This window comes from Arthrobacter sp. 210 2, assembly GCF_059093025.1.
On sequence record NZ_JBNHIE010000011.1, the window covers coordinates 1 to 56,774 of the forward strand.

Genomic DNA, 56,774 nt, shown 5'->3' on the forward strand with positions numbered 1-56,774 from the left:
CACAGGGGCGGCAGGCCCGGCAAATTCAACCAATCCATAAAAACAAATCGGTATCAACAAACTTGGCACACTATTGAGTTCTCAAACAACAGACACACCCGGCACCACCACAACCACTTTCAAGGCAGCGGCTCGCTCCGGAGCAACTTTCCAAACTTACCCGATCTTCCACCCCGACGCAAATCCATGTTCCAGGATCCACGCCGGCAGGAAAACCATCCCCACCCAAAACCGGCACGCTCAAAAGCGAACCATTTTCAGGCCGTTCATCAAGGGGGGTTGGCCGCTATCTTTCCGCATCAGCGGCGGCGACTCAGAAAACAATACACGCCCCACAACCCCACCGCAAATCGCCGCCCAGGGAGCTCAAATCCCGCGGAATGACGGGGCTGGACGGCCCGCAGGCCCACCCTGGCAGCCACCCGCCGTCGTAATTAACCTTTGTGTGCTGCAGCACAGCATGCGGTCCTGCTGCGCCTACTCCCCCAGCCCGGGATGCACAGGTACGAAATCAATCCTGTTGCCCGAGGCTTTCCGGGCAGCCGGCGTCCGGTCATAGCCCTTTGCGTCGTGGTTGTTCCCCGCACGGAATTCCGCGAGCGCGGCGTCGTAGGCCTCGTTGAGGGTGCGGCCGGAGAACTCACCTGTGCTGCCATCGGTGAACTCGATCCTGATGCGGACGCTGGCGGGATAGTGCCGGCTCATGCGGATGAAGCCGTCCGCGTCCTGCTTGAGAGTGATCAAAGGGTCCTGCTTTCGTTCGGGTCTTCCAGTGTCGCGTACATCGCATTACCCCGGAACCGGTTGCCGACCCGCCACCGCGGGAGCATAATCGTTAGCAGAACTAATTAGCAGTGCTAAGCATTATCGCCAGGAGGCGCACCCGCACCCATGACCGCCACCACAACGAAGAATCCGCCAGCAGAACCCGTCACGCCGGACACCCTGGCCATCGACCTCCGCACCGCCGTGATGCGCACATCCCGCCGGCTCCGCGTTGAGGCAACAGGTGAAGTTATCACCCCCGGCCAATACACAGTGCTGGCCGTCCTGAACAGCGACGGTCCCAGGACCCTGCGCGCACTTGCCGAAAGCGAGCACGTGCAGGCCCCGTCCATGACCCGCATCGTCAACGCCCTCGCCGACCAGGGCTTTGTCACCCGGTCCGCGCATCCGGACGACGGCCGCCAGGTCCAGGTGGATATCACTGCCGCCGGCAAGGACGTCCTGGCCGAAGCCCGCAGCCAGCGGACCGCCTGGCTGGCCCAGCGCGTGGCACGCCTCAGCGAGGAAGACCGTGCCATCCTCAGCCGCGCCGCCCACATCATGCAGGAGATGAGCGGCCGATGAGCGCCATGTTCCGCGCCCTCGAAAACCGCAACTACCGGATCTGGGCCGGCGGCGCACTGGTGTCCAACATCGGCACCTGGATGCAGCGGATCGCCCAGGACTGGCTGGTCCTGACCGTCCTCACCAACCACGACGGGGCCGCCGTCGGCATCACCACCGGCCTGCAGTTCCTGCCCATGCTGCTGCTTGGCCCCTACGGCGGCGTGCTGGCCGACCGTTACCGCAAACGCATCATCCTGCTCTGGACCCAGCTGGCCATGGGCCTGACCGGGCTGGCCATCGGACTCCTGGTGGTCACCGGCACCGCCGAGCTGTGGCACGCCTACCTGGCCGCCCTCTGCCTGGGCATCGCAAGTGCCATCGATGCCCCGGCGCGGCAGGCCTTCGTCTCCGAACTGGTGGGACAGGACAACATCTCCAACGCCGTCGCGCTGAACTCCGCGTCCTTCAACACCGCCCGGCTCACCGGCCCTGCCATCGCCGGCGTCCTCATCGCCTGGGTGGGCACCGGCCCGGTCTTCCTGCTCAACGCGGCCAGTTACGCCGCGGTCATCATCTCGCTGTTCCTTATCCGGACCTCCGAACTGGCTCCCGCCGCCCAGGCCGGGCGCGGCAAACACCAGGTGGCCGAGGGCATCAACTACGTGCGGGGCCGCCCCGACCTGATGCTGATCATGGTCCTGGTGGGCATCCTCGGCGCGTTCGGCATGAACTTTCCCATCACCAACGCGCTGATGGCCACCACGGAATTCGGCGTCGGGGCTGGCGAGTTCGGCCTCCTCGGTTCCATCATGGCCGTCGGCACTCTGGCCGGCGCCCTCCTCGCGGCGCGGCGGGCGGGCCCGCGGCTGCGGTTCCTCCTGGGCGGCGCGCTGGGCCTCGGTGCCTTCACGGTGCTGGGCAGCGTCTCGCCGTCGTTCTGGCTCTACGCCGCCGTGCTGATCCCGGTGGGCCTGGCGTCCATCACGTTCCTCAACAGCTGCAACACCAGCATCCAGCTCTCGGTGGAACCGCAGTTCCGCGGCCGCGTGCTGGCCCTGTACCTGGCCATCCTGCAGGGCGGAACCGCCGTGGGTGCGCCCCTGATGGGCTGGATCGGCAGTGAGTTCGGGGCGCGCTGGGCCGTAGCGTTCGGCGGCATCGTGGTCCTGCTCACCGGGCTGGCCGCCGTCATCGTGGTCAGCCGGCGGAGCCGGCTGACCTTCCGCGGCGCCCTCCGGGTCGCGTTCAAGGGGAAGCGCGAGCCCGCCGTCTAAGGCCCGCCATCCAAGGAACGTACGACGACGGCGGCCGGACGTCCGCCCTCTCGGCACCTTAGGCGGGGCTTGCTCCGAGTGGCGTGTGCCGCCGTCGAACGTTAACTACTTCCTGATCTCCGCCGTCCGCAGCCGGACGATCTCCTCCACGACGTCGTCCGGCAAGGGGTGCGCGGCCGTAAAACGGATGGTTCCCTTGGACAGGGAGAAGCCCTCGAGCCGGTGTGCAACCGCCTCCACGACGGCGGGCGAGAACGGGAAGATCGAGAGGTGCTTGGCGGCGGCAACCACTCCCACCAGGGGCTTTCCGTCCAGCTTCAGGGCGGGCATGCCGTAACTCATCCCCTCCGTAGTGTCCGGAGCCACCGCCCGGGCGATGCCCACCACGTGCTGCAGGCAGCCGCGGTCCGGCTCGGGCAGGTCTGCCAGCGAATCGTCAATGACGCCCACGGCCAGGCTCAGCTCTTTTTGGCGGCCACTGCGGAGGCCAGGGATTTGAGCCCGCGTTCGAAGTCCGAGCCCACCAGCTTGTCCATGTTCATGAAGAGGGCGAACAGCTTGGCCGCACCCTTGTTCTCGCCGGTCATCCGCCACGTGACTTCCGTGCCGCCCGGCGCCGGAGTAAAGGTGAACGACGTGGGGTTCAGCGCTTTGAAGGGTTTGGTGAACTGCAGCCGGACCTTGACCTCGTGTGCCGGCACGGACTCCACGATCTCCATGGTTCCGCTTCCGGCCTTGCGGTTGCCGCTCCATTCATAGCCCGCCCCCACGCCCGCGTCGGCGCCGAAGTACCGCCGGCTCATGCCGGGGTCCACGTTCTCCCAGGGGGACCAGGCCGTCCACTCGTGGAAGCTGTTGACCAGCGGAAAGATCTCTTCGGCAGAGGCAGGAATGACCGCGCTGCGGCGGACTTCATAAGTGGACATGGCCCCAGCTTAGGAGCCGGGGCCACCCCTGAACAGGCAACGCGGGGTCACTTTTCGCCCAATAATCACTCAAGTTTGGGCAAGGAGTGACTCCGCGTTGCTGTCAGCTGGAGGACGAATCCCCGAGCACCACGTTCACCGGGTCCTTGCCCTCAAGCAGCAGCCCGATCTGTTTCCGGATAAGCCGGACCATCCGCGGGAACATGGCGGAGCTGGCACCGCCCACGTGCGGGGTGATCAGCACGCCGGGGGTGGTCCACAGCGGGTGGCCTGCCGGCAGCGGCTCCGGGTCCGTGACGTCCAGGGCTGCACGGAGCCGGCCGGTGGAGGTCTCGGCCAGCAGCGCCTCGGTATCAGCGACCGGCCCGCGGGCCACGTTCACCAGCAGGGCACCGTCCGGCATCGCGGCCAGGAACTTCGCGTCCACCAGCTGCTGGGTCTCTTCGCTCAAGGGAACGCTGACCACCACAATCTCGTGGAGCGGCAGCTGCTCGTACAGCGCATCGATCCCGTGAATCGTCCCGTTGGAGTCTTCGCGCTCCCGGCTGGCCATCCGCGTCACCTCGGCTTCGAAGGGCAGCAGCCGCGCCTCGATGGCCTTGCCCACTCCCCCGTAGCCCACGAGCAGCACGCGCCGGTCGGCCAGGCTGGGCCGCTGGGTGTTGTCCCACGTTCCGCTGGCCTGGTTCCGGACGAAGTCCGGGATTCCCCGCTGGCTGGCGATCATCATGCCCAACGCAAGCTCCGCCGTCGATGTCTCGTGGACCCCCGCCGCGTTGGCGAAAACGCAACCGTCGGGCAGGACGTCCGCGACGCCGTCGTACCCGATCGACTGGCTCTGGACCAGCCCGACGTCCACGCCCTCGAGCGCGGCCAGCGTCGTCGTCTTTCCCATATAGCCCGGAACCAGCAGGTCGAGCCGGCCCTTGGGTGCCGGGCCGGTGAGGTCCCAGAGGACAAAGTCGACGCCGTCCATGGGCTCCAGCGCGTCCAGCAGTTTCTGGTCGGGCAGGCACACCCGCAGCCGGCCGGTCACGCCGCCACCATAATCATGTCCAGTGCGGGTCCAAAAACGTCCATGTCGCCTTCCCTTGGCTGCGAAGCCGGGCCTTTTCGCCACCGGCAATTACTTCCGCTACCAAACGTACTTTGTGCCCTGCAGGGGACGGTTGCCTTGCCCACTCTGCGGACGCGGGGAGGGCTTGTCATGTGTGTGACAGGCCCTCCGATCCTGTAAATTTAACGGAGGAATTGTCCGGCCAGCGAGCGGCGTTCCAACCCTCCCCCTTGAATGGATTCCTTCCCCATGTCTTCCGCGATTTCCGCGCCGGCGCCTGCCCGTTTCCCGTACGCCGCGATGGTTGTTTTGGCCACCATCGCCTTCACCGCCATCACCACCGAGCTCCTCCCGTCCGGGCTGCTGCCGCAGATCAGCGCCGGCCTGAACGTGTCCGAGCCGGTGGCCGGTTACCTGGCTGCCGCCTACGCCGCCGTCATTGTGGTGACGGTGGTTCCGGCTGCCCGACTGCTGGCCCGGATTCCCCGGCATGCACTCCTGGTTAGCCTTGTCCTGACATTCGCGGTCAGCAACGCCTGGGTGGGGCTCGCACCGGACTTTACGACGGCGATGATCGCCCGGCTGGTGGGCGGTCTGGCGCACGGGCTGCTGTGGACCACCATGGCCCCGTTCGTCACCAGGGTGGTCCCGCCGAACAAGGTGGGCAAAGCCCTGGCGATCGTGTTCAGCGGCAACAGCCTGGGCCTGGCCATCGGCGCGCCCGTAGGTACGGCACTGGGCGGGTTGCTCGGCTGGCGCGCGGCGTTCCTGGTGCTGGCCGGTTTCGGGCTGCTCCTGACGGTCCTGGCGTTTTTCCTCCTGCCGCGGGTGCAGCGCATTTCCGACGCCGTCCGCCCGTCGCTTCGCCGGGCGATCGCCGAGCCGGGCGTCAAGTCGGTGGCCATCGCCTGGCCGCTGCTGGTCCTGGCCCACTTCGCACTGTTCACCTACATCGCTCCGTTCATCCGCGAAGCGGCGCTGCCCGACTACGCCATCAGCTTCTCCCTCACCGTGCTGGGTGCCTCCGGCCTGCTGGGCATCTGGGTGGCGGGCCTCACGGTGGATTCGCATCCGCGCCGTTCGTTGCTGATCACGACGGCGGCCATCGCCCTGTCGATGTTCCTGTTGCCTCTCGCAGTGGGCAACCTTCCGGTGGCGCTGGCGCTGATGACGGTCTGGGGTGCGGGCCTGGGCGCGATCGGCATTTACAACCAGTCCGCCATCCTGCGCGCGGGCGGGGAATACCGGGAGGCAGCCAACGGCCTCACCGTGCTCACCATCCAGCTGGGCATCACCATCGGTGCACTGTACGGCTCGGCTGCGCTGGTGACCGGCGGGGCGCTGCTGGTCCCCGTTGCGGCTGCCTTGCCGGTTGTCGCCGCGCTGGTGATCACCCTGGCGGGCAAGAAGTACGCGTACCCGCCGGGTCCGCGGGAGCGGGTCTGGCTGGAGCCGCGGCCCGTGAAGGAGCCGGTGAACTAACCCCAGGCACAGCTCCAGGCGGAACGTCTTGACCGAAGAAGTGACAAATTAGTCAAAAGATTCTCGTCAACCCGTAACCTTCATGACCCGAATTTCGATTCATAAGGTGCGGGGGGAAAACCGCAAGTTGATCGCAATCCATAAAATTCGTCAACGGAGGATCAGATGTCTTTCTTCACATATTCCGGCAACAAGCTCGCAGTAACCGTGCTCGCCGCAGGAGCATTGGTGGTGGGCGGTACGGGTGTCGCGGCTATCGCAGAATCGCACTCCGACAGTCCTGGAGTGGTGGCCGAATCACCGTTGCCGAGCCCCACAGTCACGGAGACGGCGTCTCCGGAGCCCAGCCCCACGGCAACCGAAACCGACGCTCCGGAGCCCAGCCCCACAGCCACCGAAACAGAGTCCCCGGAGCCTACTCCAACGGAAACTGAAACGGCTTCGCCGAGCCCGTCCCCCACAGAGACTGAGGAGCCGGACGAGTCTCCCACCTCTGTTCCAGTGGGACCCGACGCCACTGGCCCGGCAGCGGTGGGCCTCTGCAACGCCTACTCCAACGGCGGCCTGAACTCCACCTCCACCGCGTACGCAGCATTGGCGGAGGCTGCCGGCGGTGAGAGCGGCATCGTCTCGTACTGCGCCACTGTTTCCGCTCCGGAGGACGAGGCGGACGGCACCGGAGAAACCCCTGAGGGCGATGCCGTCGAGGAGCCGGTGGAACAGCAGCAGGTGAAGGAGCAGCCGGCAAAGGGCCAGCGCCACGGCCCGGCGGCCGGCTCCAACGGCGCTGGACAGCAGTCCAACAACGCAGCCAAGAACTCCGCCGCCCACCCCGGCGGCGGACAGCGGTAGCCTGTCAGCAGGAACGGCATCCGGCGCCGGGACAAATTGCTTGTCCCGGCCCGGAGCCATCCCCACGGTGCCCGCAAGGGCATCTGCCGCAGGGGGGCGGATGCACAAGGTCAAACATGAGGCAGCGACGCCCGGTCAGGCCGACCAGGGCATCTTTTGTGATGCCTACCGCGAGTTTTCGCCCGCAATCCTCAACTACCTGCGTGCACGCGACGTGGAAGATCCGGAGGGGATGACCCAGGAAGTTTTCCTGGCCCTGTACCCGCAGCTTCCGGAGGTGCACGGCGGCCTGAAGGGCATCAAGTCACTGGCCTTTTCGATCGCCCACGCCCGCTATGTGGATGAGCACCGGCGCAGGCTGAAGACTCCTCCCACCACCGGCTACGACGCCGACGCCGATCCGCGGTGCTGCGATTCGGCTGAGGACCAATTGCTGGAGGCGGAAGGTTCGGCTCAGGTGATGGCACTGCTCGGGACCCTGCAGCACGACCAGCAGGAGGTCATCGCGCTGAGGATCGTCGCGGACCTGTCCGTCGAAACAACGGCGGAAATCATGGGCAAGACTCCCGGAGCCATCAAGCAGCTGCAGCGCCGGGCCCTTTGCCGGCTCCGGAAACTCCGTCCCTCATTGAGAGAAGAGCAGTCATGACCAGTAAAGAGCCCGTAGCCAGCAAAGACACGAAGCAGCAGGCGCGCAGGCTCGACGACGAGCGCTATGTGGATGAACTGCTTGCGGAGTCTGACGTGGCGGCCGACGCCGGGTTGCGGCAGATGTTGCTCCGGCTGAGGGAGTTCCGGGTTACCGAAGTCCCGCCCCCGTCGGCCGAGGTTGCCGCGCTGATGGGGTGGCCGGGGGCGTCGGACGGGAGTCCCGCCAGCGTGAACCCAAGTGCCGTGGTCAGCCTCGAGGACTGGTCCCGCAGGTCCAGGAAAAAGCGGGTTGCCTTCACCACGCTTGCCGTGGCGGCGTCGCTGGGGATCGCCGGCGGCGCGGCGGCCGGGAATGACACCCTGCGGCGCGGGGCTGAAGGAACCATCAGCACCATTGTCCGGTCCTTCTCCCCTCCTGCCCCGGCATCCCCGGCACCCGCCGTCCCATCCGGGGCACCCGGCCCGACACCCGCCGTCGTCCCTTCTCCTGCTGTAACGGCGCCACCCGTGGTGACCGTTCCCGCTGTCCCGGCGCCCGCACCTGCTCCTGATTCGGCCCCGGCTCCTGCCAAGGAGCCGCCTGCGGGCAAAGGGCAGGACCCGGCTGGGGCACCACGTGTCCCTGGCTGGGCATCGCCCGCCGATGGCGGGACGGTGGCTCCTGCCGAGATTCCACAAAGCGGGAAGGAGCCTGCCGTACCGCCTGCCTCCCGGCCGGCCGCGGTGCCGCCGTGGGCAGGGCAGCCATCGGCCGGCGTAACGGAAGCCGGGAAGGCTGGAAAGGCGGCGGTTAACGGGCAGGGGGCGCCCAACCCAGCTGACCAGGCAGAGGGTGCTGGCAAGAGGACGCCAGCCCGCTGATCCGCGCGATGGCCTGATTCGCTTCCCGTTTGGACGGATCCCCGCACACTTGACGTCCGGCAACATCAGCGGCGCAGGGAACCGTCGGATCGGGCTGACACGCCACCGCCGCCGAAGATTTCAGCAGTCCGCAGCGTCTTGATAGACGTTAAAGGATGCTAGACCTACTTCATCCCGCCATGCCCTTCATCGCCGTGACCCTGGCGGTGGCCGCAGGACTGGTTCTGTCCTGGCTGCTGCGCAAGCTGGTCCTCCGGCTGAATCGCAACCGCCCCGAACTGCAGGCAACATCACGGGTGGCGCGCCAGCCCCTGCGGCTGGCGCTCTGCCTGATCGGCGTCCGCGCAGCGCTGGGGCTGACGGCCTCCGCCGAAAGCTGGCATGCCGCCGTCGACCATCTGCTGCTGATAGCCCTCATCGGTTCCCTCGCCTGGCTGGCCATTGCCGTGCTGCTGATCGTGGAAGCGGTGGTGCTGAACCGGCACAGCGTGGACGTGGCGGACAACCGGCGGGCCCGGCGGCTGCGCACCCAGATGATCCTGGCCCGGCGGATCGGAGCGGCCCTGGTGGTGGTGCTCGCCGTCGGCTCGGTCATGCTGACGTTCCCGGCCATCCAGGCGTTGGGTGCCGGCTTGCTCGCGTCCGCCGGCGTCATCTCGATCGTCGCGGGCCTGGCGGCGCAGACATCCCTGGTGAACGTGTTCGCCGGGATGCAGCTCGCCTTTACGGACGCCATCCGCGTGGACGACGTGGTGGTGGTCCAGAAGGAATGGGGCCGGATCGAGGAAATCACCCTCACCTACGTGGTGGTCCACATCTGGGACGACCGCCGCCTGATCCTGCCCTCGACGTACTTCACCACCACCCCGTTCGAGAACTGGACCCGCCGGCAGTCCGAGGTGATGGGCACGGTGGAGTTCGACCTCGACTGGCGTGCCCCGGTGGAGGACATGCGCGCCGAGCTGCGCCGCGTCCTGGCCGGCACCGAACTGTGGGACGAGCGCGTGGGCGTCCTGCAGATCACCGACGCCACCGGAGGCTTCGTACGGGTCCGGATCCTGGTCAGCGCCGCGGACAGCGCCGCGCTCTTCGACCTGCGCTGCCTCATCCGCGAGGCCATGGTCACCTTCCTGCAGCAGGGCCACCCGCAGGCCCTGCCCCACCAGCGCTGGGAACACACGGCGTCCGACGCCGGCGCCTCCGTCCAGCGCAAGGCACCCCTGCGCGGGCTGGGTTCGCCCGCCGCCAGCGGTGCCCGGCCGCCTGCCGACCCCCACGAATCCCAGCTCTTCACCGGCTCCATCGAGGCCGTGGAGCGTTCCCGCGCCTTCACAGGCCCCGGCGACGAGGTGTTTGAGGACCGGGACAAGAACCTGGCATCCAGAAACTAAAACCCTTGATATGTGACTATATGGTCACCTATCATGGGAAGCATGGATGACGTGTTCAAGGCACTCTCCGACCCCACCCGGCGGGACCTGCTCGATGAGCTGTTCCGCGAGGACGGCCAGACCCTGAGTGCACTCGAGGCACGTTTCGACATGACCCGGTTCGGGATCGCCAAGCACCTCCGCCTTCTGGAGGATGCAGGCCTGGTGGTGACCCGCCGTCGGGGGCGGGAAAAACTGCACTTCCTGAACCCGGTACCCATCCGGCTGGTCCACGACCGCTGGGTCAGCAAATACGCAGAACCATGGGCCGCTGGCCTCAGCGACCTCAAATCCAGATTGGAAAGTCCCATGGAAAAGATCTTCGAAATCTACATCAAGACCACTCCGGAACGGCTCTGGGAAGCCATTACGGACAGCAACATCCGCAGCAAGTACCAGTTCGGGAACACCATCGAAACGGACTGGACCCCGGGCAGCAGCTTCACCATGAACAACGTCAAGGCCGGCGCACCCCTGGGCGAAGGTGAAAACCTGGAAGTGGACCCGCCGCGCCGGCTCGTCCAGACCATGCGCGCCCTGTGGGGTGAGGACGTCAAGGCCGAAGGCACATCGAAAATCACCTGGGACATCGAACCCGTGGGCGACTCCTGCCGCCTCACCGTCACCCACAGCGACCTCCGCGAAGGCGCCAACGAGCAGCTCTACGGTGGCTGGCCCATGATCCTCTCCGGCCTCAAGACGTGGCTTGAGACCGGCGAGAAGCTGACCACGCCCGGCTCGCTGATGTACACCTGACTCCGGTGCCCCCGATTCGCAATCCCCATCGATTGCTCCGTAATTGCCGTTTGGGGGTGTCAAAACGGCGTTTGCGGAGCAATCGATGAGGTGTTTTCGAGGCCAGGCCTAGCAGCTGGTACGGGGGCGGGCGGCTATCCGGCTGACGGCCGGTTCCGGCCGTCCCAACCCCGGTGCCGCAGGTTGCGGGTGGCCACCAGCGAGCCGCCGATGAACAGCACACCCAGCACCACCGTGGCGACGCCCACGTAGAACCAGCCGCCCTGGCCAAAGATCATCACCGCCACGCCCAGCAGGCACAGGCCTTTCGCGGTGATATCGAGGTACAGCTGCACCTTCGGGTTGCCCATACCTCCACGATAAACCCGCCGGCTGCCCCCTGTCCGGGGCGGCCGGACGATGAAGCTACTGTTCGTGCTGCCGCCACAGCAGACTCACGCCAAGCGTCACAACGCACAGGACCAGCATGGCCAGGACCATCCGCGCCCAGCTTCCCTGGTCCACACCGCCGCTGGCAAAGACGCCGATCATCACGGTGGCTGTGATGGCACCGACATACCGGCAGGTCTGGTAAATGCCCGCCGCGACGCCGCGTTCCTGCGGGCGGGTGGAGACGAACATCCCCTGATTGGAGGCGATGCCCACCGTTCCGTATGGGATCCCCATCAGCGCGGTCAGCACCACCACCAGCGGGATGGCCAGCGACCCGGTCAACAGCCACATCAGGGCGGCCACCGCGGTCAGCAGGACGACGCCGGCGAGCAGCACGCGCCGCACCCCGAACCGTCCCATCGCGCGGACGGCCCATGGCGTGGCCACCACGGACATGGCGGCGAGCGGTAGCATCAGCAGGCCCACCACGCCGGGGTTATAGCCGCCGGCTTCCTGCAGCAGCTGGGGCAGGCCGAAGAACACAAAGTAGTAGACGCTGCTGAAGACCGCGAAGCCCAGGTACACCAGCATCAGCGGCCTGTTCCGCCCCAGCAGCCGCAGGTCCAGGAACGGCCGGTTGAACCGCAGCTCCCGCCAGGCGAACAGCACGGCAATTCCGGTGCCAGCGGCCAGCATCCACCAGCGGTAGTCCGGTGTGACGTTGAGCGCGGCCATCATCACCAGCAGGAGTGCGGCGACGAACGCCAGGATCCCGGGAATGTCAGAGTCCCGCAGCAGGTCCGCAACGCTCCCCCGTTCGCGGGCTTCGTCCGGCGGGGCCGCCTGCCGCACGATGAGCAGCGCGGCCAGCGCCAGCGGGACGTTGATGAGGAAGAGCGCCTCCCAGCCCACCAGGCTTACGAGCAGTCCGCCGACGACGGGCCCGACGGCGGCTGCCGACGTGTTGGCCATCTGGAGCCGTCCCAGCGGACGGGCCGCCTCCACCCCGGCGCGGTGGGCAATGGCACCCACCATCACCACGGCACTGGGATACGCGGTGGCCGTTCCCAGCGCCATCACCGCCCGCGCCACGCAGAGCAGGGCAAAGTTCGGGGCCAGCGGGGCGAGCGCGCAGGTGAGGGCCACCAGCGCCATACCGAGCATGAACATCCGCCGGGGCCCGAACCGGTCGGCGAGCCTGCCCATCACCGGCTGGCCCGCGGCGGAGGCGAGGTAGAAGGAGGTGACCACCCAGGTGACCGCGGCAACGTCGAGCCCAAAGTCGGCGCGGAGGACCACCAGCGCCACGGCGATCATCGAGGAGTTCAAGGGGTTCAGTGCCGTGCCCAGGCTGAGTCCGGCGACGGCCAGGCCAGTCCGGGGTTTGTTGCTCACGGAAACAGTCTGGTGCACGACGCTGCCCACCGGCGACTTTGATGACCCGGCGCGGCTACTTTCCGGCCGGCGTCAGCGGGAACAGGGCGTCCTGCACTACCCGGGTGAGATCGCGGATGGCGTCTGCCTGTTCGGGCTCTTCGGTGCCTTCGGGGTTCTCGGTGTAGATCACCAGCGCGAAGGTGGAGCCGCGGTACGTCAGGAGCGCGGCGTCGTGGAGTTCCCCGCCGATCTCCCCATACTTGTGGTGCACATCGATCCCGGCCCGGGAGCCTGCGGGGATGAGGTCGTCATTGTTGGTGTCCTGCATGTAGCTGAGGAGCTCGGCGGTGTTGTCCTCGTTGAGCAGGTCCCCGGCGTACAGCTGTTTGAGGACCAGTGCCATGTCGGCCGGGGTCAGGAGATTCTGTTCCGGGTCGTAGGTGACACCGATGGACGCGGCGTAGTCGATGAGGCGCGGGTAGCCCACGGCGTCCATCAGCAGCAGCCATGAGTCGTTGTTGCTCTGGTTCACCATGGCTTCCATCTGGAAGGCGGCGTCGTAGTCGCCCAAGGGTTCGTCGAGGCTTGCTTCCCCCGTTTCCACCAGGTGGTAGTAGGCCGCAGCGGTGATGATCTTCGCGGTGCTGGCAGCCGCGAAAACGTCGCTGTCACCGAACGCCAGGGCGGCATCGCCGGAGACGTCGGCCAGTGCCAGCCCGATCCGGTAGTCACTGGCCTCCTCGAGGATGGACTCGACGTTGTCGCGGAGGGAGTCCGGCGCCTGGGCCACGGGCGACGCCGCGACCGTGGGAACCGGGGCGGCAGTACTGGCAGAGGGTTGCGAGCGGACTACGGCAAGGACCACGGTGGCAACGATAACCAGCGCAACGGCACATATCAGCAGCACAAGCTTCCTGCGTCCGCGGCGGGCGGTACGTATTTCCGGCACAGCTTGGGGCTCCACTGGGTGCACGGGCATGGGTGCTCCTGTCACAACTCAAAATCGGTCAGCTTTCCGCGCGCCCCAGTGCACACAGATGCTGATTAGATCATCCAAGATTGGGAGCTGCCTGAGAGGCCGCCGGATGCCGCGTCCTCCCAAAGGCGACACGGAAACTACATGTCGCCACGCAAAACACCGGACGCGCCCGAAATACCGGGTGCGCACGGAAATTCGCGGGTCGAAAACCGGGATGCGTGTCGAAAACCGTTAGCGGGTGCGCGCCGAAAGCGCCGCGTCCAGGAACTCCAGGTGTGTCGGGGCCACCCGGACGGTGCTGCCGGCATACTCCGGGTGCTTGGTGAGGAACTTCTTGATGAACGGGCAGACGGGAACGATGCCCTCGCCTGCCGCCACGGTGTCATCCAAAGCGACCGTGGCCAGCTGGCCCGCCAGGCCCTGGCCGCCGTATTCCTCGTTGACCACCGTGTGGTAGAAAATCCGCTGTGGTGAGCCGCCGCCGTCGTACTCCTTGTACGCCGCCTTGCCAATCACGTTCCCGGCATCGAGGATCTCGAAGCGCTGGCGCTCCGCGTTGTGGCGGACGGTAATTTCACTCAATGGCTTCTCCTTTGTAGCGGCCCTTGCACAGGATAACCCGGAACAGCCCTGGACTATTTCTGCTGACGTGGGCTCCCAGGCCTTGTAGGGTCGTGGGCACTGGATATCGAATCCCGGTGGGCAAGATGTCTTTTATGCCGCCGGGCCCGTGACGAAGGAGAGAACATGGCAGTCAACGACGACGAAGCACAGGTCCTGGACCAGTGGAGCAACCGGCTGGCCCAGGCACTGCAGATCCTGGACATGGACGTGGACCACGAACTGCTCCTGAATCTGGCCCGGAAGTCCGCGGACTCCGTGATCCACGCCGCGGCACCGGTCACCACGTTCCTGGTGGGCTACGCCGCCGGGCTGGATGCCGGGACTGGCAGCGCGGGTACCAGGGAAGCCTCATCCGCTGCAGTGGAGAAGGCTGCCCGGGTGGCCTTCCAGCTGTGCGACGACGGCCCCAACGGCGGTCCTGCCAGCCGGGGCTGGGCGGACACGGCGCAGTAGCAGGAATCCCCGCCTTATGGACAAATTCCCGCTGGACGCCACGGGGAAAAGTTCATCAGGCGGGGAGTTATGGCTCCTGCACGAAGGGACGGCAGAGCGTCCGGCTCAGCCCGCCGCCGTCGGCTCCTCTTCCAGGACAGACACGCGCTCGAGCCGGACGATGACGGCCTTCGAGGCCGGCGTCTGGCTTCCCTCCGCCACGCTTTCCAGCGGCACCAGGACGTTGGCCTCCGGATAGTACGCCGCGGCGCACCCCCTGGCGGACGGGTAGGAGACCACCCGGTAGTTCCGCAGCACCCGGTCCACACCGTCCGAATACACCCCGTGGATGTCCACGTGCTGCCCGTCCTCAAGGCCCAGCTCGGTGAGGTCCGCGGGGTTCACGAACACCACTTCACGGCCCTTCTTGATGCCGCGGTACCTGTCGTTGTGCCCATAGATGGTGGTGTTGAACTGGTCGTGCGAGCGCATGGTCTGCAGGATCAGGGTTCCCGCGGGCCGTTCCACATGCTCCAGCTCATTGACCGTGAGGATGGCCTTGCCGGTGGGTGTGTTGAACGTGCGGGAGTCGCGGGGCCCGTTGGGCAGGACGAACCCGCCCTCCTGCCGGATCTTCCGGTTGTAGTCCTCGCACCCGTTCACCACGTGGGAGATGTGGTCCCGGATCAGGTCGTAGTCCTTTTCGAATCCGGCCCAGTCCGCCGACGTCCGGTCCCCCAGCGTGGCGGCGGCGAGCCGGCAGACGATGGCCACCTCGGACAGCAGCCCCGGCGCCACGGGTTCCACGGTGCCGTGCGAGGCGTGGACCGCACAGACGGTGTCCTCCACCGAGACGAACTGCGGTCCGGATTCCTGCCGGTCGATCTCCGTCCGGCCCAGGGTGGGCAGGATCAGTGCCTCCGCCCCGGTCACGCCATGTGAGTGGTTGAGCTTCGTGGAGATCTGGACCGACAGCTCAGTTTTTTCCATCGCTGCTTCGGCGGCGTGCGTGTCCGATATGGCTCCCACGAAATTGCCGCCGAGGGCGATAAAAGCCTTGATGCCGCCGTCGCGCATTGCCCGGACGGTCTGGACGGCATCCAGCCCGTGGTCCCGCGGCGGTTCAAAATCGAACTCCCGCCCCAGGGCGTCCAGGAAGGCCGGCGGCATCTGTTCCCAGATGCCCATGGTCCTGTCGCCCTGGACGTTGCTGTGCCCGCGAATGGGCGAGGCGCCTGCGCCCGGCTTGCCGATGTTGCCGCAGAGCAGCAGGAGGTTGATGATCTCCTTGATGGTGGCCACGCCCTTCTTCTGCTGCGTGATGCCCATGGCCCAGGTGATGATCACCTTGTCAGCGGCGAGGTAGCGGGCCGCAAGCTCATCGATTTCCTCGGTGCGCAGCCCCGTGGCCTCGAGGACAGCGGCTTCATCCAGCCGGGAGAGGTGGGCCTTGAGCTCCTCCAGCCCGTCGCAGTGCTCCGCCAGGAACTGGTGGTCCAGCACCGTGCCGGGGTTCGCGGCCTCGGCCTCAAGGACGCGCTTGGAGACGGCCTGCAGCAGCGCCATGTCGCCGCCGATCCGCACCTGCAGGAACTGGTCCGCCAGGTCCGTGCCATGCCCGATGATGCCCTTCACCTTTTGCGGGTTCTTGTACCGCATCAGGCCGGCCTCCGGCAGCGGATTCACGGCGACGATGTTCGCCCCGGCCTCCTTGGCCTCCTCCAGCGCCGTGAGCATCCTCGGATGGTTGGTGCCCGGGTTCTGGCCCATGATGATGATCAGGTCCGCCTTGGCGAAGTCGTCATAGGAGACCGTGGCCTTGCCCACGCCGATGGTTTGCCCCATGCCCCACCCGGAGGACTCGTGGCACATGTTGGAGCAGTCCGGCAGGTTGTTGGTGCCGTAGGCCCGGATGAACAGCTGGTAGAGGAAGGCGGCCTCGTTGGACGTCCTGCCGCTCGTGTAGAACGCGGCCTGGTTGGGGTCAGGGAGGGACTTGAGTTTGTCCGCGATGATGCTGAACGCCTGCTCCCAGCTGACCGGCCGGTAGTGGTCCTCCCCCGCCTTCTTGTACACGGGCTCGGTCAGGCGGCCCTGCATGCCCAGCCAGTACTCGGACCGGTGCCGCAGCTCGCTGACGGGGTGCTCGTCCCAGAACTCCCGGCCGATGACCACGGGAGTGGCTTCCCAGGTCACCGCCTTGGCCCCGTTTTCGCAGAACTCGAACGTCTTGCGGTGGCCCGGATCCGGCCACGCGCAGCTCATGCAGTCGAATCCGTCCTTTTGGTTCAAGGCCAGCAGGGTCTTCCGCGAGCGCTCCACGCCCATGTGCTTGAGCGCCGGCTGCATCGAGTGGTAGACCCCGGGCACACCGGCGGCCCAGGTTTTTGGATGGCCGGTCACTTCCAGTTCGGACTCGTCCGCCTCTTCGACCTTCGGGTTCTTGCGCGTCACGCTGCACACTCCTCGGCTGTTCCTGGTCCCCACAAGCCACGGCACACGCCGGCGGACCAATTTCTTCCACAGTTGTTCAGCAGGTCATGGAAGTCAAGGGAATGACGACGGCGGCACCCGCCCGCGTTAGGCTGGTTCCCAAGGCTGAAGCAAGCGGCCGCAGGAACTTCTGTGCGGAGCCCATTAATGCCCGACGATCGTGCCCTCGCCGCCCTGGCGGCGTCTTCCTTCTCCCTGCCGGACCTGCGGGACGGCCAGCTGGCCGGCATCAGCGCCTTGGCCGGCGGCCGCGACGTCCTGGCAGTGATGCCCACCGGCTACGGCAAATCCGCCATCTACCAGGTCGCGGCGCAGCACCTGCACAACGAAACGGGACGCCCCGCCGTCGTGGTTTCACCGCTTATTGCCCTGCAGGAGGACCAGCAGGACGGGCTGGCCGGGGACCTTGGCGACCAGGCGGCTGTCACCATCAACTCCTCGCACAGCGATTCCGAGGTGGAGGCCGCGTGGCAGGCCGTCGAATCCGGGGAGGCCACCTTCGTGTTCCTTGCCCCGGAGCAGCTGGCCAAACAGGAGACCGTGGACCGCATCGCCGCCCTGGACATCACGCTGTTCGTTGTGGACGAGGCGCACTGCGTGTCCTCCTGGGGCCACGACTTCCGGCCCGACTACCTCAGCCTGGGCAACGTGCGCGAGCGGCTGGGCAACCCGCCCGTGGCCGCCCTCACCGCCACCGCCTCCCCGCCCGTCCGGGACGAGATCGTGGAGCGGCTGGGCATGGACGACCCGCTGGTGCTGGTCCGGGGCTTCGACCGGCCCAACATCAGCCTGGACGTGGTCCGCCACCAGGAAGACCGGGGCAAGCGGAAGGCCGTGCTGGCGCAGGTGGCCGGGCTGGCCGGCGACGGCCACGGGCTGCTCTACGCGGCCACGCGGAAGGACACCGAGAAGTACGCCGCAAAGCTCGCCGCGGAAGGGCTGCGGACGGAGGCGTACCACGCGGGCCGGTCCGCCGGGGACAGGGAGCGGATCCACGAGCAGTTCCTCGACGACGCCCTCGACGTCGTGGTGGCCACCACCGCTTTTGGCATGGGGATCGACAAGCCCAACGTCCGTTTTGTGGTCCACGCGGATATTCCCGAGTCGCTTGACGCCTACTACCAGGAGATCGGCCGCGCCGGGCGTGACGGCCAGCCGGCGGCGGCCGTGCTGCACTACCGCGCCGAGGACCTGGGGCTGCGGAAGTTCTTCAGCACGAGTTCCCCGGATCCGGATCGGCTGCTGGCGGTGCTGAAGGTCCTCAAGGCCGCGGGTGCGCCCACGCCGAAGTCCTCCCTGGCCGAGCTGGCCGGGTTCCCGGTCCGCCGCGTCACGGGACTGGTCAACCAGCTGGAGGAGGCGGGCGCCGTCATCACAGGCAAGCGCGGCATCCGCCTCCCCTCCAAAGCCAAGCTGCCCGCCCTGGTGGAGCGCGCCGTCGAACTCGCCGAGGCCCGGCAGCGCGTGGAGCAGTCCCGCCTCACCATGATGCGCGCCTACGCTGAAACGGACGGCTGCCGGCGGCAGTTCCTGCTGGGCTACTTCGGCGAGGACCTGCCCGAGCCGTGCGGCAACTGCGATGGCTGTGCCGAGGATGCGGTGCGGGATGTGCAGCCGGGTGACAAGGCGCACGACGGCGGCGGGGCGGCTTCCGCCGCTGCGGACGAGCCGTTTCCCCTCCAATCAGCCGTGGTCCACAAGGAGTGGGGCCCGGGGCTGGTGATGCGGCACGAGGACGACGTGATCACTGTCCTGTTCGAGCAGGAGGGGTATAAGACGCTGTCCCGGACCGCCGTCGTGGAGCATGAACTCCTCAAGCCGGCTTAGGTAGGCTGGGAGGAGACTCCAACGAAAGGCCCGCCTCGTGGAAGTACCCTCAATTGTCTGGACCCTGACCGTCGCCGGAATTGTTGCCCTGCTGGCTTTCGACTTCTTCTTCCACGTGCGGAAGGCACACACGCCGTCGCTGAAGGAATCGGCCATCTGGTCCGCGATTTATGTGGGAATCGCGGTGCTCTTCGGGCTCGGCGTGTTCCTGTTCGGCGGGGCGACCATGGGCACGGAGTACTTTGCCGGCTACATCACCGAGAAGGCGCTGTCCGTGGACAACCTCTTCGTGTTCCTGATCATCATGGCCAGCTTCAAGGTGCCCCGCGCCGACCAGCAGAAGGTGCTGCTGTTCGGCATCGTGTTCTCGCTGATCGCCCGCACGGCGTTCATCTTCCTGGGCGCCGCGCTGATCAACAGCTTCGCGTGGGTGTTCTACATCTTCGGGCTGATCCTGCTCATCACCGCCGGCAACCTGCTCCGGCCCAACAGCCACGACGACGATTCCGAGGGCCTGGTGGTGCGGCTGGCTAAAAAGTACCTGCCGGCGTCGGCCCATTACGACGGCGACAAGCTCTTCACCATGGAGAATGGCAAACGTGTCCTCACCCCGATGCTCCTGGTGATGGTGGCCATCGGCGGCACGGACATCCTGTTTGCCCTGGACTCCATTCCGGCCATCTTCGGCCTGACCCAGAACGTGTTCATCGTGTTCACCGCCACGGCGTTCTCCCTGATGGGCCTGCGGCAGCTGTTCTTCCTGATCGACGGGCTGCTGGACCGGCTGATCTTCCTCTCATACGGCCTCGCGGCGATCCTGGGCTTCATCGGCGTGAAGCTGATCCTGCATGCCCTGCACGAAAACACCCTCCCGTTCATCAACGACGGCCAGCACGTCAACGTGGTGGAAGTGAGCACCCAGGTTTCGCTCAGCGTCATCCTGGGCGTCCTGCTGGTCACGGTCCTGGCGTCCATCTTCAGCCCCAAGGGCAAGGCCAAGAACGCAGTGTCCGGAGCCCGGCGCCACGCCATCGAATACCTGGACCTCAACTACGAGACGGACATGGTGGAGCGGGACAAGATCTTCGCCAAGATGTGCCGCGAAGAGGACCAGATCCGCAAGCTGCCCGAGAAGTACAAGCGGCTCATCCGGAACGAAACCGAGTTCCTGGAGCTGCTGCGGAACGCCCACACGGAGCACGACAAAGCCCAGGTGCGCGCGGACGCCAAGGGCTAGGACGGCCTTTGTCAGACCCTCTTGCTAGGTTTGGATCAAGGCCAGGGGAACCATCCCCAGGCCGCTGATGACGGTCCGGATGTCAATGGGGAGGCCCAGTGTTTCTGCTCGAAGCTGCCGGCGGTGATGCCGGTGCGCCGCCGGACCTGGTGTTCTCCGCCAGTGACCTGGTGGCCGCCAGCGAGTGCGAGTACCGCACGCTCCGGATCCTGGACGAAAAGCTGGGCCGGGCCCCTAAAGCAGAATTTCCGGCGGACGAGATGCAGGCCCGCGCCGGCGTCCTGGGCGACAAGCATGAGGCAACCGTACTGGCCAGCCTGATCGCCAAGTATGGCGAGTGGGACGCCAGCCGTGGTGCGGGCGTTTACTCGCTGGAACGTGGCCCGAACCTCCGTGGCGAACTCCAGGCCAAGCACGCGGAAACCGAGCTGGCGCTGCGGTCCGGGGCGGACGTCGTGTTCCAGGCCACCTTCTTCGATGGCGAATTCCTGGGCTACGCCGACTTCCTGGTAAACGAGGCCGCAGGCACCAAGAACCCGGGCCGCTACGAGGTGTGGGACACCAAGCTGGCCCGGCACGCCAAGGTGGGCGCCCTGCTGCAGCTCGCCGCCTACGGCGACCAACTCCTGGGAATGGGCCTGGAGCCCTCCCCCGTCGCCACCCTGGTGCTGGGCACCAGGGTCGGCGAAGACTGGCTCCGCAGCAGCCATTCCCTTCCGGACCTGCTGCCCGTTTTCCGGGAACGACGCCGGCGCTTCCGCCACCTTACTTCACAACACCGCCAGGCCGAGGCCCCCGTGGAGTGGCAGCAGCCAGGCATCGTCCACTGCGGCCGCTGCGACTACTGTGCCGAGCAGGTACAGGTCCACCGCGACCTGCTGATGGTCGCCGGCATGTCCGTGGTGCAGCGCAGGAAGCTCCGCGCCGCCGGCATCACCACCATCGAGCAGCTCGCCGGGATGCCTGCCGGGGAAGCGCAGAACTCGGTGGTCCGGCTCCGCGCCCAGGCCCGCATGCAGCTGGGCCTGGATGCAGCCGCAGGGTCCCGGACGTTCAGCAAGGACGGCGAGCCGCACACTGTTTCCTATACAGTTTTGCCGGACAACACCATCGGGTCCCTTCCTCCGCCCAGCCAGGGCGACATCTTTTTCGACTTCGAGGGCGATCCGCTGTGGCAGGACCCCGCCACGGGCGTGTGGGGCATCGAATACCTGTTCGGTGTGGTCGAGGCGCCAGTGCCCGGCGTCGGCGATGATCCTGTCTTCCGCCCGTTCTGGGCACATTCACGGCAGGGGGAACGCCGCGCCTTTTTGGACTTCCTGGAGTACGTGGAGGAGCGCCGGGCACGGTACCCGGACATGCATGTCTACCACTACGCGCCGTATGAGAAAACGGCGCTGCGGAACCTTTCCCTGGCCCACCAGGCAGGTGAGGACACCGTGGACGAGTGGCTGCGGCAGGGCTTGCTGGTGGACCTGTACGCCACGGTGCGGCATTCGCTGCGGATCTCGGAGGCCTCCTACTCCATCAAGAAGCTGGAACCGCTGTACATGGGTGACAACCTGCGCTCCGGGGACGTCAAGGACGCCGGCGCATCCGTGGTGGCCTACGCGGCGTACTGTGCAGCCAGGGACTCCGGCAACCAGGCCGAGGCTGACAAGATCCTCACCTCCATCTCGGACTACAACCGCTACGACTGCCTGTCCACCCTCCGGCTCCGGGACTGGCTCCTGGATATTGGGGGCGGGCCGGCCATGAACACTGACGCTGCGGCCGGGAGCGTCGTGCCGGCCGATACGGCTGGCATGCTGGGCGGGCGGGAACGCCTTGCGGGACGGGAGCGTACCGCGGCACCTGATGAGACACCGGAGGAAGCCAGGCTTCGCGAGTACCTGGCCGGACTGCCGGACACCCGGCCCTGGACGGACGGCGAACGGGCCATCGCCATGGTGGCAGCAGCCACCGGTTACCACCGCCGGGAACGGAAGCAGTTCTGGTGGCAGCACTTCGACCGCGTTGAAGCTCCCCTCGAAAGCTGGTCCGACCAGCGGAACGTCTTCGTTGTGCAGTCCGCCGAGGTCGCCTCGGACTGGGCGCTGGCCAAGCCCCGGGAACGGATGCGCACCCGGGTCCTGCGGCTCCGCGGCACCATGACGGAGGGCTCGGATTTCCGGGCTGACTCAAGCTGGTGCCGGCTGTACGACGCACCGGCGCCGGACGGCATGGCTGCCCCCGACGCCGCACCCGGCGCCAGGGCCTACACCTTCGGCACCAGGATCAGCGAGCTGTCACCGGCGCCGGACAATCCCGAGCACACCGAGATCATCATTGCGGAACGTGAGTCGGGCAAGGTTTCTGCGTACCCGCACCTCCCCGTGGCCCTGACGGAGGACCAGCCTTTGGCCACCGCCAGCATCGAAGCCGCCATCGCGGAGGTCGCCGGCGCCGTGGGCGCGTCGGTGCCTGCGCTGCCCGCACATCCCGGCCTGGACATCCTGCGCAAGCAGCCGCCGCGGTTCCGTGCCCTGCCGGGCCCGGTGGAGGTCCGTCACCGTGACGACGGCTCTGCTGATTACGCCGCCGCAATCGCCGGATCCCTGCGGGACCTTGACCGCTCCTACCTCGCCGTCCAGGGACCTCCGGGAACCGGCAAGACGTTCATCGGCGCCCACGTCATCGGCCAGCTCGTGGCCGAGGGCTGGAAGATCGGCGTCGTGGCCCAGTCCCACAACGTGGTGGAGAACCTGCTGTGCCGGGCGATCGATACTGGCGGCGTGGATCCTGCCATCGTGGGCAAGAAACTGGCTGCACCCCACGACGTGCCGTGGAGTTTGACGGCCGACGGCGACGTGGCCCGCCTGCTGTCATCCCCCGGCGGGTGCCTGGTGGGCGGGACGGCGTGGACCATGACCGGCAAGGAAGTCCCGGCCGGCTCGCTGGACCTGCTGGTGATCGACGAAGCAGGACAGTTTTCGCTGGCCAACACGCTGGCAGTGTCCCGCGCCGCCAAGAGGCTGCTCCTGCTCGGGGACCCCCAGCAACTCCCGCAAGTGACGCAGGGCGCCCACCCCGAACCGGTGGACGAGTCTGCGCTGGGGTGGCTGGCGGCCGGGCACGCTACCCTCCCCGCACGCCTGGGCTACTTCCTGGCCGACAGCTGGCGGATGCACCCGGAGCTGTGCGCTGCCGTGTCCCGGCTCAGTTACGAAGGGAAGCTCCAGTCGGCACCGGCTGCGTCACTCCGCGAGCTGGAGGGGCTGCCGCCCGGGGTCGAAACCGTCTTCGTGGACCACACTGGCAACACCACGGGTTCCAAGGAGGAAGCGGCCGAGGTGGTCCGGCAGGCCAGGCGGCATCTTGGCCTGAAATGGGTTCCGGGTGCAGGCAGCGACGCACGTCCGCTGGAGCCGCAGGACCTGCTGGTGGTGGCCGCGTACAACGCCCAGGTGCACCTGATCCGGAAAGCGCTGGAAGAAGCCGGCCTTCCCGATATCCGCGTGGGGACGGTGGACAAGTTCCAGGGCCAGGAGGCGCCGGTGGTGCTCGTCTCCATGGCGTGTTCGGCCGTGGCTGAGGCTCCCCGCGGGGCCGAGTTCCTGTTGAACCGGAACCGGATCAATGTGGCGGTATCGCGGGGGCAGTGGCGGGCGGTCATCATCCGCTCCCCCGAACTCACCAGCTACATGCCGCACAAACCTGCGGCTTTGGAGGAGCTGGGTGCGTTCATCGGCCTGAGCCCGCGGGAGTAGCGCATCAGCGGGCGTTGAATCCGCGGAAGCGTCCCTCCGCTGCGGACATCTCGTTGTCCACCCGCTCCACCCTGCCCGGGGTGCGGCCGGAGTTCAACCAGTCCAGGAGGTCCCGGACCTGCGGCTCGGGACCTTCGGCAACCACGGCCACCGAACCGTCGTCGAGGTTTTTCACTTCACCGGTCAGGCCCAGTTCCTCGGCTTTGCCCATGGTCCAGAAGCGGAAGCCCACTCCCTGCACCACGCCGAACACGCGCGCGTCCAGCCGGACCGAATCCGATGCCGACCCGTCGTGCCCGGCCATGGTGCCCTCCTCAGGTAAACAGCCCGCCCAGCCCAACCAAGTAGCAGTAACTGTCGTTATGAGGCATCAGAACGACAGTTGACGCTACCTGGTTGGGCGGGGACGGGCGCTAGTTGATGGTGATGTCGCGGGTGGCGTGGTTGTAGCGGATGGTGACCGTGCCGCCGTTGTGGTGCAGCTCGTGGTTGGGGCCATCGAACGCGCCGTAGGCACCGTAGTTCTCGGCCCAGGAGCGGTTCAGCGCAATCTTGAAAGTGTAGAAGCCGGCGGGCAGTTCGGCGCTCTTCTTCCAAAGCTGGTCCAGGAAGTCGAACTCCATCTGGGCTTCGTCGTACTGCGGGGCCCAGTTCTCCGGCGCACCCAGGATGGTGTTGAAGTCGCCGGCCACAGCCACGGCTTCGGGTTGCGGGTGCGTCTCAACGTCCGGGCCCTCGAACGGCTCGGCGGCGGCATCGGCGGCCGTATCCTTGGCGGGAGCCTTGGTCTTGCGGACGGCCTTGACCACCGGCTCGACGGCGTCCTCGAGTACCTTCGCTGCCTTGCCCACGGCGGCGGCTGCCTTCTTGGCGGGAGTCTTGCGGGCCGTCTTCTTGGCGGTTTCTTCCTTGGCCGGAACCTCCAGCGTGGCCGCGGCAGCGGAGACCGGCCGGACGAACCCTGCGGGAGCGGTGGGGACCGGGGTGTCGGCAGGAACGGGAGTGCCGGCGTCGAGCGCGGTGGCGAAGGACACCGGGTCGGGGTAGGCAACGGTGGCGCGCATGCCGTCCTCGGTGATGGTCCAGCCGGAGCGGCCCTTCACCAGCCAGCCGGCCTTGACCAGCTTGGCGGTTGCCGAGGTGAGCGTCTTGTGTCCGCGGGGAATGCCGCCGCTGAGCAGTTCCGCTTCGTGCTCGTTGAACGGCACGCGGGCCGTCGCTTCCGCGAGGACCTGGCCCGCGTTCAGTGCATCGCCTGACCACACGCCTTCGGTCAGGACATCCAGAACGGTCTTGAGTCGAAGGAAGGTGTTTTCTGCGGTGGACTTGGCCATGATTCCCCTTTTATGAAAGCGATCGGTCTTAGGCATCTTGCCAACTGCCGATTAAATCGCGCGACTTTAATTGGTTAACTCTGCGTGTCGTGACCGACTATGAAGCGGATATCGCCACAAGTGAGGCGGAGGTCTCGGGTAAGGGCTGACTGCACAACCCTCTCAGCGCTGGTACGGGTGCCGCCCTGCACTCCCCAGACACGCCTGCGGCACCCAGTTTAGCGGCACAATGGCGCACTTGTTGCCTCGGACACAGGACGGTCAGGGCGTGACGTCCTGGCCGTTCAGTTCCGCCAGCAGCTCGGCCTTCCGCTCTTCCGACGCAAAGGACGAATGGATGGAGTTCGCGGCCAGGCGCGCCTTGTCGAATTCCGACAACTCGAACACCGCCGAGAGCTGTGCAAAGTTGTCGTCCACATAACCTCCGAAGTAGGCGGGATCGTCGGAGTTGACGGACACATTGAGCCCGGCGGCGAGCATGGCCGGCAGCGGGTGGTCCGCCAAAGTATCGACGGCGCGGAGCCTCACGTTGGACAGCGGGCACACGGTGAGCGGGATCCGCGCATCCACCAGGCGCTCCACCAGTTCCGGATCCTCCATGCAGCGGATGCCGTGGTCGATGCGCTCCACGCCGAGGACGTCCAGCGCCTCGGTGATGTACGACGCCGGGCCCTCCTCGCCTGCATGGGCCGTCAGCCGCAGGCCTGATTCGCGAGCCTTTGCATAGAGCCGTTCGAATTTGGCCGGCGGGTTTCCGACCTCGGCCGAGTCAAGGCCGATGGCTCCGATAGGCGCATCCATGGCCAGCAGGCCGTCCAGGACCTCCAGGGCGGAGTCCTCCGGAAGGTCACGCAGGAAGGCCGCGATCAGCATCGTGGACATGCCAAAATCCTCCTGCGATGTGGCCAGCACGGATGCCACACCGTTAACGCAGGTTTCCAGTGAAATTCCCCGTGAAAGGTGCGCTTGCGGGTCCATCATGATTTCTGCGTGGCGCACACCGGCAGCAGCTGCCCGTTCCAGATAGGAGTGCGTCATCGCCGCGAAGTCCTCTTCGGTCTGCAGCACCGCCATATTGGCGTAGTACAGGTCCAGGAAGGACTGCAGGTCGGTGAACTCGTACCTTTCCCGAAGTTCATCCAGCCCGGAATACGGCAGCTCGATGCCGTTACGCTCCGCCAGGGCGAAGATCAGCTCCGGTTGCAGGGTCCCTTCGATGTGCAGGTGCAGTTCGGCCACGGGAAGGACGCGGGCCGGGACGGCAGGCTCGGTTTCATCCGCTTCAATGTCAGGCACGGCGCTGCCGGCCGCAAAGTTTTCCATCGGGTCAGGATAATGCCCTGCGGCTGATTCGCCACTAGAGTCGAGCGAATGCAGAACGCCACGCACGCTGATGACCTGCAGTACCCGGCTCCCGCCTCCGCGGCCGACGGCTTCGTCCGGGTCCGCGGCGCCCGCGAAAACAACCTCCGCAACGTGGACGTGGACGTCCCACGCGACGCGATCGTGGCGTTCACGGGAGTTTCCGGGTCCGGCAAATCATCGTTGGCCTTCGGCACCATCTATGCCGAGGCGCAACGCCGCTACTTCGAGTCCGTGGCCCCGTATGCCCGGCGCCTGATCCAGCAGGGCCACAATCCCAAGGTGGAGCTGATCACGGGGCTGCCTCCCGCCGTCGCACTTCAACAGCGCCGCGGCGCCCCCAGCAGCAGGTCCACCGTCGGCACCGTCACCACGCTCTCAAACTCCCTGCGCATGCTCTTCTCCCGCGCCGGGACCTACCCGTCCGGCAGCACCCAGCTGGACTCGGACGCCTTCTCTCCCAACACCGCAGCCGGTGCATGCCGGGAATGCCACGGCCTGGGCGTCGCGCACACAGTTACGGAATCGTCGCTGGTTCCGGACCCGTCGCTGAGCATCCGTGACGGCGCCATCGCGGCCTGGCCCGGTGCGTGGCAGGGGAAAAACCTGCGGGACATCCTCACCCACCTGGGCTACGACGTCGACGTCCCGTGGCGCAAGCTTCCCAAGAAGCAACGGGACTGGATCCTCTTCACCGAGGAACAGCCCGTAGTGGAGGTGACTCCGCAGCGCGACAGGGTGGCCAAACCGTACAAGGGGCGGTTCTGGAGTGCCCGCAGCTACGTCCTGCATACCCTGGCGGATTCCCAGAGCGCGTCCATGCGGGAACGCGTTTTGGCGTACATGGAGTCAGGCCCGTGCCCGCTCTGTTCAGGCACGGGGCTGACGCCGGAGGCGCTTGCCGTCACGTTCGCGGGCAGGACCATTGCGGAGCTCAACCGGCTCCCGATGGCGGAGCTTGCGGACATCGTGCGGCCCACCGCTGAACTGAACGACGCCGGCACGGCTTCCCGCACGCAGCTTTCCGGGGAGTCCAACGAGGTAGCCGTAGCCATCACCCGGGACCTCCTGCATCGCCTCACGGTCCTCGTGGACCTCGGCCTCGGATACCTCGCGCTGGGCCGTGCCACGCCCACCCTCTCGCCCGGCGAGATGCAGCGGCTCCGGATTGCCACGCAGCTTAGGTCCGGTCTGTTCGGGGTGATCTACGTATTGGACGAGCCGTCCGCAGGGCTTCATCCCGCCGACGCCGAACCCCTGTTGGACGTGTTGGAGCAGCTGAAAAATTCCGGCAACTCCGTCTTCGTGGTGGAGCACAACATGGACGTGGTCCGGCGGGCCGACTGGCTGGTGGATGTGGGGCCGCGGGCCGGAGAATGCGGCGGCGAAGTGCTCTACAGCGGACCCGTGGATGGGCTCGCCGGCATCGAGGCGTCCGTCACCAGGCCGTTCCTGTTCGACGACGGCGGATTCGTCACGGCGGGCAGCGGAAGGGCAACCGGAAGTGCCGACGGCGGTTCCGGCCGTGTTTCCCGCAGTAGTTCGGAAATCGTTCGGGAGCCCGCAGGGTGGCTGGAGTTGAAGGACGTCCGCCGGCACAACCTGCGGGGGCTGGACGCACGTTTTCCCCTGGGGGTCCTCACGGCGGTCTCCGGTGTCTCAGGGTCCGGGAAGTCCACTCTTGTTGGACGAGCGCTTGCCGGGCTGGTGGGCTCCGGCCTCAAAACTGCGCTGGAACAGGATGCAGCAGCGGAGCCCGCCGCCACGGGAACCGCTATTGGCGGTGAACGCATCGACCGCCTGGTCACTGTGGACCAGAAGCCGATCGGGCGTACCCCGCGCTCCAACCTGGCAACGTACACCGGGCTTTTCGACGCTGTCCGCAAGGAATTTGCCGCGACCGGCCAGGCCAGGGAACGTGGCTTCGGCGCCGGCAGGTTCTCCTTCAACGTGGCAGGCGGGCGCTGCGAAACCTGCCAGGGAGAAGGGTTTGTCGCCGTCGAACTGCTCTTCCTGCCCGGCAGCTACGGCCCGTGCCCGGAGTGCGGCGGATCCCGCTACAACCCTGAGACGCTTGAGGTCCAGTACCGCGGCCGGAACGTAGCCGACGTGCTGGCCATGACCGTGGACGTCGCTGCGGACTTCCTGGCCGACGTGCCGGCTGCGGCGCGGAGCCTGAAAAGCCTCCAGGACGTGGGACTTGGGTACCTGCGGCTGGGGCAGCCCGCCACCGAACTCTCAGGTGGTGAAGCCCAGCGCATCAAACTCGCCACCGAACTGCAGCGGGCGCAGCGCGGACACACCCTGTACCTGCTGGATGAACCCACCACCGGCCTGCATCCCGCCGATGTACAGCTGCTGATGGCACAGCTGCACGGCCTGGTGGACGCGGGCAACTCCGTGGTGGTTGTTGAGCACGACATGTCGGTGGTGGCGGGGGCTGATTGGGTGATCGATCTGGGCCCCTCCGGCGGCGACAAGGGTGGGCTTATCGTGGCAACCGGGACCCCCGAAACTGTGGCGCGGTCGGGCCGCAGCCGGACTGCCCCCTACCTCGCGGCAGCCCTCAATCAGGATTTCACCAGCGAATACTCAGGAAAATCTCGATTTGATAACGCCGCTGTGATGTCCTAGCGTGAAATGCATGCCCGCCAAAGCGGGCGCATGAATGCCCGGTGCTGCCTCCACCAGAACTGCCCAGCGGCAGCCACCGAAGTTGACCTCTATTTGTCAGGGGCGGGCAGTGGCGCGACGATCTCCGGGGACGGAACCAGCGCCGGTGGCCTTCAGGAGCATCACCATAATGAAAAACACAACCTTCCGTACTGCCGCACGCCGTGGAGCTACCGTGGCCGTGATCTCAGCAGCAGGCCTCGCACTTTCCGGCACCGCCGCAAACGCGACCACCAGCACCTCCACGTGGGACGCCCTGGCACAGTGTGAAAGCGGCGGTAACTGGGCAACCAACACCGGAAACGGCTACTCCGGCGGGCTGCAGTTCAGCGCCAGCACCTGGTCCGCATACGGCGGCACCGGTTCACCCGCGGACGCGAGCCGCGAGCAGCAGATTGCCGTCGCCGAGCAGGTCCAAGCTTCGCAGGGCTGGGGAGCCTGGCCCTCCTGCTCTGCCCAGCTGGGCCTAAGCGGCGGCGCCACCGGGACTGCGCCCGTTCAGCAGGCCCCCGTTCAGCAGATTCCCGTCCAGCAGGCACCGGTCCAGCAGGTCCAGAGCGCGCCGGTCCAGGCAGCTCCTGTTACCCAGGCACCCGCCGCCAAGCATGCCAAAGCAGTTGCCCTGAGCGGGGAAACCTACACGCTGGAGGCCGGCGACACCCTGAGCATTGTTGCCGAAAAGCTGGGCATCCAGGGCGGCTGGCAGCAACTTGCTGATGCCAATCTGGACACCATCTCCGATCCCAACCTCGTCTTCGAGGGCCAGGTCATCCAGCTTCCGTTATAAAAACTGCACCGCAGCTGCCCGCCAGCTGCAAAAGCCCTCACGGGCCCTATGAACAGGTCGGCGATAGACAAATTCCGTTGACCAAAAAACGACGCCGGCACGCCCCCACAAGGGGAGTGCCGGCGTCGTTCTTTAATCCAGCCTGCCGTACGTCAACGCGCGGCGGCAAGCCAGCTGTCAGCTGGCGGGAATCTCACGGACGATCCGCACCTTCCAGGCGTGTTCGTCGCTGGTGTCCAGCAGTGCGACGGTGCCATGGGCCAGGTTCAAGGCAACGCGCTTGGCGGCAAGCAGCTCGAGGTAGAGGTGCTCGTTCATCCTGGCGGGGGTGTCGATCATGTACTTCACGGCGTCGCGCACCTTGCGGTAGTTGGCGCTGCGTTCGCGGTGCATGTGCAGTTCAAGGGCGGACTGCTGGCGGAGCCGGGGTTCGTGGCGGTTCAACAGGGTGACGGCGGTGTGCACGCCAACCACGAGTGCAAGCGAAACCACGTAAATCCACCATCCGCTGGACAGCAGGAACAGCGGCAGGTTGCCGATGGCCACGAGCGCGATCACCACACGGAGGGCAGCGATGCGGCGCACAGTCTTGGCGACGGCGGCCACGCCGTCACGGAAGCGGTGCTGCTCCTTGCGCGCGGCGGCAGGATCAATGGTGAATTCGTCAAGGACCAGGATGCCCTTTGCTTCCGGACTCAGCATCTGCCCGTAACGGGGCACGCTGGGGGAGGTGATTCCGGTGGTTACTTCGGGTGTTAATGTCATGAGAGGGCTTCCAGAACGCGGGGTGGGTTGCGGACACCTTAGTGGTTTTAACTCCTTTGTGTATGCATAGGTCCACTATCTGGACATCCGGAGCGCCTGGCCTGTGGTCCTCGGCACTGCAATTGGAACATCCGCCGGGTGCCGTCAGACTGAATGGATGCAAACCTTCCTCCCGTACCCTGAATTCCGGCAGAGCGCCGAAGCATTGGACACCGCCCGGCTTGGCAAGCAACGGGTCGAGGCACTCCAGACGCTCCGCGCCCTGGTCATTCCCGGATACGGCTGGCAGACCCACCCGGCAATCCGCATGTGGATGGGCTATGTGCCGGCGCTGACCATGTATGGCCTGGCCATGGTTGACGAATGGACCAAGCGGGGCCACCCGGACAACACCCGGGCCAACATCATGGAGTTCGCCCCGCAGGCGGCACACCCGGATTACGCGGCGAAGATTCCCATGCCGCCGTGGCTCGGCGACCCGGACTTCCACCTCAGCCACCGCTCCAAGCTGGTGCGCAAGGAGCCCAAGTTCTACCGCTCCCTTTTTGCTGATGCGAACCCGGACATGGACTACGTCTGGCCGGAGCCGAAGCACGAGTTCCTGCCGCAGGAGCCAGAGGGTGACATCCTGTGGATCCTGCGCGATCCCCATGACGACGTCGATCCCCAGACGTTGACCACGGTGGCCCTTCCGCCCGTGAGCGGCAGCATCGCCGCCGCGGCGGGCATGGGCGACGACTACTCCCCGGTGTATATCGACGACGGATCCCGCCGCCCCTCGCGCCAGCCCCGGAAGGCGCCGCCCAAGCAACAGGTGAAGAAACCTACGCGCAAGCGCCTGGCGCAAGAGGAGGCTTTCTCCACCTTGCCGGGAAAGACGCCTGTGGCGGTCCCGTTCGAGCATGGAGCCAAGTTTGCCGTAGGCCAGGTGGTGGGCCGTCCCATCACCCTGGAGGACGGCAGGTTCGGCCGCAACTTCACCGTTACGGAGATCATCGACCGGTCCGCTTTTGCCTACCCGGCTCTTCTGCAGGATCCCCGCGTGTTCTTCCCGGTGGAAGCCCCGTAGCCGCATGACCATCCTCCTGGCAGGCTGCGGCGACCTCGGAACCGAAGCAGGTCTGCGGTTCGCCGCCCTGGGCCATCACGTGGTGGGCTGGCGCCGCTCACCTGCCAAGCTGCCGCCCGCCATTAAAGGTGTGGCGGCTGACTTGAGCGCTCCGGAGCTGCCGCCTGTCCCGGCGGACACCACCGCCGTCGTTATTGCTGTGGCAGCGGACTCGCCGTCCGAGGACGACTACCGTGCGGCGTACCTTGGCGGGGTAACGCACGTCCTGGACGCTTTGGAGCGCGACGGCGCCATGCCCCAGCGGGTGCTTTTTGTCTCCTCGACGGCCGTGTACGGGGACGCCGGCGGTGGCTGGGTGGATGAAAAGACTACACCTGCGCCGGGCGGGTTCTCAGGCCGTGTCCTGGTGGAGGCGGAGGAGCTTCTGCGGTCCCGGCTGGCGGGAACGGGTACTGCGGCCGTGTCCCTCCGGCTGGGCGGCATCTATGGTCCCGGCCGGACCCGCCTGATCGACCAGGTGCGCAGCGGGTCAGCCGTTGTCCCCGCGGACCTCCGCTACACCAACCGCATCCACCGTGACGACGCCGCGGCCGCTATCGTCCACCTGGCCACTATGGCCGCTGAACCCTCGCCGGTTTACGTGGGAGTGGACAACGATCCGGCTGACCTTGGCGCTGTGCTGCGCTTCCTGGCCGCTGAGATGGGCCTCGCCGCCCCGCCCGTGGGTGATGCGGGACCCGCGCGCGGCGGCAACAAGCGCTGCCGAAACGACCTCCTGCGGAGCACCGGTCTCAGCCCCACCTTCCCGTCGTTCAGGGAAGGCTACCGGGACATCCTTGCGGGAAACGGCGTCCGCCACCCGTAGCCAACATCGCCGGGACGGTTCCACCGTTTAGGCTGACTGCTCAGTGGTTCGGTCAGGGTTAGCGAAATGTGAGGCAAGAAAACCATGGATTTTCGGCACATCATCGAGACGGTCGGGGAGTTTGTTGATTTCGCCGGAGTCGCTGTCATGGTGATCGGTGCCCTGGTGTCCATTCCGCTTGCTTTCCGGGGGTACCAGCCGCGGAAGGTGCGCGCCGGCGGCGAGAAGCTGACCTTTTACCGGCTGTACCGGCAGTTGTTGGGCAGGTCCATTCTGTTGGGCCTTGAACTGCTGGTGGCCGCCGATATCATCCGCACCGTCGCTGTCACGCCCACCTTCGAAAGCGTTGGAGTTCTGGCGATTATTGTGCTGATCCGGACATTCCTCAGCTTTTCGCTTGAGCTTGAAATCACCGGAAAATGGCCGTGGCAGAAGGAGCCCCGCGACTCCCGCGATTCTGCCGAAGCGACGGCGGGATAACCGGGGTAAGGAGGGTCTTTTCCGCTTCCAACTTTTCACTCCTCCCCGTTTTCCACATAGCGGCTTCGGGTGGGATGTTTTGTCAGTGGTCACTGGCAGAGTTGTCCCATGGAGGCCATTGGGGAGCAGCTTGCGGAGTTCGGCAGTCCCGCCGCCGCGCTCCCGCGGGTTCTCCACCCTGGCGGTGATTCCCGGCATGACGGGTACGACGGCGACGCACCGCTCAGGCTTCCCGGGCGCCTTCACGCCATCCCGGCCAAGACGGCGCCTGACATTCCCGTTCCGGGCCCACGCCCCTGCCCCGGCGCCGGCCCGACTGCATCCGAAACTGATCGCGGTAACGCTGCGACTGAATCCAAAACCGCCCCTTTTTCGGCATCCGCTGGCAGTGGGACAGACAGGTCACCGAGCGCACCCGATCCCAGCCCTGCACCCATCGTCGAAGATCCGGTTGGCTTGGCGGGGATCGGAGCCCTGCTGGTGGCGGCTGCTGTTGCCGCCCAGGACGAGGTGGCCAGGGCGGATTATGTTTCAGCGGCCAATTTCGCCGGGCAGGTCGAGGACCTTTCCCGGACCGTGGAGTACCTGCAACTGCTCGCCGCCTCCACCGTGGACCGCACCTGGACCCAGGCCATCACCGCCGCGGACGCCGCCCGCACCAGCCAGGCCAGGGCGGGCCGACTTGGGCGACCGGGCCGGGGCTGGCTAACCGGTTGGGATGCCAACGGCGTCGAGACCCTGAACGAGACCGACGCGAACTGGCCCACACCCACCAGCGACCCCGCAACCACCAGCGGCGCCGCAGCCACCGGCAACGGAACACCGCCCAACCAGCCCGCACCACCCAACCACGCAGTATCAGGAGCCGGGGTTGCCCGTCCGGCGAGCACGTCCCCCGCGCTCACTTCTCCAGTGATGACAGCGCCCGTGCTTACGTCGCCGGTAGTGACAGCGCCTGTGGTGACGTCGCCGGCTGATGACGGGTGCAGGAACACCGCCGAGTTCCTCAGGCTCCGGCTCCGGATCCCCCTCCGCGAAGCCCGCCGCCGCCTCACCCTCGCCCATCAGGCCCTGCCCGGCACCAGCCTCACCGGCGAACCCCTCCCGCCGACACGCGAACACCTCGCCACAGCCCTCACCCCCACCAACACCGGCGAACCCGCCCAGACCACCACTGATCCGGGCATGATCGCGGGGCCGGTGCTCTCCTCACACGCCGCGACCATCATCACCGCCACCCTGGACCGGCTCCAGCACCACACCACCGCCGACACCCTCGACCGGATCGAACAGCACCTCACCACCACCGCCGTCACCGCCGACCCGGACTTCCTCACCCGCCTGGCACAACGCTGGAACGACACCATCGACGCCGACGGCACCGAACCCACCGAAGAAGCCCTCCGCCACACCCAAGGCGCGTTCATCCGCAAACCCCGCCACGGCCTGCACCGCGTGGAGATCTTCGCCACCACCGACCAATACGAACACCTCCTCACCGTCATGAACACCGCCACCAACCCCCGCACCACCACCCCCAACACCAGCACCACAAACCCCGACCCCGACCCGGACGAACGCACCAACCCCGGGCGGGAGGCCAGCGTGGACCTGGGCCGGGAAGCCGGAGTGGACCTGGAACGACGCACCCGGGCACAGCAACAACTCGACGGACTCGTCTCCGCCGTCAAAGCAGCCCTCACCACCAACCTGCTGCCCACCACCGGCGGCAACCGCCCCCAAATCATCGCCACCATCAACTACCAAGACCTCCTCCCCCACCTCCCCAACCCCACCAACAACCCCTGGCCAACCACAGACACAGCCACCGGACCCCGCACCACCCCACGCCCCGGAACACCCACAGACACCGGCGCAAGGGCCACCAGCACGACGACAAACACCAGCAACGCAACCGCGGCCGGAAGCGAAACGCGCACCCACACCCTAGCCAGCGCCGGGGCCGGGACCGGGACGTTCGTGTTCACCGGACCCGTCGCCGCCACCACCCTGCGCAAAATCGCCTGCGACGCCGACATCATCCCCGCACTCTTGGGCACCAACGGCGAAATCCTCGACCTCGGCCGCAAAACACGCCTCTTCACCCCCGCCCAACGCCTCGCCCTCACCGCCCGCGACCAAGGCTGCACCTTCCCCAACTGCACCATCCCAGCACCCTGGTGCGAAGCCCACCACATCACCTACTGGTCACACGGCGGACCAACCACCACCACCAACGGCGCACTCCTCTGCACACACCACCACCACCTCATCCACAAAGAACAATGGACCATCACCACCACCCACGGCACCCCAACATTCATCCCCCCACCCCACATCGACCCCACCCAAAAACCCCAACAAAACCACTACTTCAAACCCCCACCACCACCCCACCCCAAGGAATAAAGCGGGTGTTTCATGCTGGACGAGCGGTTCCAAGGGATCATGAGCAAACGGGTTCGGAGCGGTCGGCCGCAAAGAGCCGTGAAGAGCCGCAAAGAAGGGAACCTGCACATGACGGATCGTGTGGATGCAGCAGCCTTTTGGCCTGCCCCTCCTGAATTGCCCCCGCCCGCCGTCATGGACCAGCGCTGGACTGACGCCATTTTCCTGCACTGGCGGATACCCGAACCGGTGGCTGCCCGCTTTATGCCGGCAGGAGTACGGCCGGATCTCTTTGATGGAACGTCATGGGTGGGCCTTATCGGTTTCCGCATGAAAGAGGCAGGCATCGGCCGCGGCCCCGGAGTTCCTTATCTTGGGAGCTTCAATGAGGTCAACGTGCGCCTCTACTCAAGGGAACCGGACGGAACCCGCGGCGTCGTTTTCCTGAGTCTGGACGCGAACCGGCTGCCCGTAGTCCTCGCAGCACGGGCAGCCGAAATACCCTACGTCTGGTCGCGGATAAGCTACCGGGAGCCCACGTCCGGGCGCGCGCCGGAGGGAATCACCGGCTACTCCGTCAGACGATTCAGACACGGAGCAAACAGCACGTTCAGCGTCATTCCTGACCTCGGGACTCCGGTCGATGACCCGCTGTCCATCCACCTCACTGCAAGGTTCGGCATGCACGGCAGATTCCGAGGCCGGACAATCTACATCCCGAACACCCATGAACCGTGGCCGCTTTACGCGGCACAACTCCATGACCTTCAGGACGACCTGGTGCAGTCGGCAGGCATCAGTGTGAGCGGTCCGCCGGATTCCGTCGTCTACTCACCCGGAGTGCGGACCCGGTTCGGCCGGCCCCGGGTGGTAAGACACCGTGGCAAGCTGCCTGGGGCTTAGGCGTCCCGCCAACCTTGTCCTTCGCTGAAGGTCGCCACGAGCGTGCCTACCCCGGGCTGCAACGAGTTGGAAGGGTCGAAGTACAGCGACGCCTCGGAAGCGCGGCTGTGGGTGATCAGCTGTTCCGCTTCAAGCTTTGCCTCAGGGGCGGTGGCTCCGATGATGCCCGTCCGCGCGGGAAGCTCGGGGGTGTGCACCACCTCGGCGTCCGTCTGGGTCAAAGGGATCGTGGTGCCGGAGTTGATCTCATCATGGGGAAACTCAAACTCGGCATCGGGGGACGCGGCAGGAATGGTGTACTCCAGGAAGTAAGTCATGAACCCACCTTTGCAGAAACGCACCATCATCGAAAGTCACCTCTCCCAGCCGGTACCGATTGCGTATTCCCACGTCAGCGCAGCACTCCTATACTGACCGCATGTTGATGTCGCTGTGGTTCGGCGTCATAGCATCCAGTGCATTGGTTCTGGGTGCCTTCATTGGTGTCCGGTTTGAACTTCCGAAGCGACTCCTCGCCATGCTTCTGGCGTTCGCCGCCGGGGCGCTGATCACAGCACTGGCCTTCGAACTGTTCGAAGATGCCTATGAACGTGGCGGGATCATCCGCGCAGCCATCGGGCTGATAGGTGGCGCGGTGGTGTTCACGGTCCTCAGCGCTTTGCTGGACCGTTGGGCGCAACCCGGAAAGCAGGAGCAGGCCACGCCTGCGGACGAGTTCCAAGGCAGCGCCAAACTGGATACGGATGCCGCCGCGTCCGATAGAGCTCCCACTTCTGCCTCAACACGGGGAGCGGCAGGGCTGGCTTTGTTGGCCGCGGTGACCCTGGACGGAGTGCCGGAGAACGTTGCCCTGGGAATCGCCCTGGGTGAGGGCACCGGCGGGTTGGCCCTGCTCGCGGCCATCTTTGTCTCCAACTTCCCGGAAGCCCTTGTCGGCTCAGCTTCCATGCGAAGCCAAGGGCGTTCAACCGGCAGTATCCTGGCTCTCTGGCTGGGCTGTGCGGCCTTGCTGGTCGTCGCCGTTGTTGTCGGCGCCGGGCCGCTGTCAGGAACGGACCCGGAGGCCATCTCGATACCGTTGGCATTCGCTGCCGGCGCCGTCATCGCTTCCCTGGCAGACACGCTGATGCCCGAGGCCTACGAACACGGCGGCCCGGCCGTCGCACTCAGCACCGCGGCCGGGTTCGTCCTGGCATTCGTATTGTCGCTGGCCTGACCGGCCCCGCTACGCCGAAACACCGCCCACCAGCATCCGCCACCCAGGAGGGATAACCTCGCGGGCGAGAAGCCGCTACTTACCGAGGCCTGCCTTGCGGAGGGCCTCAGCCATTGCCGTATTCACGGGTGCGGGCTTGGGCGACTGGCCACGTCCCCCAGCTGCATTAGGCGGCTTCTGGCCGCCGGACCGCTGCGGATCCTGCCGGCCGGAACCACCGGACTTCTGCGCTCCACCACGCTCCGCGGCTGGCCGTCCCTCAGACCTTCCAGCACCTGGCTGTCCGGAACCTGCTCTTCCCGATCCAGGTTGTCCCGAACCCGGCCGTCCGGACCCGGCCCTTCCAGCACCGCCTCCCCTGGATCCCTGCCCGCCCGAGGAAGGTTCGTCGTCGAGCCTCAACGTCAGGGAAATCCTCTTACGCTCGGGGTCCGCCTCCAGAACCTTCACCCGGACCACCTGCCCGGACTTCACCACCTCGCGGGGATCGGATACGAATCGGTTGGCCAGGGCCGAGACGTGGACCAGCCCATCCTGGTGCACGCCCACGTCCACGAACGCACCGAAGGCCGCAACATTCGTAACCGTTCCCTCCAGCACCATCCCCGGCTTCAGGTCGGAAATCTTCTCGATGCCCTCCGAGAACGTCGCCGCGGCAAAGGCAGGGCGCGGGTCGCGTCCCGGCTTGTCCAGTTCGGTGAGGATGTCGGTGACCGTAGGCAGGCCGAACGCGTCATCCACGAAGTCCCGCGGATCCAGTGAAGAAGCCGGCGCTGAGCCGGCCGCAACGAGGATCTTGCGCGCCACAGCGTAAGCCTCCGGGTGAACGCTGGAAGCGTCCAGCGGCTCCGCTCCCCCGGTGATCCGCAGGAAGCCGGCACACTGCTCGAAAGCTTTGGCACCCAGCCGCGGCACCTTCTTGAGGTCGGCGCGCTTCGCGAACGGGCCGTTCTGGTTCCGGTAAGCCACGATGTTTTCGCTCAACAAGGGCCCGACGCCGGCCACCCGGCTCAGGAGCGCGGGTGAGGCGGTGTTGACGTCCACCCCCACCGCGTTCACGCAGTCCTCCACCACGGCGTCCAGGCTCCGGTCGAGTTTCGATGCCGTCACGTCATGCTGGTACTGGCCCACGCCGATGGACTTCGGGTCGATCTTCACCAGTTCAGCGAGCGGATCCTGCAGGCGCCGGGCGATGGACACCGCGCCGCGCAGGGAAACGTCCATGCCCGGCAATTCGGCGGCTGCGAGCGAGGATGCGGAATAGACGGACGCCCCGGCTTCGGAGACTACAAGCTTCTGTGGCTTCCGGTCCACGTTGGGCAGCCGCTTGATCAGCTCGGCTGCGAGCTTGTCCGTCTCCCGCGACGCCGTGCCGTTGCCGATCGCCACGAGCTCGACGGCGTGCTGCCGCGCCAGCCGCTCCAGCGTCGCCAATGCTTCGTCCCACTTCCGGGCCGGAGCGTGAGGGTACACCGTATCTGTGGCCACAACCTTGCCGGTGCCGTCCACCACCGCGACCTTTACGCCCGTGCGCAGCCCCGGATCCAAACCAAGCGTGGCGCGGTTACCCGCAGGGGCGGCCAGCAGGACGTCGCGCAGGTTGGCTGCGAACACCCGAACAGCTTCATCCTCGGCCGCGGTGAACATCCTGCCGCGGAGGTCGGCCGTAAGCCTGGCCAGAACCCGGGACCGCCAGGCCAGCTGCGCGGTCTGCATCAGCCACGCATCGGCGGGACGGCCGCGGTCGGCGACCCCGAGGCACCTTGCCACCGCGGACTCGTACCGTGAGCGGGCGGCGGCCAGGGCGTCGTCGTCCGCCGGATCTGCCTCAGCGAGGTCGAGCTCAAGAACGCCATCCTTTTCCCCGCGCAGCAGTGCGAGGACCCGGTGGGACGGCATGCCGGCGGGTGCCTGGGCGAAGTCGAAGTAGTCGGCGAACTTCTGGCCCTCGGTTTCCTTGCCCTTCTTCACGCGGGACACCATCCGGCCCTGCGTCCACAGCCGCTCGCGGAGGTTGGCGGCGAGGTCCGGGTCCTGCGCCACCCGCTCCACCAAAATGGCGCGGGCACCGGCGAGCGCTGCGGCGGCATCCCCAATGGCGTGTTCGGCGTTCAGGTACTTCGCGGCTTCACGATCGGGGTCGAGGTCCGGCCGCTTCAGCAGGGCATCGGCGAGGGGTTCCAGGCCTGCTTCCCGCGCAATCTGCGCTTTGGTCCGCCGCTTGGATTTGAAGGGCAGGTAGATGTCCTCGAGCCGCGACTTCGTGTCCGCAGCGAGCACCGCCTTCTTCAGCTCGGGGGTGAGTTGGCCTTGCGCTTCGATCGCTTCGAGGACGGCACGACGGCGGTCCGCCAGTTCGCGGAGGTAGCGCAGGCGGTCGTCGAGTTCACGGAGCTGGGTGTCATCGAGCGTCCCGGTGGCTTCCTTGCGGTACCGGGCGATGAACGGGACTGTCGACCCGCCGTCGAGCAGCTCGACAGCCGCCTTCACCTGCCAGGCCTTCACGCCCAGCTCTTCAGCGATCTGGGCGTAGATGGCGTCGTCCGGCTTTGAGGCAGCAGATGCAACGGAAGAGGGCGCTTGCGGCAGTTGAGTCACCAGAACATCTTGCCTTACCCGCCTGTCCGGCTCCACTGCCGGTTCCACCGCGGAGTGAGCTGGCAGCCGTTGCAGGGCGTCCGAATGGTGCCGGGCAAGGGTATTCCGCTCCCGCCCGCAAAGTGCTGTAGTGGAGGTGCCGTCACAGGCACCCACTGCTCAGGGAAGAGGCCGCCATGCGCGAACTGCTTGTTGTGTTTCAGGAGGGGTTCGAGGAAGCCAATGTCACCGTGACGGTCAACGGTAAACAGGCGTGGCGGGAGCTCGGCGTTTCCACCAACCCCATCCTCGGCATAGCGTCCGAGGTTTCGGTGGAGCTGCCGGCGAAGGGCGCGCACGTGGGGGTTGAGGTGACCAACCGCGGCCTTAAGGCGATCACGAAGGTCAGCGGCAAGCCCAAAAGCGTGCTCGTGTCGATCGAGGACGGCAGGCTGGTCATGACAGAAGGGACGGGCCGGGAGGCGGTTTTGTAGCCAGTGTTTCCGCCCTTGAATCTTGTCCCACTTAAGGCCTAGTAAAAGTCCATTCGATGGAGTAGCATCTGATCACCGCCGGCTTCCAGAGGGGCCCGGCGGGCCAAATTGAATAAAAGCCGGAGGTCGTCGGATGGCCTTGGGCTCTCGTTGCCGGTCCCAGCACACCGGCAGCCAACAACGGCGGCACCCAAAGCCGGGTGCCGCCGTTGTCGCGAATTCGGGCTGCTTAGCCTTGGTAGACGGGGTAGTCCGTGTAGCCTTCGGCGCCCTCGGCGTAAAACGTGGACGGGTCCGGCTGGTTCAACGGAAGGCTTTCCTTCCAGCGGCGGGCGAGGTCCGGGTTGGCGATGGCGGGACGGCCCACCACCACAGCGTCGGCGTGGCCGTCTGCCACAAGGTTGACTGCTTCCTCACGCGTGGTGATGACACCGAATCCGGTGTTGACCAGGAACGTGCCGCCGAAACGGGCGCGGAGGTCCTGGACCAGTTCACCCGTGGGTTCGTGGTGCAGGATGCTCAAGTAGGCAAGGTTGAGCGGGGCGATGCTGTCCACCAGGACTTCATAAGTGGCGCGGACGTCGGCGGCGTCGGTCTCGGAGATGCCCTGGACGTTGTGCTCCGGGGAGATCCGGATGCCCACCCGGTTTGCCCCCAGCGCTGCCACCACCGCGTTGACCGTCTCGATGACAAAGCGCGCCCGGTTTTCCGGGGAGCCGCCGTAGCTGTCGGTGCGGATGTTGGAGTTGGGGGCCAGGAACTCATGCAGGAGATAGCCGTTGGCCGAGTGCAGCTCGACGCCGTCGAAGCCGGCTTCCACCGCGTTCAGTGAGGCGTTGACGATTTCCTGGATCAGCAGGGGCAGTTCGTCGGTGGTGAGGGCGTGCGGCACTGGGTAGGGCTGCTTCCCGGAGGGGGTCCGGACTTCACCTTCAATGGCGACGGCGCTCGGCGCCACGAGCGGGTGACCGCCGGTGATGTCCGGGTGCGAGACCCGGCCGCCGTGCATGATTTGCGCGAACATCCGGCCGCCCTCTGCATGGACGGCGTCGGTGACCTTCTTCCACCCGGCCACCTGTTCCTCGGTGACGATGCCGGGCTGGCCCGGGTAGGAGCGGCCCGCCGGGCTGGGGTAGGTGCCTTCGCTGACGATAAGCCCCAAGGAGGCGCGCTGGCGGTAATGCTCGACGAGCAGCGGGCCCGGGACACCTTCCTCACCCGCGCGGAGCCGGGTCAAGGGCGCCATGACCAAGCGGTTGGGAAGCTCAAGTTCGCCGAGGGTGAGAGGGGAAAACAGCATGCGCAGTTCCTTTCGAAGGCTGAAGTTCGTACTGTTCATGCCAACTGGGGCGCGCGTGCAACTATTCCGGGTGCGACGGGAATCACACTTGGTCTTCCGCTTACTAGGGCGGTGTTGCCGCTCCCGGGCAGCCCTGGCCTTGCGGGTTAGCGTTGCAGTCGTCAGCGTAGTTGCGGGTCAGGGAACGCCAGACGCTGACGGTCTGCGGCGGAGCGTTGAACTGGCCCTGGCCGGGGATGGGCAGGGGCGGGCCGGCATTGACGGAGTACGTTCCCTGGAAAGACGTGGTCAGTACTACTTGGAAGTCGCCGGTTTCGCCGTAGGCGTGGCTTGTCCGCGTCTTTTCACCCCACCGGTCCTGCGGGAGCGGGCCACCCATTGAGGGCTGTGGGCCGAACACCGTGCCGTCGCCGTAGTTCCAGGTGTATTGGACCGGGGTTGCCACCACATGCACGGACTGGCCGAACATCGTGATGTCGAACTGCTGCTCGACGGCTTCGGCATAGAAGTTCGTCTCAGCACCTCGCAGCGTGTGCGGGCTGGGTTGCGCCACGACGGTCCCGGCACTGATTGGTAGGTTCTGGAACTCCCGCTGGATATCGGCTGCGATTCGGGGCAGCAGGTCCTCAGGCCGCGCGTCATAGAGGCAGGTTGGGCCGGAGTGGATCGCCCAGACTGCACCGGGAACGTCCCGCGGCTTCGAGTACCAAATGACAGGAATGCCTTCTTCACCGTCCGGTCCGTTAGTGCACTCCACCTGGCGCCCAAGGCATTCAGTATCAAAGTCGCCGCCACCCAGGTGGCATTGAAGTTCGTACTTGTACTCATTGGGGTCGGTGCTCACAGTGGTTGGTCCAATGCGAACAAATTCGCCAGTGTCGGGGTCAGTTCCCCAGTTATCAGCACCCATTTGAAGCCCGGAGTCAACGAAACCCCCACCGATGTGTGGCCTCTCTTTTGACGCCTCTTCCGCATAGGCAGTCAAAAGAGAGCTCGTCAAAAACACCACGCAGCAGGCGAGGATTGCGAGGACCTTGCCCATGTAATGCATGTTTACCGGATCAGCCCTAGGTCGTTGACCACCCATTCTGCACCGGCGAAATTCACCATCGCAACGCTTCCCGCATTCGTTGCAGCTGTCTTCTCTTGATATGGGCTGCCGTCTTGGTTATGGATAAGGAGTTCTTTCTGCAGCACCTGAAGAACGACTTGCGTATCGCCGTCAGCTGACGGCTTTGCGGTTGCAACCGGAATTTCTATTTGGCCGCCAGAAATCCATCTGTCCTCCGCCCAAGCAGCTTCAATATCGCTGATGAGTCCCTGACAAAAAGAGCATTCAGCTTTGGACAGCTTCGATAGCGCAGCGGTGTCACCCGTCTCGTATGCATAGCTCAGGACCGAGAACCAATACTTAGTAAATGCTTCAGCGCCCTCCTTCGTCTCCGTCTTGGCGACCTCGGGCAGGACTGGAACGGGGACGTTTTGGGCGGGGCCGGACGCGTCGGCGGGTTTGTACACCGCGCTGGGCGTGGGCGTGGGTGTCGAGGAGGGGTCGGAGGTGGCAGAAGTTGTAGGCGCTGGGGACGAGGTACCGGGATCTGCAGGTGCTCCGCCCGCGCAACCCGCCAACGCGAGGCAAGTAGCAGCAGCAAACACAACTGCTCCGGACCGCAAGCCACGGGACATAAAGACGTTGAGTGATGTCATGGGCCGCTATTCCCCCAGTAGTTTCAAGACGGCTTACTCCGGACAGTGCCTTAAGGGTAGCCCACGTCACAATCCACCAATCAAACTTATCCACAGGCGCCCGCTTCCGGTTCTACCACCCGACAAAGCCAAGGAAAAGTCATAGGAAAAGCCGGCGCCAAGCAGGCACCGGCTTTCCCTATCCCGAAAAAAGGGTTCCCTCAGAAGAAGCTACTTCTGCGATGGCAGCACCAACTCCCCCGTCTTGTCCGTCGACAAGGCGAGCGACGAGACATACTGCGGGCCGCCGTCGGGCCCGTCCTGGGCAGAGCGCACCATGTCCGGACGCTCAAACTCAATCCCCGTGACGTGGCACAGGAGCTTGGCGTCGCTGGGGTTCCCGTCGGCGTCGAACATGGGCAGGTCGATGCCGTCGTCGGTGCGCCGCAGGTAATAGCGCCCCCGAGTCAAAAGAGCCAGCAGCGGCGGAAGAACCACAGCCAGGCCCACCGCGAAGATCGGCGAATACGGCTGGATTGCGGAACCGAACGCGCCGAAGAACACAGCGATCGAGATGCCCGCGGACACCAGCATGGACACGAAGCCCACCGGGTTCACGGCGTAGAGCATTCCCCGCCGGAATTCGGGCACCTTGGGCGAGATCTTCAGGAGGTACTTGTTGATGGCGATATCGGACGCCACAGTGACAACCCAGGCCATGGCGCAGTTCGCGTAGAAGCCAAGGATGGTGTTGAGGAAGTCGAACATGTTGGCTTCCATCAGCACCAGCGCAATCGCCAGGTTCACCACCACGAACACCATGCGGCCCGGATACGTCTTGGTGATGCGGGTGAAGCTGTTCGTCCACGCCAGCGAGCCGGAGTAGGCGTTGGTGACGTTGATCTTGATCTGCGAAATGACCACCAGCACCACCGCGAGCGTCATGGCCAGCCACGCCGGCATCATCTCCCGGTAGACGCCAAGGAACTGGTGCACCGGCTCGTTTGCGGTGGCAGACGCAGCAGGATCCAGCGTCGCGATCAGGTAGATGGCAATGAACAGGCCGACGATCTGCTTGATGGCACCGAAGATCACCCAGCCCGGCCCGGCCAGGATCACGGCGCGCCACCAGGCCCCGCGGTTGGCGTCCGTGCGCGGCGGCATGAAGCGAAGGTAGTCAATCTGCTCGGCGATCTGCGCCATGAGGGACAGGCACACGCCAGCGGCAAGCATCACGGAGGCAAGGTTGGGACCGCCGTCACCCGATTCCCCGGTGTAGGCAAAGAACGTGTTAATGCTCTCGGGATGGGACAGCAGCAGGTAGCCCACGGGCACCACCATCAGGAGCAGCCACAACGGAGTAGTCCACACCTGCAGCTTGGCCAGCGTGTTCATGCCGTAAATGACCAGCGGGATGATGATCACGGTGGAGGCGGCGTACCCCAGCCACTGCGGAACCCCCAGGCCAACTTCCAGCCCCTGGGCCATGATGGAGCCCTCCAGCGCGAAAAAGATGAACGTGAAGGTGGCGAAGATGACGTTGGTGACCACCGAGCCGTAGTAGCCAAAGCCCGAGCCGCGCGTGATCAGGTCGAGGTCGATGTTGTAGCGCGCTGCGTAGTATGCGAGCGGAAATCCGGTGGCAAAGATGATCACCGCTGCCACCAGGATCCCGAAGATCGCATTGACCGTCCCGTACGCAATCCCGATGTTCGCCCCGATGGAGAAGTCGGCCAGGTACGCGATCCCGCCCAAAGCACTGGTTGCCACCACGCCCGCGCTCCACTTCCGGTAGGAGCGGGGAGCGAACCGGAGCGTATAGTCCTCCAGGCTCTCCTTTGTGGCGTTGAGTGCGGCGGCGTTGCCCGCCGTCGTTGTCGCCGAAGCGCTTCCGACGACGGCGGCACCAGGCGGCGAAGCGGGTTCCAGCAGTTGCGTCGTGTCTGTGTCATTGGTCATTGTGCGCGTCGCTTTCGTCTCTGATTGGTCTGCTGCGACGCTATCCATCCGGAAAGACAGCCCGGTCACGGAACTGTTTCCGCGGCGTTAAGTGTTGACTGCTCCTGTCAACAAAACCATCAACCAAGGGTTGTGGCCATTCCACAAAAACGGCCACGGACCGCGGAACTACCGTCAGGAAGAGAACTTCAGCGAAAAGGACCAGCAATGACGACGCACCCGCAACTCCTGGACCACCCGATCCTCGAGACAGCACGCCGGCAGGTACTCGAAGAGGGCATCGGGCTCTCCGAGTCGCAACTGGTGGACATCCTCCGCCTCCCGGACGTGGCACTTCCGGCTGCGCTGGAGCTGGCTCACCAGGTCCGCCTCCGCCACTGCGCAGAGGACGTCGAGGTGGAGGGCATCATCTCCATCAAGACCGGGGGCTGCCCCGAGGACTGCCATTTCTGCAGCCAGTCCGGCGTCTTCGACAGCCCCGTCCGGGGCGTCTGGCTGGACATTCCCGAACTGGTGAAGGCGGCCAAGGAAACAGCTGCCACGGGAGCCACCGAGTTCTGCATCGTTGCCGCCGTCCGCGGTCCCGACATCAAACTCATGAACCAGATCAAGTTCGCCATCGACCGGATCAACGAGGAAGTGGACATCAACATCGCGTGCTCCCTGGGCATGCTCACGCAGCGGCAGGTGGACCAGCTGGCCAGCTGGGGTGTCCACCGCTACAACCACAACCTCGAAACCGCGCGCAGCTACTTCCCCCAGGTGGTCACCACCCACACCTACGAGGAGCGGCTGGAAACCTGCGCCATGGTCAAGGACGCCGGCATGGAGCTGTGCTGCGGAGCCCTGATCGGCATGGGCGAGACCCTCGAGCAGCGGGCCGAGCTGGCCGCCCAGCTCGCGGCCCTGGAACCGCACGAAGTTCCACTGAACTTCCTCAACCCCCGCCCCGGAACCCCGCTGGAAAACCAGGAGATCATGGACGGCAAGGACGCCCTCCGAGCCATCGCCGCCTTCCGGCTGGCCATGCCCCGGACGGTCCTGCGCTACGCCGGCGGCCGGGAGCTGACCCTCGGCGATTTGGGCACGCGCGAAGGGCTCCTGGGCGGCATCAACGCCGTCATCGTGGGCAACTACCTCACCACCCTCGGCCGCCCTGCCACCGCAGACCTCAACCTCCTGGTGGACCTCAACATGCCCATCAAGGAACTCCAGAAGACCTTATGAGCACCGCCCCTCAAACGCCCGGCCACGAGGCACAGCATTGCGGCCTCTGCGGCGGGATCCTCAATAGGCAAGCGTACGACGGCGGGAGCGCACCGCCGTCGGACCTCCACCTGGAGTGCGCGGCACGGCTGCACTTGGAGCCTCCACGCTTTTGCGTGTGCTGCGGACGGCGGCTCAAGGTGCAGGTCTCGCCATTGGGCTGGTGGGCGCAGTGCTCCCGGCACGGAACGACCACCTCCTGACGGCCCCATTCAGCGCCGGAAAAGGCACGGCCGAAAGAAGCACCAGTCCATCCAGCACGCGGCATCCAACACCCTCTGGCATATTTCTACCTTACGTAGAAGAATGGCGGCATGATGTTTGAACATGCAGACGGCAATCCGGTCCTGGAACTCGATGATGAGCAGTCCTGGCGCCTCCTTGAGGGCACACAGCACGGCAGGCTGGTGGTTTCCGTCGCCGGCGAGCCGGACATCTTCCCGGTGAACTACGTGACGTCGGGCCGGAAGGTGTACCTGCGGACGGCACCGGGCAACAAGCTGGCCCAGCTGACCATCAACGCCACAGTGCTCTTCGAAACGGACGGCATCACCTCTGACGAAGCCTGGTCCGTGGTGCTCCGCGGCAAGGCCCGGGTGCTCAGCAATTCGGCGGAGCTTGCGGCGGTGGAAGAGCTGGGGCTGAAGTCCTGGGTTCCGACCCTGAAGGATTTCTACGTGGAAATCGAGCCGCTGTCCGTGAGCGGCCGGCACTTCCAGCTCGGCGAGCAGCCGGAGCGCTGACCCCGGCGTCCTGCACGCGACTGGACTTTCCCGCTCCTAGACTTAAGCCATGGCGGACAAGCTCACTCCGGAGCAGCGCAGCTGGAACATGTCCCGGATCCGGGGCAAGAACACCAAGCCGGAATTGCTGGTGCGCCGACTGCTTCATGCCAAGGGTTACCGCTATCGCCTGCACGGCAGTTCCGGGGCTAGCAGGCTGCCCGGCAACCCGGACCTGGTGTTCGCAGGCCGGCGCAAGGTCATCTTCGTCAACGGCTGCTTTTGGCACTTCCACGACTGCCGCGTGGGCCAGCACGCCCCCAAAGCCAACGCGGAATTCTGGCAAGCCAAGCGCTCCCGGACCAGGGACCGTGACGCCGGCCAGCGCCGCCAGCTCGAAGACGCCGGATGGGAAGTCCTCACTGTCTGGGAGTGCGAGCTCAAGGACGGCTCGGCGCTGGAAGCCCACCTGGTGGAGTTCCTGGAGGGCCGCCAACCATCTTGAGGCAATCTTTGGCTTTTGCCGCCGGGCTTCTTGATAGTGGAGCGGAAGGATGAACCCGTCGTCCCTAAGGGCGGACCTCCCCACCGACAGTCCGGAGCAGTGCGATCCCTTCCTGCCAGCCAGCTCCCGGGCCAAGACCGCCCCGGACCGTGCCACAAGGTGTCCCGCTCCGTGTTGACGGCCGGGGCCTGCAACCAATTTCCAGGTGCAAAAAACCCTGCCTTACGTGTGGGCGCTGAAACCCACAGCCTTATCAAGAAACCCACAATTCTCGCCGGAAAACCAGCCACCGCGAGGCAGCAGACCTAACCTGAAAGAGCACATGCCCCACCCACTCGCACTGTTCCCGAAGTGGCATCCCCCGGCTGAAAGGAGCCTCATGGGCGCTTCAGATGATGCTTCCCGGCCGTTGGTGGACCAGTCCGTCCTCAACCGTCTCCGTGAAGAGTTGGAGGAGGACGAAGGGTACTCCATGGTGTTTGTGGGGAACTTCATCGAGTGCCTGCCGCAACGGATCGGCCGCCTGCGGCTTGCCCTGACCACCGGAGACCTGGAGGGCGCGGTGGACGCGGTGCTTAGCCTGAAGACATCCAGCCAGATGGTGGGCGCCGAGCGGCTTGCCGGCCTGGCCACGGACCTGGAAGGCGAAATCCGCACCGAGGCACGTGAGGCGGAAGCCGCCGTCGTCCTGCCCAGGCTGGCGGCGACGTTCCTGCGGCCCATCAACCAATGCAGCCGGTTGACCATGCACCGGCTGCAGGTTCAGTGCTCTCCGGGTGCCAGGCGGTAGCCCACGCCGCGGACCGTCTGCAGCCAGCGCGGCTGCTGCGGCGAATCCCCAAGTTTCTTGCGGAGGTTCCCCATGTGGACCTCGACGGACCGTTCGTCGGCCTCGCTGATGTAACTGCCGACGTCGTAATCCTCGTCCCGCAGCCGGCGCACCAGGTCTGCCTTGGTACGGACGGTCCGGCCCGCCTCGAGCAGGGCGTGGAGAAGTTCGAACTCGGTGCGGGTCAGGTTCATCTCTTTGCCGTCAACCACCACCGTGCGGGAGGCGTAGCTCAGTTCCAGGCCGTTGTGGCTGAAGTTCCCACGCTCGGGGTGACCGTGGCCCTCGGCTGCTGCCTCCACGGAGAAGATGTCTGTTGCATCCGGGACGGAGCGGGGGCGGCGCATCATCGCGGCAACGCGGGCGCGAAGTTCCCTGGGGCGGAAGGGCTTGGTGAGGTAATCGTCGGCGCCGGACTCAAGCCCAATCAGGGTGTCCAGCTCCTCGGTGCGGGCGGTCAGCATCACGATGTAGGCGTCGGAAAATTCGCGGATTTGCCGCGACACTTCAAAACCGTCGATGTCCGGCAGCCCAAGATCAAGGGTGATGACGTCCGGATTGAGGTGCTTGGCGATCAGGACGCCTTCGGCGCCGGTACTGGCCACGGTCACGTCGAAGCCGGCCTGGGTCAGTACCGTGCGAACCAGTTCCCGGATGTCATGGTCATCCTCGATGACCAGTCCCACACGTGCATCACTCATAGCGTCCCCTCAGCAGCCAACGTCAGAAGTATAGCGGCCTGCGGATATCCTGCTGGTATGGCCCTGCACACCCTGTCCCCGAAGTCGTCACGCCATGACTAGCCCCACAGCATGGTCCTCGGGCAAGTTGCGGTTTTTCCGCCGGCCCTTCCATGAATACCGGCTGACGGACCGGGTGGCGATGAGCCAGATGCCGCTCTTCGTGACCACGCTGCTGACAGCCTTCCTGATGTGGGCGTTCTTCCCGGCCACCATGAACAACCCGTTCTTTCTCACGTTCCTGGTGTCGCAGCTGGTCCTCATGGCCCTCTGCTACCTGGTCCCCTGGGACCGCCTGCCCTACACAAGCTTCCTGGTCATCCCCCTGCTCGACTTCGTCTCCATCGCCTTCGGCCGGGAAGGCGGGCAGGAGAGCCTCACGGGCATCAGCCTCCTGGCAGTGTTTCCCGTTATCTGGTGGTGCGCCTCCGGCTACTACCCCCGCCTGGCCCTGTGGCTTTCCTTCCTTGCACCGCTTGCCATCATCTGGGTTCCGCTGCTCCTGAAAGGCAGTTTCACCGCGCAGGACTTTGCCCGCTCCCTGCTCTTGCCGGTGATGATGCTGGGCATCGGTGTGTCCGTCAGTGTCCTGACGCTCAGCATGATGCGGCAGCAGCGTGAACTGGAGGAGAAGGACGCCCAGCTGCAGGCCAACCTGCTCACCAGCCAGCGCCAGGAGTCGTTGCTCAACACGGTCCTGGACACGGTCCACCTGGGCGTGCTCGCCGTGGACGCCGACGGCCATGACATCCTGATGAACCGGAAACAGCGCGCCAACCACGAGCTGGCACGGCCCAAGGACATCGAGGACCCCAACGAGTCCCAGCTGCTCGTGTTCGGCCCTGACCGCAAGACGCTGGTTCCCGTCCAGGAGCGCCCGGTCCGCCGCGCCGTCCTGGGCGAAACCTTCACCGACTATCTGGTCTGGCTGGGCGCGGAAAAGGAGCAGCGGGCATTTGTGACCACCGCCCGGGCCATGAAGGACGCCGACGGGAAGTTCGCCGGTTCCGTGATCGCCTTCAGCGACGTGACGGACCTGGTGAACGCATTGACCGCCAAGGACGACTTCGTCTCCAGCGTCTCCCATGAATTCCGGACCCCGCTGACGTCCATCCTGGGCTACGTGGAGATCCTGCTCGGCGACGAGCCGGAGGAGTCCCAGCGGCAGATGCTCGAGATCATCCGCCGGAATTCGGAACGGCTCCTGACCCTGGTCTCCGACCTGCTCGCCAGCCGAAACGGCCAGCTGATCGTCACTCCCCACGCGGTGGACGTGGCGGAACTTGTGCGGGCAAGCGTTTCGTCGGCCACGCCGAAAGCCGTTGCATCTGGGGTGGTGCTGGCTGCAGAGACGCCGGAGCGGCTGGAAGCCCATGTTGACGGCGCCCGGATTTCGCAGGTCCTGGACAACCTTGTGTCCAACGCGATCAAGTACTCCCCCGACGGCGGAAACGTTGTGGTGTCCCTGGCTCAGGAGAACGGGCACCTGGCATGCCGCGTCACGGACACCGGCATGGGGATGAGCCCCGAAGACGCGTCGGAGGTGTTCGCCAAGTTCTTCCGCACCAGCAGCGTCCGGCGCACCGCCATCCCCGGCGTGGGGCTGGGCCTGCCCATCAGCAAGGCGATCGTCGAAGCGCACGGCGGGACCATCGAGGTGGACAGCGCGCTGGGCCAGGGCACCACGTTCACCTTCCGGGTTCCGGTCTAGCCATCTCCGGTGATTGAGTCTGCTGAAACCTGGATTTCGACAGGCTCAATCACCGGTGCGTCCGATCACCGGCCCTGCCGGACCACCTCGCCCCAGGACTGCCGGGCAAGATCGCGGACCGAGGCGAGGATGTCGGCCGGTGCCATGGACAGGTCCAGCGGGAACTCCACGATGTCGATGTCCGTGTTGAGGATGCGGCGGAGCTTCATCTCACCTGATCCGGCGTAGACCAGCCAGGCGGTGGGCACTGCCAGTGCGGTGCTGTGGGCCAGCATCTGGTAGTGGTCAGCCGTCAGGGAAGCGCCGGCATCGGTGGCTGCCTTGTACTTGGCGTTGTACACCACCACCGGACGGCCGCCCAGCAGGTGAACCGCGTCCGGGCGGACCGACAGCCTGTCCGCGTCCCGCACCGCTTCACTGAGCAGCGCGTTGTACCGCAGCCGCAGCTCCCCCGGGTAAGCCGCCATCGCCTCGCGCAGGGCGGTACCGACGAAGTCCTCGAACACCTGGTTCATGTCCACCACGAACGAGGCTGTCTGCTGCCTGCCCTCCCCCGCTTCCGCCGACGCGTTGCGCAGGATCAGCTCGGCCAGGCGGAGCACCGCGTGGTAGCGGAGGTTCATCCTGGTGGGCTTCCACGGCGGCAGCGGAGCGCCTGCTGGAAGGCGGGTGACGGCGTCGAGCTTTCCCTTGAGCAGGCGCAGCCGGCTCAGCACCTCGGGGCGCACGCGCGGGATCTGGCCCATCCGTTCCAGTGCCGCGCGGAGGATCCTGTTCTCGGCGATGTCTTCGGTGAACTCGTCATACGAGACTTCCAGCGGCACCAGCATCCCCGGCCGCCGGGAGATCTGGTCCGAAATCCGGATCCGCCCCTTGACGGTCCGCAGCGACTCATCAACGGTGAGGTAACCCTGCAGCACGCCGCGGCCCAGGGCGCGTTCGGCAAGCTGCGCCAAGGATTCGGCCAGCGCGCTCCACAAATCCCGGTCCTCGACGGCCGCCACGGTATCCGGCCTGAAGCCCTGCTCGCCGGCGTAGCTGAGCAGGAACAGGAGCCGGCTCAGGCCCAGCCGGTCCTTGGGGCGGACGTCCAGCTGCACGGTGGGCGTTCGGACGGAACCCACCTTGCCCACCGGCTCGATCCGGTACAGCCCCATGCCCATCGGCGAGGCTTTGGCCAGGCCGCTGGAGTTCAGGAAGGAGGCGCTGGCGGGGTCGAGCCGTTCCACCATTCCGCGGGACAGCTCATCAAGGACCAGGTGCCGCAGGGACGGGCCGGAGCTACCCGGCTGCAAGGCGTCCCAGCAACTGGTCCAGCCCGAAGCGTTCCTCCAACTGCGCCCGGGTGAGCTGGCCGTGGTAGTGCTCTTCCAGGAGCGGCATGAGCTCGTACTTCCAGATCCGGCGCAGCCCCGCCGGAGTCTGCGCGGCAGTCTTCATGAAGTAGGACGGGCCGATCATCAGGTCGCGGTCCCACTCGTCGATGGCGCTGTTCAAAGCATCCAGCAGCAGCGCCGGGGTGGTGTCCAGCTCCCGGGCCTGCAGGAACCGAAGCAATGAGCCCTTCACCGGTTCGGTCTGCGGGTGCAGCTCGATGAAGGAAAAACGGCGGCGGATGGCGGCGTCCATCATGGCGATGGACCGGTCCGCGGTGTTCATGGTGCCGATGATGTACAGGTTGTCCGGCAGGGTGAACGGCTCGTTGGGGCTGTACTGCAGGTAGATCCGGTCGTCGCGGTATTCCAGCAGGAAGTACAGCTCGCCGAACACCTTGGCCAGGTTGGCGCGGTTCATCTCGTCGATGATGAGGAAGTACGGCTTTTTCTCGTTCCCGGGCTTGGCGGCCTCTTCTGCGAGGCGCCGCAGCGGCCCGGCCACCAGCTTGAAGGACACCTGGCCCTCGTCCGTTTTGTCCGGCCGGTAGCCCTCGAAGAAGTCCTCGTAGGCGTAGGACGGGTGGAACTGGACCAGCTTGACGCGTTCGTCGGTGGTGTCGTCGGCCAGCTCGGCTGCCAAATGCTTCGCCAGGTAGGTCTTGCCGGTACCGGGAGGGCCGTAGAGGACCAGCTGCCGGTTCTCCTCCAGCAGGTCCGCGATCTCCTGCAGCGGTTCCAGCTCCATGTGCAGTGAGTCAGCGAATTCCGGGGTCAGCGGGCGGAATCCCTCCTGGACGGGAGGCACGACGACGGCGGCTTCAGCATCGCCGTCGGGCTCTGCTTCCGCTTCGGGCGGCAGGAGGGCCTGCAGCGCCTGCGCCACGCGGGTGACGTCCACCACGATGCCGGCGGTGGCCAGCTGCCGCTGCACGTGCCGGGGCAGGCTTGTGGTGGGGTGTCCTTCATCGAACCAGCGGACCTTGCGGCGGAGGCGCCGGTTGTCATCGTTGTAGTCGGGTTCCCCAAGCACGCCGCCCAGCCGCACCGTGCCGGCGTGCTGGTACAGCACCAGGTCCCCGGGCTTCATGACGGTGAGGAAGGCGAAGACGGCGGTTTTGGTGTCCTCGCGTTCCACGTAGCCGAGGTGTTTGTAGTCCTCGTCCACGGCGTGCTGCACCACTCCCGCGGTGACGCCCGGGTTGAGCAGCCGGAGGTGCTCGACCTCGAGGGTCACCTTTTCCTCGCCCTGCCAGGCAGTGAGCAGTTCGGTGTTGTCGCCGTGCGTCCGCAGCAGCCAGGCCCGGTGTCCGGGGTCTCCCACCTTGCGCCACTGGCTGACCAGCTGCCGGGCGTACCAGTCGATGCGCTGGCCCGCCTGTTCATCCAGGTGCAGCCGGATGCGGTGGATGTCCGCGGTGATGTCGTCTTCGCTGTCCCCCTTGGCCCCGCCCACCAGGGAGGCGAAAGCGTCCCGGATTTCCTGCCGCTCAATATCCGCGACGACGGGCTCAAAGTAGCTGGGCCAGGCCAGGAACTCGATGCTGCGGCGGATGGCCGGCTGGTCACCCGGCGTGGCCGAGGCAAGCCGGTGGAACTTCAGCGGGTCCTGCAGGGCGCCGGTGATCTGTGCCGGCGGCTGCTGGTCCACGTGCTGCACAAAACGGCACAGCCACTTCAGGTGGTCCCAGATGGTCCAGTTGAACTCTGCAGTGCGGTCCCGGATCACTCCGTGGTCCGTCATGCCCTGGTAAAGCTCGTCAGGCAGCTCGAGCGGAGGTTCAAGCCATGAAGCGGCCTCAGCTACCCGGGCACGCTTGACCTTGAGGGACTTCACCTCGTGTGCCAGGGGCAGGGACTGCAGGAAGAGCAGCTCGACGGCCAGTAGCTTCGCCTCGCGGGACGCGCCGTCCAGGTTCTGCCGGAGGTTGGTCATCATGGGCGCTTTGGGGTCCGGCGTCCCGCGTTCCAGCCGGTCCAGGAGTTCGGCGGCGGCCTCCGACGTCCAGGTCAGCGTCCTGCCGTCCAGGGCCGACGGTTTGCCCTGCAGCCCTGGCCCCAGAACGAACCACGCCGCATCTTCGATCTCTCGTGAGATGCCGAGGGCGCGGGTCATGGCAGCAGTGGAGGCGGGGGTCATGGATTCAAATTTACAGGGTCAAGCTGGGCGGCGGCTCAAAGGTCTCTGGACGGGCAGTCCCGCGGGGACCTTTTGACCTCCGGCCGCCCGCCCGTTTCCTGTTGCTAGACGCCGGGGGTACCCCGCTTCCGCCCAAAGATGAAGTAGCCCATGGGGCCGATGAAGTTGATGAAGGAGGCGGCCCGCCACGCCGCTTTCGGGCCGTTGATCTGAGCCTCGGGCCGCCGGGAGATGTCCCGTTGCGCAGCCACCAGCAGCGACATCTGGGCGATGCCCACCACAATGGTGCCGGCCTTTGCCGACGGCGACATCTCCTTCCAGGTCTTCTTCTTCCTGGCAGCGGTGGTCTTGTTCTTGGCCATCTGGGATTCCTTTCGTTCGGGTGCTTCCAGTCCAGTCTGTCCGCTGGAGTCTTGTCCAGTGGCTTAGTGGGTGTACGGAGCCAGCCGTTCCTTCTGTTCGGCAGTCAGCCGCTGCACGCGGCCGGTGGCTTCGTCCACGAAGGCCAGGTGGGTGCTGGCCTTGACGCAGTCCTCCCCGGTCACGGGGTCCTTGACGAGGTAGTGGATGTCGAAGCTGGCGCCTTTGACGGCGCCGATCCACACCTGGACCACGGCCGGGACGTTGCGGTACTCAAGGGTCCTGACGTAGCGGATCTTGTGGTCCACCACCAGCGCCATGGTCCCCTCCGGGACGGCGTTGAAGAGTGACACCTGCGGCTCAACACCGGGAAGTCCTGCTCCCCGGGGAGGCCCGAAGGCCCCGATCCGGGCTTCCTCCAGCATCCGCACAATCTGCACGTTGTTGATGTGGCCGTAGGCATCCATGTCGCCCCAGCGCATGGGTACCAGGACCTCAATGCGCCGGTGTCCGTGCTTCCCGTGGTCCTGCCGCGCGTGCCTGTCCTGCTCCGCTGTGTCTACCTGATCCACTGTGTCCACTTGCTCCATTGTGTCTGCTTGCTCCACTTTGTTTCAGTTCTCCACGTTGTCTCAGTGCCGCACATTGTCCAAGGGCTGTACATTGTCCAGCTGCTGCACATTGTCTACCTGGGCGCTCAGCTGTGCACCGCCGTCGCATCATCCACCGGCACGTCCCCGGCGTCGGCTCCGGCGAACTGGGACATGTAGAGCCGGTAGTAGGCGCCGCGGGCGGCGAGGAGAACCTTGTGGTTGCCCTGCTCGACGATCCGGCCGTCCTCCATGACCAGGATGGTGTCAGCATCGCGGATGGTGGAAAGCCGGTGCGCGATCACGAAGCTGGTCCTATCCGAACGGAGCGCCGCCATGGCCTTTTGGACCAGGAGTTCGGTACGGGTGTCCACGGAGCTTGTGGCTTCATCGAGGATCAGCAGTGACGGGTTGGCCACGAACGCCCTGGCGATGGTGATCAGCTGCTTCTCGCCGGCGCTGACGTTGTTGCCCTCCTCGTCAATGATGGTGTTGTAGCCCTCGGGCAGGGCCCGGACGAAGCGGTCCACGAAGGTGGCTTTGGCCGCGGCCATGACCTGTTCCTCGGTGGCGTCCAGGTTCCCGTAGCGGATGTTGTCGTAGATGGACCCGCCAAACAGCCAGGCGTCCTGGAGCACCATACCCACCTTGGAGCGGAGCTCGGACCGGCTGAGGTGGGTAATGTCCACTCCGTCCAGGGTGATGGAGCCGGAGTTCAGCTCATAGAACCGCATCACCAGGTTCACCAAGGTGGTCTTTCCGGCACCGGTTGGCCCCACGATGGCCACCGTGTTTCCGGGCTCCGCGGTGAAGGACAGGTTCTCGATGAGCTTCCGGTCCCCGGTGTAGCTGAACGTGACGTTCCGGAATTCCACGTGCCCGTCGGTCTTGGCGGGCAGGTGCTCGGTGGCGGTCTCGGGGTCCTGTTCATCGGCATCCAGGAACTCAAACACCCGTTCCGCGGACGCA

General features: G+C 65.9%; 52 protein-coding genes (1 of these 52 running past the window's edge). 27 read left to right on the top strand and 25 right to left on the bottom strand.

All coding sequences use genetic code 11. The features are described 5' to 3' along the window. Positions 1-477 precede the first annotated feature (477 nt). On the bottom strand, positions 478-744 hold the full coding sequence (locus AC5RWA_RS17865; protein WP_494058531.1) for a hypothetical protein: 267 nt from the start codon (positions 742-744) through the stop codon (positions 478-480). A 147-nt stretch (positions 745-891) separates the two neighbouring features. On the opposite strand from AC5RWA_RS17865, the gene AC5RWA_RS17870 reads away from it, so the two are divergent. Beyond that, positions 892-1,350 carry a MarR family winged helix-turn-helix transcriptional regulator gene (locus tag AC5RWA_RS17870; protein ID WP_115524291.1) on the top strand — a complete coding sequence of 153 codons (459 nt, stop codon included), beginning with the start codon at positions 892-894 and terminating at the stop codon, positions 1,348-1,350. Continuing rightward, positions 1,347-2,606, top strand: a complete 1,260-nt coding sequence (locus AC5RWA_RS17875) for an MFS transporter (RefSeq protein ID WP_494058532.1) — start codon at positions 1,347-1,349, stop codon at positions 2,604-2,606. The genes AC5RWA_RS17870 and AC5RWA_RS17875 overlap by 4 nt, the downstream gene beginning before the upstream one ends. 105 nt (positions 2,607-2,711) lie before the next feature. Here the strand turns inward: AC5RWA_RS17875 and AC5RWA_RS17880 are convergent, their stop codons facing one another. From AC5RWA_RS17880 to AC5RWA_RS17890, 3 genes are all read right to left on the bottom strand, one after another. Then, entirely contained in the window at positions 2,712-3,056 is a 345-nt protein-coding gene (locus tag AC5RWA_RS17880; RefSeq protein WP_494058533.1) for an iron chaperone, read from the bottom strand. Between the two features lie 8 nt (positions 3,057-3,064). After that, a complete protein-coding gene (locus tag AC5RWA_RS17885) occupies positions 3,065-3,532 on the bottom strand; it encodes an SRPBCC family protein (protein ID WP_494058534.1) in 468 nt (155 codons plus the stop codon). Positions 3,533-3,635: 103 nt separating this feature from the next. Continuing rightward, complete coding sequence (locus AC5RWA_RS17890; protein WP_494058535.1) at positions 3,636-4,568, bottom strand: 2-hydroxyacid dehydrogenase; 933 nt, start codon at positions 4,566-4,568, stop codon at positions 3,636-3,638. Between the two features lie 270 nt (positions 4,569-4,838). Between AC5RWA_RS17890 and AC5RWA_RS17895 the strand changes: the two genes are divergently transcribed. From AC5RWA_RS17895 to AC5RWA_RS17920, 6 genes are all read left to right on the top strand, one after another. Next, entirely contained in the window at positions 4,839-6,071 is a 1,233-nt protein-coding gene (locus AC5RWA_RS17895) for an MFS transporter (RefSeq protein ID WP_494058536.1), read from the top strand. A gap of 165 nt (positions 6,072-6,236) precedes the next feature. Then, positions 6,237-6,923, top strand: a complete 687-nt coding sequence (locus AC5RWA_RS17900) for a hypothetical protein (protein ID WP_494058537.1) — start codon at positions 6,237-6,239, stop codon at positions 6,921-6,923. Between the two features lie 100 nt (positions 6,924-7,023). Next, positions 7,024-7,572, top strand: a complete 549-nt coding sequence (locus tag AC5RWA_RS17905; RefSeq protein WP_079599072.1) for an RNA polymerase sigma factor — start codon at positions 7,024-7,026, stop codon at positions 7,570-7,572. Beyond that, a complete protein-coding gene (locus tag AC5RWA_RS17910; protein ID WP_494058538.1) occupies positions 7,569-8,435 on the top strand; it encodes a hypothetical protein in 867 nt (288 codons plus the stop codon). The genes AC5RWA_RS17905 and AC5RWA_RS17910 overlap by 4 nt, the downstream gene beginning before the upstream one ends. Before the next feature lie 179 nt (positions 8,436-8,614). Next, complete coding sequence (locus AC5RWA_RS17915; protein WP_494058636.1) at positions 8,615-9,826, top strand: mechanosensitive ion channel family protein; 1,212 nt, start codon at positions 8,615-8,617, stop codon at positions 9,824-9,826. Between the two features lie 42 nt (positions 9,827-9,868). Next, the gene (locus AC5RWA_RS17920; protein ID WP_079599075.1) at positions 9,869-10,621 is read left to right on the top strand and encodes an ArsR/SmtB family transcription factor; all 753 of its coding nucleotides are present in this window, start codon (positions 9,869-9,871) and stop codon (positions 10,619-10,621) included. 134 nt (positions 10,622-10,755) lie between these two features. Here the strand turns inward: AC5RWA_RS17920 and AC5RWA_RS17925 are convergent, their stop codons facing one another. The 4 genes from AC5RWA_RS17925 to AC5RWA_RS17940 form a co-directional block, all read right to left on the bottom strand. Further along, the gene (locus AC5RWA_RS17925; RefSeq protein WP_494058539.1) at positions 10,756-10,971 is read right to left on the bottom strand and encodes a hypothetical protein; all 216 of its coding nucleotides are present in this window, start codon (positions 10,969-10,971) and stop codon (positions 10,756-10,758) included. Positions 10,972-11,026: 55 nt separating this feature from the next. Then, positions 11,027-12,388: an MFS transporter gene (locus AC5RWA_RS17930; protein WP_494058540.1), complete on the bottom strand. Its 1,362-nt coding sequence runs from the start codon at positions 12,386-12,388 to the stop codon at positions 11,027-11,029. A gap of 55 nt (positions 12,389-12,443) precedes the next feature. Continuing rightward, positions 12,444-13,349, bottom strand: coding sequence for a serine hydrolase (locus AC5RWA_RS17935; RefSeq protein WP_494058541.1), 906 nt, complete (start codon positions 13,347-13,349; stop codon positions 12,444-12,446). A 231-nt stretch (positions 13,350-13,580) separates the two neighbouring features. After that, complete coding sequence (locus AC5RWA_RS17940) at positions 13,581-13,931, bottom strand: GNAT family N-acetyltransferase (protein ID WP_494058542.1); 351 nt, start codon at positions 13,929-13,931, stop codon at positions 13,581-13,583. Positions 13,932-14,096: 165 nt separating this feature from the next. Between AC5RWA_RS17940 and AC5RWA_RS17945 the strand changes: the two genes are divergently transcribed. After that, positions 14,097-14,426 carry a DUF6457 domain-containing protein gene (locus AC5RWA_RS17945; protein ID WP_494058543.1) on the top strand — a complete coding sequence of 110 codons (330 nt, stop codon included), beginning with the start codon at positions 14,097-14,099 and terminating at the stop codon, positions 14,424-14,426. A gap of 105 nt (positions 14,427-14,531) precedes the next feature. Here the strand turns inward: AC5RWA_RS17945 and AC5RWA_RS17950 are convergent, their stop codons facing one another. Beyond that, positions 14,532-16,859, bottom strand: coding sequence for an FdhF/YdeP family oxidoreductase (locus AC5RWA_RS17950; protein WP_494058544.1), 2,328 nt, complete (start codon positions 16,857-16,859; stop codon positions 14,532-14,534). A 186-nt stretch (positions 16,860-17,045) separates the two neighbouring features. On the opposite strand from AC5RWA_RS17950, the gene AC5RWA_RS17955 reads away from it, so the two are divergent. From AC5RWA_RS17955 to AC5RWA_RS17965, 3 genes are all read left to right on the top strand, one after another. Next, a complete protein-coding gene (locus AC5RWA_RS17955) occupies positions 17,046-18,725 on the top strand; it encodes a RecQ family ATP-dependent DNA helicase (protein ID WP_494058545.1) in 1,680 nt (559 codons plus the stop codon). 37 nt (positions 18,726-18,762) lie between these two features. Beyond that, positions 18,763-19,962 carry a TerC family protein gene (locus AC5RWA_RS17960; RefSeq protein WP_494058546.1) on the top strand — a complete coding sequence of 400 codons (1,200 nt, stop codon included), beginning with the start codon at positions 18,763-18,765 and terminating at the stop codon, positions 19,960-19,962. 98 nt (positions 19,963-20,060) lie between these two features. Further along, complete coding sequence (locus AC5RWA_RS17965; protein ID WP_494058547.1) at positions 20,061-23,711, top strand: TM0106 family RecB-like putative nuclease; 3,651 nt, start codon at positions 20,061-20,063, stop codon at positions 23,709-23,711. A gap of 4 nt (positions 23,712-23,715) precedes the next feature. Here the strand turns inward: AC5RWA_RS17965 and AC5RWA_RS17970 are convergent, their stop codons facing one another. From AC5RWA_RS17970 to AC5RWA_RS17980, 3 genes are all read right to left on the bottom strand, one after another. Beyond that, on the bottom strand, positions 23,716-24,015 hold the full coding sequence (locus AC5RWA_RS17970; protein WP_115524274.1) for an acylphosphatase: 300 nt from the start codon (positions 24,013-24,015) through the stop codon (positions 23,716-23,718). Positions 24,016-24,124: 109 nt separating this feature from the next. Further along, positions 24,125-25,045: a pullulanase X25 domain-containing protein gene (locus tag AC5RWA_RS17975; protein WP_494058548.1), complete on the bottom strand. Its 921-nt coding sequence runs from the start codon at positions 25,043-25,045 to the stop codon at positions 24,125-24,127. Between the two features lie 261 nt (positions 25,046-25,306). Continuing rightward, positions 25,307-26,368 (bottom strand): adenosine deaminase, encoded by a 1,062-nt coding sequence (locus tag AC5RWA_RS17980; protein WP_494058549.1) that lies wholly within the window; start codon positions 26,366-26,368, stop codon positions 25,307-25,309. A 48-nt stretch (positions 26,369-26,416) separates the two neighbouring features. Here AC5RWA_RS17980 and AC5RWA_RS17985 point away from each other — a divergent pair, with 48 nt between their 5' ends. Continuing rightward, on the top strand, positions 26,417-29,041 hold the full coding sequence (locus AC5RWA_RS17985; protein ID WP_494058550.1) for an excinuclease ABC subunit UvrA: 2,625 nt from the start codon (positions 26,417-26,419) through the stop codon (positions 29,039-29,041). 169 nt (positions 29,042-29,210) lie between these two features. Beyond that, positions 29,211-29,867: a transglycosylase family protein gene (locus AC5RWA_RS17990; RefSeq protein WP_494058551.1), complete on the top strand. Its 657-nt coding sequence runs from the start codon at positions 29,211-29,213 to the stop codon at positions 29,865-29,867. A 177-nt stretch (positions 29,868-30,044) separates the two neighbouring features. Here AC5RWA_RS17990 and AC5RWA_RS17995 read toward each other — a convergent pair whose 3' ends face one another. Beyond that, positions 30,045-30,632: a hypothetical protein gene (locus AC5RWA_RS17995; protein ID WP_079599087.1), complete on the bottom strand. Its 588-nt coding sequence runs from the start codon at positions 30,630-30,632 to the stop codon at positions 30,045-30,047. A gap of 157 nt (positions 30,633-30,789) precedes the next feature. Between AC5RWA_RS17995 and AC5RWA_RS18000 the strand changes: the two genes are divergently transcribed. From AC5RWA_RS18000 to AC5RWA_RS18020, 5 genes are all read left to right on the top strand, one after another. Further along, entirely contained in the window at positions 30,790-31,701 is a 912-nt protein-coding gene (locus AC5RWA_RS18000) for an MSMEG_6728 family protein (RefSeq protein WP_115524270.1), read from the top strand. A gap of 4 nt (positions 31,702-31,705) precedes the next feature. Further along, positions 31,706-32,566, top strand: a complete 861-nt coding sequence (locus AC5RWA_RS18005; protein WP_494058552.1) for an SDR family oxidoreductase — start codon at positions 31,706-31,708, stop codon at positions 32,564-32,566. An 84-nt stretch (positions 32,567-32,650) separates the two neighbouring features. Next, entirely contained in the window at positions 32,651-33,046 is a 396-nt protein-coding gene (locus AC5RWA_RS18010) for a DUF1622 domain-containing protein (RefSeq protein ID WP_494058553.1), read from the top strand. 456 nt (positions 33,047-33,502) lie between these two features. Beyond that, on the top strand, positions 33,503-35,455 hold the full coding sequence (locus tag AC5RWA_RS18015; RefSeq protein WP_494058554.1) for an HNH endonuclease signature motif containing protein: 1,953 nt from the start codon (positions 33,503-33,505) through the stop codon (positions 35,453-35,455). Between the two features lie 108 nt (positions 35,456-35,563). Further along, entirely contained in the window at positions 35,564-36,337 is a 774-nt protein-coding gene (locus tag AC5RWA_RS18020; protein ID WP_494058555.1) for a YqjF family protein, read from the top strand. Here the strand turns inward: AC5RWA_RS18020 and AC5RWA_RS18025 are convergent. Further along, the gene (locus AC5RWA_RS18025; protein ID WP_079597767.1) at positions 36,334-36,654 is read right to left on the bottom strand and encodes a hypothetical protein; all 321 of its coding nucleotides are present in this window, start codon (positions 36,652-36,654) and stop codon (positions 36,334-36,336) included. The two genes, AC5RWA_RS18020 and AC5RWA_RS18025, sit on opposite strands and share 4 nt — an antisense overlap. A 101-nt stretch (positions 36,655-36,755) precedes the next feature. On the opposite strand from AC5RWA_RS18025, the gene AC5RWA_RS18030 reads away from it, so the two are divergent. Next, positions 36,756-37,553, top strand: coding sequence for a ZIP family metal transporter (locus tag AC5RWA_RS18030; protein WP_079597768.1), 798 nt, complete (start codon positions 36,756-36,758; stop codon positions 37,551-37,553). Positions 37,554-37,628: 75 nt separating this feature from the next. Here AC5RWA_RS18030 and AC5RWA_RS18035 read toward each other — a convergent pair whose 3' ends face one another. After that, on the bottom strand, positions 37,629-40,151 hold the full coding sequence (locus AC5RWA_RS18035; RefSeq protein WP_494058556.1) for a Tex family protein: 2,523 nt from the start codon (positions 40,149-40,151) through the stop codon (positions 37,629-37,631). A gap of 176 nt (positions 40,152-40,327) precedes the next feature. On the opposite strand from AC5RWA_RS18035, the gene AC5RWA_RS18040 reads away from it, so the two are divergent. Next, the gene (locus tag AC5RWA_RS18040) at positions 40,328-40,624 is read left to right on the top strand and encodes a hypothetical protein (RefSeq protein ID WP_254865580.1); all 297 of its coding nucleotides are present in this window, start codon (positions 40,328-40,330) and stop codon (positions 40,622-40,624) included. Positions 40,625-40,853: 229 nt separating this feature from the next. On the opposite strand, the gene AC5RWA_RS18045 is transcribed toward AC5RWA_RS18040, so the two are convergent. The 4 genes from AC5RWA_RS18045 to AC5RWA_RS18060 all read right to left on the bottom strand — a co-directional run bounded on the left by AC5RWA_RS18045 (position 40,854) and on the right by AC5RWA_RS18060 (position 45,569). After that, the gene (locus tag AC5RWA_RS18045) at positions 40,854-41,924 is read right to left on the bottom strand and encodes an alkene reductase (protein WP_494058557.1); all 1,071 of its coding nucleotides are present in this window, start codon (positions 41,922-41,924) and stop codon (positions 40,854-40,856) included. Between the two features lie 103 nt (positions 41,925-42,027). After that, entirely contained in the window at positions 42,028-42,768 is a 741-nt protein-coding gene (locus AC5RWA_RS18050) for a hypothetical protein (protein WP_494058558.1), read from the bottom strand. Positions 42,769-42,977: 209 nt separating this feature from the next. After that, positions 42,978-43,442, bottom strand: coding sequence for a DUF6318 family protein (locus AC5RWA_RS18055; protein ID WP_494058559.1), 465 nt, complete (start codon positions 43,440-43,442; stop codon positions 42,978-42,980). A gap of 399 nt (positions 43,443-43,841) precedes the next feature. Next, a complete protein-coding gene (locus AC5RWA_RS18060) occupies positions 43,842-45,569 on the bottom strand; it encodes a purine-cytosine permease family protein (RefSeq protein WP_494058560.1) in 1,728 nt (575 codons plus the stop codon). A 207-nt stretch (positions 45,570-45,776) separates the two neighbouring features. On the opposite strand from AC5RWA_RS18060, the gene bioB reads away from it, so the two are divergent. From bioB to AC5RWA_RS18085, 5 genes are all read left to right on the top strand, one after another. After that, positions 45,777-46,796 (top strand): biotin synthase BioB, encoded by a 1,020-nt coding sequence (gene bioB, locus AC5RWA_RS18065; RefSeq protein WP_494058561.1) that lies wholly within the window; start codon positions 45,777-45,779, stop codon positions 46,794-46,796. Beyond that, positions 46,793-47,038: a biotin synthase auxiliary protein BsaP gene (gene bsaP / locus AC5RWA_RS18070; RefSeq protein ID WP_494058562.1), complete on the top strand. Its 246-nt coding sequence runs from the start codon at positions 46,793-46,795 to the stop codon at positions 47,036-47,038. The genes bioB and bsaP overlap by 4 nt, the downstream gene beginning before the upstream one ends. 111 nt (positions 47,039-47,149) lie before the next feature. Next, positions 47,150-47,578, top strand: coding sequence for a pyridoxamine 5'-phosphate oxidase family protein (locus AC5RWA_RS18075; protein ID WP_079597773.1), 429 nt, complete (start codon positions 47,150-47,152; stop codon positions 47,576-47,578). A 49-nt stretch (positions 47,579-47,627) separates the two neighbouring features. Further along, entirely contained in the window at positions 47,628-48,062 is a 435-nt protein-coding gene (locus tag AC5RWA_RS18080; protein WP_494058563.1) for a very short patch repair endonuclease, read from the top strand. A gap of 379 nt (positions 48,063-48,441) precedes the next feature. Further along, positions 48,442-48,852 (top strand): Hpt domain-containing protein, encoded by a 411-nt coding sequence (locus AC5RWA_RS18085; protein WP_275727509.1) that lies wholly within the window; start codon positions 48,442-48,444, stop codon positions 48,850-48,852. On the opposite strand, the gene AC5RWA_RS18090 is transcribed toward AC5RWA_RS18085, so the two are convergent. After that, positions 48,825-49,592: a response regulator transcription factor gene (locus AC5RWA_RS18090; protein WP_494058564.1), complete on the bottom strand. Its 768-nt coding sequence runs from the start codon at positions 49,590-49,592 to the stop codon at positions 48,825-48,827. The genes AC5RWA_RS18085 and AC5RWA_RS18090 overlap by 28 nt on opposite strands. 94 nt (positions 49,593-49,686) lie before the next feature. Here AC5RWA_RS18090 and AC5RWA_RS18095 point away from each other — a divergent pair, with 94 nt between their 5' ends. Then, entirely contained in the window at positions 49,687-51,342 is a 1,656-nt protein-coding gene (locus AC5RWA_RS18095; RefSeq protein WP_494058565.1) for a sensor histidine kinase, read from the top strand. Positions 51,343-51,407: 65 nt separating this feature from the next. On the opposite strand, the gene AC5RWA_RS18100 is transcribed toward AC5RWA_RS18095, so the two are convergent. The 5 genes from AC5RWA_RS18100 to AC5RWA_RS18120 all read right to left on the bottom strand — a co-directional run. After that, positions 51,408-52,637: a 5-methylcytosine restriction system specificity protein McrC gene (locus AC5RWA_RS18100; RefSeq protein ID WP_494058566.1), complete on the bottom strand. Its 1,230-nt coding sequence runs from the start codon at positions 52,635-52,637 to the stop codon at positions 51,408-51,410. Next, positions 52,624-54,855 (bottom strand): McrB family protein, encoded by a 2,232-nt coding sequence (locus AC5RWA_RS18105; RefSeq protein WP_494058567.1) that lies wholly within the window; start codon positions 54,853-54,855, stop codon positions 52,624-52,626. Before AC5RWA_RS18105 ends, AC5RWA_RS18100 begins: the two co-directional genes overlap by 14 nt. Before the next feature lie 104 nt (positions 54,856-54,959). Further along, positions 54,960-55,217, bottom strand: a complete 258-nt coding sequence (locus AC5RWA_RS18110) for a PLDc N-terminal domain-containing protein (protein ID WP_494058568.1) — start codon at positions 55,215-55,217, stop codon at positions 54,960-54,962. A gap of 63 nt (positions 55,218-55,280) precedes the next feature. Next, positions 55,281-55,697: an acyl-CoA thioesterase gene (locus tag AC5RWA_RS18115; RefSeq protein WP_476247566.1), complete on the bottom strand. Its 417-nt coding sequence runs from the start codon at positions 55,695-55,697 to the stop codon at positions 55,281-55,283. 215 nt (positions 55,698-55,912) lie between these two features. Beyond that, positions 55,913-56,774 carry the final stretch of an ABC transporter ATP-binding protein gene (locus AC5RWA_RS18120; protein WP_494058569.1) on the bottom strand. The gene runs 1,205 nt beyond the window's last position, so only the last 862 of its 2,067 coding nucleotides appear in the window; its start codon lies beyond the right edge, outside the window — the gene reads right to left on this strand; its stop codon occupies positions 55,913-55,915.

Coding starts and splice junctions, on each gene's coding strand:
- AC5RWA_RS17870 (WP_115524291.1), top strand. CDS start 892: ATGACCGCCACCACAACGAAGAATCCGCCAGCAGAACCCGTCACGCCG.
- AC5RWA_RS17875 (WP_494058532.1), top strand. CDS start 1,347: ATGAGCGCCATGTTCCGCGCCCTCGAAAACCGCAACTACCGGATCTGG.
- AC5RWA_RS17885 (WP_494058534.1), bottom strand. CDS start 3,532: ATGTCCACTTATGAAGTCCGCCGCAGCGCGGTCATTCCTGCCTCTGCC.
- AC5RWA_RS17895 (WP_494058536.1), top strand. CDS start 4,839: ATGTCTTCCGCGATTTCCGCGCCGGCGCCTGCCCGTTTCCCGTACGCC.
- AC5RWA_RS17900 (WP_494058537.1), top strand. CDS start 6,237: ATGTCTTTCTTCACATATTCCGGCAACAAGCTCGCAGTAACCGTGCTC.
- AC5RWA_RS17905 (WP_079599072.1), top strand. CDS start 7,024: ATGCACAAGGTCAAACATGAGGCAGCGACGCCCGGTCAGGCCGACCAG.
- AC5RWA_RS17910 (WP_494058538.1), top strand. CDS start 7,569: ATGACCAGTAAAGAGCCCGTAGCCAGCAAAGACACGAAGCAGCAGGCG.
- AC5RWA_RS17915 (WP_494058636.1), top strand. CDS start 8,615: ATGCCCTTCATCGCCGTGACCCTGGCGGTGGCCGCAGGACTGGTTCTG.
- AC5RWA_RS17920 (WP_079599075.1), top strand. CDS start 9,869: ATGGATGACGTGTTCAAGGCACTCTCCGACCCCACCCGGCGGGACCTG.
- AC5RWA_RS17925 (WP_494058539.1), bottom strand. CDS start 10,971: ATGGGCAACCCGAAGGTGCAGCTGTACCTCGATATCACCGCGAAAGGC.
- AC5RWA_RS17935 (WP_494058541.1), bottom strand. CDS start 13,349: ATGCCCGTGCACCCAGTGGAGCCCCAAGCTGTGCCGGAAATACGTACC.
- AC5RWA_RS17945 (WP_494058543.1), top strand. CDS start 14,097: ATGGCAGTCAACGACGACGAAGCACAGGTCCTGGACCAGTGGAGCAAC.
- AC5RWA_RS17955 (WP_494058545.1), top strand. CDS start 17,046: ATGCCCGACGATCGTGCCCTCGCCGCCCTGGCGGCGTCTTCCTTCTCC.
- AC5RWA_RS17970 (WP_115524274.1), bottom strand. CDS start 24,015: ATGGCCGGGCACGACGGGTCGGCATCGGATTCGGTCCGGCTGGACGCG.
- AC5RWA_RS17975 (WP_494058548.1), bottom strand. CDS start 25,045: ATGGCCAAGTCCACCGCAGAAAACACCTTCCTTCGACTCAAGACCGTT.
- AC5RWA_RS17980 (WP_494058549.1), bottom strand. CDS start 26,368: ATGGAAAACTTTGCGGCCGGCAGCGCCGTGCCTGACATTGAAGCGGAT.
- AC5RWA_RS17985 (WP_494058550.1), top strand. CDS start 26,417: ATGCAGAACGCCACGCACGCTGATGACCTGCAGTACCCGGCTCCCGCC.
- AC5RWA_RS17990 (WP_494058551.1), top strand. CDS start 29,211: ATGAAAAACACAACCTTCCGTACTGCCGCACGCCGTGGAGCTACCGTG.
- AC5RWA_RS17995 (WP_079599087.1), bottom strand. CDS start 30,632: ATGACATTAACACCCGAAGTAACCACCGGAATCACCTCCCCCAGCGTG.
- AC5RWA_RS18000 (WP_115524270.1), top strand. CDS start 30,790: ATGCAAACCTTCCTCCCGTACCCTGAATTCCGGCAGAGCGCCGAAGCA.
- AC5RWA_RS18005 (WP_494058552.1), top strand. CDS start 31,706: ATGACCATCCTCCTGGCAGGCTGCGGCGACCTCGGAACCGAAGCAGGT.
- AC5RWA_RS18010 (WP_494058553.1), top strand. CDS start 32,651: ATGGATTTTCGGCACATCATCGAGACGGTCGGGGAGTTTGTTGATTTC.
- AC5RWA_RS18020 (WP_494058555.1), top strand. CDS start 35,564: ATGACGGATCGTGTGGATGCAGCAGCCTTTTGGCCTGCCCCTCCTGAA.
- AC5RWA_RS18025 (WP_079597767.1), bottom strand. CDS start 36,654: ATGACTTACTTCCTGGAGTACACCATTCCTGCCGCGTCCCCCGATGCC.
- AC5RWA_RS18030 (WP_079597768.1), top strand. CDS start 36,756: ATGTTGATGTCGCTGTGGTTCGGCGTCATAGCATCCAGTGCATTGGTT.
- AC5RWA_RS18040 (WP_254865580.1), top strand. CDS start 40,328: ATGCGCGAACTGCTTGTTGTGTTTCAGGAGGGGTTCGAGGAAGCCAAT.
- AC5RWA_RS18045 (WP_494058557.1), bottom strand. CDS start 41,924: ATGCTGTTTTCCCCTCTCACCCTCGGCGAACTTGAGCTTCCCAACCGC.
- AC5RWA_RS18060 (WP_494058560.1), bottom strand. CDS start 45,569: ATGACCAATGACACAGACACGACGCAACTGCTGGAACCCGCTTCGCCG.
- bioB (WP_494058561.1), top strand. CDS start 45,777: ATGACGACGCACCCGCAACTCCTGGACCACCCGATCCTCGAGACAGCA.
- bsaP (WP_494058562.1), top strand. CDS start 46,793: ATGAGCACCGCCCCTCAAACGCCCGGCCACGAGGCACAGCATTGCGGC.
- AC5RWA_RS18075 (WP_079597773.1), top strand. CDS start 47,150: ATGATGTTTGAACATGCAGACGGCAATCCGGTCCTGGAACTCGATGAT.
- AC5RWA_RS18080 (WP_494058563.1), top strand. CDS start 47,628: ATGGCGGACAAGCTCACTCCGGAGCAGCGCAGCTGGAACATGTCCCGG.
- AC5RWA_RS18085 (WP_275727509.1), top strand. CDS start 48,442: ATGGGCGCTTCAGATGATGCTTCCCGGCCGTTGGTGGACCAGTCCGTC.
- AC5RWA_RS18090 (WP_494058564.1), bottom strand. CDS start 49,592: ATGAGTGATGCACGTGTGGGACTGGTCATCGAGGATGACCATGACATC.
- AC5RWA_RS18095 (WP_494058565.1), top strand. CDS start 49,687: ATGACTAGCCCCACAGCATGGTCCTCGGGCAAGTTGCGGTTTTTCCGC.
- AC5RWA_RS18105 (WP_494058567.1), bottom strand. CDS start 54,855: ATGACCCCCGCCTCCACTGCTGCCATGACCCGCGCCCTCGGCATCTCA.
- AC5RWA_RS18110 (WP_494058568.1), bottom strand. CDS start 55,217: ATGGCCAAGAACAAGACCACCGCTGCCAGGAAGAAGAAGACCTGGAAG.
- AC5RWA_RS18115 (WP_476247566.1), bottom strand. CDS start 55,697: ATGCGCTGGGGCGACATGGATGCCTACGGCCACATCAACAACGTGCAG.